The following is a 57671-nucleotide window of genomic DNA, read 5'->3' as shown; positions in this document are numbered from 1 at the left end:
TTTATTTGGCTGGTGGATCGAAAAAAAGACATCATCATCACCGGGGGTGAAAACATCTATCCGGTGGAGATCGAAGCACTTCTTCAGGCGCATGACAGGATTCAAGATGTCGCCGTTATCGGCGTTCCGAACCATCGGCTGGGGGAAATCGCCGTGGCCGTTGTTCAGGTGAAGCCAGGAGAAGCGCTGACACCCGAGGAAGTCAACGATTTTTGTCAGCCACTGGCCAGATACAAACGGCCGCGTCAAATCATATTCGGCGAAGTACCCCGCAATCCGACGGGTAAGATTGAAAAACCGAAACTGCGCAAACAATATGCGGGAATTGCGGAGAGTTTTAAAACGGATTATTGATATCCGCCACGTTCATCAAACGGGCGGTAAACCCGTCGAGGCTAAGCGCGGACATGATTTCATCGACATGATCCCGGCCGCGGGTAATGAGTATAAATTCAACGTCTGCAGATTGCAGGGGCAGGCTGGTAAAGGAGCGCTGGTGATGCACTTCGACGATATTTGCGCCGGCGTCTCCGATGCAGCGGCAGACCTTCGACAAGGCGCCCGGCACATCATAAACGGCCACATGCAGCCGAACCATGCGGCCGGATTGGACCAACCCCCGTTTGATGATCGAGGCCAACACCAAGGGATCGATATTGCCGCCGCTCAGCACGACGCCCACGTTTCGGCCTGAAAGCCGGTCAGCGGTTTTGACCAGCGCGGCCACAGCGGCGGCGGCGGCGCCTTCGACGACTGTTTTTTCTAAATCCAGGAGCATGCGAACCGCTGACTCAATTTCGGGTTCATCCACGAGCACAATGTCTTTGACCAAACGACGAATCACCGGCAGCGTGTTGACACCGGGCGTTTTCACTGCAATTCCCTCGGCAATGGTGGATCGGCCGCATTGAATCGGCTCTCCGGCCAAGGCCTGTTTCATGGAAGGAAATCTTTGCGTCTCAACGCCGATGATATCAATGGCCGGGTTGATTTCCCGGGCCGCAATGGCGATTCCCGATATGAGTCCGCCACCACCCACCGGTACGATGATTACGTCCAGAGTCGGATGTTGATTTAGCATTTCAAGCGCGATGGTGCCCTGGCCGGTAATAATTTTCTCATCATCGTAAGGGTGAAGCATAATCAGCCGCCGGTCCTTGACCAGCTTTTTCGCTAACGCCGCGGTTTCTGACAACTCTTCGCCATGAAGAATAACTTCGGCGCCGAAAGCCCGGGTGCGCTCGACCTTGATGTTCGGCGTATAGCGCGGCATCACAATCGTTGCGGGAATGCCCAGTTGGCTCGCCCGATGGGCAACCGCTTGTGCATGGTTGCCGGCCGACATGGTGATGACTCCCTTTTTTCGGCTCTTGACAGAAAGCGATTCAAGCTTCAGCAACGCGCCGCGTTCCTTGAACGACCCGGTAAACTGAAGATTTTCGTATTTCAAAAAAACATTAATCCCTGTAATAGCGGATAATTTAACGGAAAATAAGCAGGGGGTGTCGTTGATATTTCCCTTTAGAATCTCGGCGGCGCGTTTAATATCATTGAGAGTAATCGGCATGAGGTGTGTGTGGTGCGAATGCGCTTTTAAAAATCAGTTAATGGGAATTTGCAGTTGAGAGCAACCGTGCCATCGCTTGTATTGCCAGAGTGTATCCATGTGCGCCGAACCCGGCTATCTGGCCTGTCGCCACGCCGGCAATCATGGAGCTATGACGAAACGCTTCTCTTTTATAGATGTTGGAGAGATGAATTTCAATGATCGGAATATCAAACAGCAGCAGAGCGTCCCGAATGGCCACACTGGTGTGGGTGTAGGCGCCGGGATTAATGATGAGCCCTTGGATGGTTCCAAATCCGGCCTGAATGCGATCCACAATCGCCCCCTCATGGTTTGATTGAAAGGTTTCCACCGTTATGCCCAATTGTTTGCCGGTTTGTTTCAAGCCTTGATCGATGTCCGCCAGAGTGTCCGTGCCGTAAATTGACGGTTCCCGCTTACCCAACATATTTAAATTGGGTCCATGGACAACCAAAATGCTGAGCGCCGGTTGTTTTCGAGCCATGAGAGTTTCTCCTTTTGAGCGCAGGCAACTTACATGTTTTCCCGAAGGGTCTTAATGGTATGCCGGTAATCGGCGCTGCCGAAAATAGCAGAGCCTGCGACAAAAACATCTGTTCCCGCTTTTGAGATATCGGTGATGGTGCGGCTATTCACGCCACCGTCAATTTGAATCAGCGTGGGTAGATTTTTATCGGTGATCATGTTGCGAAGCCGGCGAATCCGCTCCAGGCTGTTGGGGATAAAAGCCTGACCGCCGAAACCGGGATTGACGCTCATGATCAGCACAAAATCGAGGGAATCCAACACCCAATCCAAAGCGGAGAGGGGGGTGGCCGGGTTTAAAACCGCGCCCGCTTTGGCGCCGGACTCCTTGATCAGTTGAATGGTCCGATTCAAATGGACGCAGGCTTCAACATGCACGGAGATAAAATCCGCCCCCGCCTTGGCAAAATCAGCAATATAGCGATCCGGGTATTCAATCATCAAATGCACATCAGCCGGAAGGCTTGTCGCCTTTTTGACGGCCTCTACCACGATCGGTCCCATGGTGATGTTGGGTACGAAATGACCATCCATAACATCCACATGGATCCAGTCTGCGCCTGCGGCTTCAACCGTTTTTATTTCCTCCCCGAGTTTTGAAAAATCGGCGGATAATATCGACGGGGCAATTAGTTTCATCAATCAAGCTCTCCTTAAAATGAATAAATAGGCCTGCAACGGGCTATCCATATACCATTCGAGGGCAAATTGAAAGCCGGATGCTGGAATGCTGGGATGCATAAAAGCCATCGTTCACCTTCGGCGAATATACGCGCAAAAGCGTGCATGTTTCTGGTAAAGGGCCTAAAAGGCCAATGTAAGGGCCAGATGAAAACCGCCGGGAGCAGGAGCGATCGATAGCCCCGAAACGGCGTGGCGTTTAAGTCCCCTGATAAATTTTCCGGTTTCCTGCCGATTGAATTTATGGGCGCTTCCAACGGCGCTGTAAATCGTGCCTGAATAAATTCCTGCTTCAAACAGGGTGATAGCACCGCCCAACCAGGAAAGATCATGATCGAAAGCCTCTATGGCGGAACCGATCAGGGCGGCGTTCAGCAAAAAAGCGACGGCAGCGTCCTGGAATCGACCGCAATACAGATGCCCGGCTCCCGGCAAAATCGATAGCATGCCTGAAATGGCCGGGTCTTTTTGCGGTAGTGTGTGGGCCGTATCGATTTCGGCGATAGTTTCCGCTACATGGTATTTATTCCGGTTTTCAGGACCAATCGTGTTCAAAGCGTCCTTTGCGTTTTGCCATGAAGCGGCCTCTATCCAAAACCAGGCGAGCCGATATCGGGCCTCATCTCGTGTGTCGTCGTCCTTTGCGCCTTGTATCAAGACGCGAAGCGCTGCGCTTGCGCCATCGAAATCATTTGATTTCAATCGGCACTCGTAAATCATGAAGAGCGCTTTGTTGACATATGCGCTGTCATTTGTTCGATTCAGCATTTTCCTGAACGTGTCTTCAGCAAATTGGAATTGCCCGATGTTGAAATAGGATAATCCGATTTGATATTCAGCGGCATAAAGGCGTGCATCCTCTGGAAAAAAATGAAGAAACCGTTTAAATTCATTGGCCGCCTGTTCAAAATTCTTTTCCTTGAAGCAGGACTCGGCATAGGCATACTGAGCGTCCGCATCAATTATCAGTGAGTGAGCGTCGGATTGCGGGACGCAGACTAGAAGAAAAAACAGAATAAGAAAAAACCTGATGGCCATGGTATTTACCGATGTCCCCTGGAACCCTTTATCAAAAACCTGCAAGAAAAAGCGCTTATCACTATTAAATATTGGTTACGCGCAGTACTTCTTCAATGGTGGTAATGCCGCGAAGCGCCTTGTTCAACCCATCGTCCCGAAGCGTTGTCATGTGAGCGGCCAATGCTTCTTCCTTAATGCGGTTCGAATCATGGGTTTCAATCATCAGCCTCTTTAAACGGCTATTTAATTCGAGTATTTCAAAAATACCGACCCGGCCGCGATACCCCGCGTTAATGCATTTGTCACACCCGACGGCCCGGTAAAGGGTTTTCCCTGAAAATTGTTCGACGGGAAGACCGATACTGATCAAATCCGCCCTGTCCGGAATGTAGGGTTCCTTGCACGCGTCACAGAGGACTCTCACCAGACGCTGGGCTACAACGGCAATCACCGATGAGACAATTAAAAACGGCTCGACCCCGATATCGACCAAACGCGTAATGGCACTGGCCGAGTCATTGGTGTGCAGGGTGGAGAAGACCAAATGTCCCGTGAGAGCGGACTGAACCGCGATATCGGCTGTCTCTTTATCGCGGATTTCACCGATGAGAATCACATCCGGATCTTGCCTTACGATGGAGCGAAGTCCGCGGGCAAATGTCAGATCGATTTTCGGATTGACCTGAATCTGACTGATGCCTTTAAGCTGGTATTCCACCGGATCTTCAATTGTGATAATGTTTATTTCAGGCTTGTTGATGCTGGATAACACCGCATATAACGTGGTTGTTTTTCCACTGCCGGTGGGGCCGGTGACCAAAATAATGCCGTTGGGGGATTTGACCAATCGTTCAAGTTGGTCAAGCTTCTCAGGTTCGGGACAGATTTCAGAGAGTTGAAGTACAGTGGCCGTTTTATTCAAGAGCCGCATGACGACGCGTTCGCCGAAAGAGATGGGTATGGTGGATACCCGGACATCGATTTCCTGATCCCCAACTCGCACTTCCAGGCGGCCATCCTGGGGCAGCCGTTTTTCGGCGATGTTGAGTTTGGCCATTACCTTGATGCGGGAGATCAATGCCGCCTGAATCCACTTTGGCGGTGTTAACAGGTCATATAAAATGCCGTCAATGCGATAGCGGACCTTGAAACCGGTTTGATAGGGCTCGATGTGAATATCGCTGGCCCTGGCTTTGATGGATTGGGATAAAATGTGATTGACCAGTTTAATGATCGGCGCATCACTGGTGTCGTCCAGCAAGTCTTCCGTGTCACCGATTTCACTGATGATGGCGCGGCCATCTTCTTCTTCCATATCCTGAACGAGTTGTTCAGCTGAATCGCGTCGAAGATCATAAAACAGATTGATGGCGGAAAGAATGGCATCTTTACGAGCCAGTATAATCTGAAATTCCTTAAGACCGAGCAGTCGAACCAGATCATCCAAAGGCTGAAAATTGGAAGGATCATGGATGGCGATAAGGGGTTGAGCGGACTCGTTACGATTGTGGCCGGATGACGTTTGTTGCAGCGGCACCATGAGATATTTTTTAAGAAATTGTATCGGTATGGTGTCCGCGAATTCCGTGTCAATGTGATCCAGCGGCAGGTCCTCCTGAAACGGCACTGCATATTGAAGCGCCCATGCGTTAAGGAGTTGATCTTCAGTGATCATCTTTTTCTTCAGCAGAAGCATTCCGTCCACTTCTGCGCTCTCCTCGAACAACTTTGTGATATCGGAGAGGGTTTGCTCCGAAACACCCCGAGTTTTTTTTAAAAAATAAATAAGAGGCATTCTTTGCATCATTTTATTTTGTTCCGGACGGCGATACCGATGATGCATCCCCGAAGGGCGCCCTATTTATCTTTCCATCGGTGTCAAATAATTTGATATTCCCCTCGTGAATCACATTGATTTCGGCTTGTTTTTCATTCAGAACGGCTTGTGCTTCGGCAGGGCTTTTGATTACGCGGGGGGTGATAAAAATATAGAGATTGGTTTTTTGGTTCGATTTTGATTCGGAACTGAACAATCGTCCCATGAGCGGAATACTCCCCAGACATGGCACCTGATTTTGACTGTTTGTGATATTATCATCGATAAGTCCCCCGATCACGATCGTATTTTGATCTTTTACAATCACCGTCGTTTCCACCGAGCGTTTCAATGTGGACGGTTGATCCGTAACATCCTCCGGTGAACCGGTCAGGGCCGTGAGTTCCTGAGATATTTGTAGACGAACCAGCCGATCCTTACTGATGTGAGGCGTTATTTTAAGTGTTAATCCCACATCCTTGTATTCAATGGAGTTGAAGGTTTCGTTTAAATCACTGCTGGTAGTAGTCTTTGTCTTAAAAGGAATGTTTCTGCCCACAATGATTTTGGCTTCTTCATTATCTGTGGTCAGGATTTGCGGCGTTGAAAGAATATGGACATCTTCGTCCCCCTTAAATGCATTGGCGACAGCCCCCAAATTGGGAAGACTGATGGGTATGCCCCCTAATGTAAATTCGATCAAATCGCTGGAAATGATGCCTAACGCCATCCCCGATTGGGCCAGGTCGCCCGTTCCGATCGCGCTGCCGTCCGGACTGAATCTACCGCCGATGGCCGCAGACTTGCCATCCACCGACGTTTCGCCGAAAACCGACCATTTAATCCCAAGGTTAAAATTTTTATTAACATTAACCTCCATAATAAGGGATTCAATATACACCATGGATCGCGGAATATCCAGTTTCTGAATGATGTCTTCAATGACCAGATAATCTTCCGCATCCGCCATAATGATGAGGCTGTTGGTCGCTTTGTCGGCGGTCACTTTTACTTCTTCTGAAACAATAGGTGCTTCGTTGGATTTGGCGTTGCTCTTTTTGGACGGAAGTTCCTGAAGCACCTTGGCGGTATCTTCCGCAATGGCGTTTTCCAGGTAATAGACTTGAATTTTGCCTTTTCCACGAGGTGTTTGCTTGTCCAGAATTTCAATCAGCTTTTTAATTCGCGCCATATCGTTTTCACTGGCCATGGCGATGATGGTATTGGTTCGCTCGTCGGAAACGAATTGCGCAGTCTCTTGTTGGGGCAGCACGCTTTTGGCGACTTTTGGTTGCTTAAAAACCTCCTGAAGCGTTTTGACCATTTTTTCAGATCCCGCATGTACCAGCGGAATGACGGATATTTCCTGACCGATACCGGGCAAATCAATGGCCTTTAGAATTTTAGTCAGTCGTTGAATATTGGAATAGGCATCCGTGATAATCAGCGTGTTGGTGGCCGGATAGGCCAATATGGCGCTGTTTTTTGAAATCAAGGGTGTAAAGAGCCGTTTTATTTCTTCCGCGCTGGCATATGTCAGGGGAATTAGTTGCGTGATGAGCGTGTCGTCTTTTTTATCCAATAAGGGGCGCATTTGAGAGTTAATGCGGGTTTCGATATCTTTTCCCCGTGCATCTGGGGAGGGGACTATTTTGGTGACTTTTCCGGCAGGCACGGTTGCAAATCCGTTCACCTCGAGGACCGATTCAAATACACGATAGGCCTCATCGACTGAAATACGGGCCGGTGAAGTGATGGTGACCTTTCCTTTCACCCGGTTATCAATGACAAAGTTCTTGCCGGTGAGTTCGCTGATAAATTTTATGAAAACCTCGATATCCACATTATTGAAATCAATGGTGACAAACCGCTCCTTTTCACCGGCTTTCACCGGGTTGGGTTCGGGCTTGGCCGAAGCGGGTGAATCTGCCGCGGGCACTTGAAGCGTCATGGTCAATATGAGAAGCCAAGAGATCAATAACGCCGATAAGTGGGCCCTGAGGGGTATTCGTGCGATCATAAATGGATATCCCGTTCCTTGTTGTGAAACCTGTTGCCGGTCTATAATACGGTAATGTTTGGGCGGCTTCTGTTGAAAAAAAACGATACCGGCCCAAACACTCGACTGGTTTGTACTACCTTATTCGATACTCAATCATTTGGTGCCGGTCTCTTCTTTTTATTTCCACGGAAGCTGTATCGGATGTTTTTAAATTTTCATAAAGTTTCAAGGCATCGTCCACCGAGCCAATGGCCTTGCCGTCCACTCCCACAATAATGTCACCATTTCTAAGCCCCATTCTGCGAAACAAAGAGTTGGGCTTGACATTGGTGACCATCAACCCGTCCGATACAGGATCAATCTTGGCCTCACTCATGAGCTGCGCGACATTGCTCATGGCGGATTCAATCTGAGCGCGTGTCATGGTGATTCGCCGCTTGGATACGGCGTTGGAAAAAGGCGAGGCGGGAGCCATCGAAGCAACGGTTTTCCTTTGGTTTGCCATCGGCAAATCGACCGGTTGCTGAATCTCCAGCACCTCGTCTTTTCCGTCCACGGTCAGGATCACCTTTTCCCTTAAAATTATTTTTACCGTTGCGGTTTCGACGGTATCACCGACTTTGTAAAGACTTTGCTTGCGTTCTTTTTCCGATTCAATCACTGCATAGGCGGTATCACCCGCTGAGGCAACCGTACCCCACAGTTTCAGCCGCAGCTCGGTTTTTTCCAATTTGTCAATATCAACCGTCTTGGCTTCTGGGGTGGTTTTGGAGTCGGTCTCACCCTTGGTGTGGAAAAGGTTGCGTTTAAGGATCGGCTGATAAAACAGTAGCGGTTGTTTTTCGGTATCCGTTTCGGACGATGCCGTCCACGCGGCAGGGCTTATGGGCGATGGCATGGTTGTTTTTAGTTGCAGCAGGTTATAGCCCGCATTCACCGCAAAGTAGACGGCTGCTGTGATAAAGAGAAGATTAAGGATATGAGAGGCAATTTTAATCATATATAACACTCAGCGTGATATGGAAACACTTGGTTTTTCCAACATGCCGTTTAGTTCGAATTCAAAACCGACCGGATTGCCGCTTTTATTTTGAAACAGGACGACCGGCAGCGCTTGTGCCAGTTTGTCGTGATATTCGGGACGAAGAGAAACAACAAAGCGCAGATTTAAACGGCTTTTGGGTAACGGGTCACTGAAAATCAACGTCCCTGCCATGGTGCCTTCCAATTGAGGTCCGCTGAACACGCCGTTATTAATACGGAGAATGCGGTGCGCCATGGAACAATTCAAATCGATGGTTGCAAATCGAAAGGGCTCCAACACATCGGATAACGCGGGAAGGGTTAACATCACCTCTGTGAGCGCCAGCTTTGCATATATCGTTAACCCGGTTTTCAAATTCGGCACAAAGGTCATGTGACCGTCAACAGCGGCGGTCAATTCAGGCGGCGGGCTTTCAATAGCATTCAGCACCGCGTTCTGAAGATGTACCTGCGACAGGGACAGGGTGATTTTTTTCGGCTGATGCCATTGGTCGGCATCCATTTCCATATCACCGCTGAAAGCACCATTTTGAATGTTGCCTTGATAGTGAAGGAATAGCCGGCCTCGAATAAGTCGAGAAAGACTCGGGCAAATTCGAACATGGGGCACCTCGACCCCCCCTTTTTTTGGCTGAAAAACCGTTACGTCCTTTAAGGTGATACCCGGAGGAAAGCTCGGCGCCAAGCGCTCTATTTGAACACTATATCCTGGAAAAGCGTATTCAAACCGATCCGAAACCATGCGTTTTGCCGCTTCTTCCGGAAAGAGCGCGTAAATAAAAAAAATAACGGCCGCTACAACGTAAAATGCGTATAAAATAGGGAGGTAAAATTTTTTCATGACACCGGTGACCTTGCTGGCGACAGGGCTGCCTTATCAAACCGATTCGAGCGTTTCAACTTGCAAGACAACATCCACCAACCCCTCCGATTTTCCTGTTTCCGTGATGGAAATTCGTTTGATCTGAACGCTTTTCCCTGATTTTTCAAGATGATAAAGATATTGAACCAATCTTTCAAGTGTAAGTCCCTGAAGTTTCATTTCTACGGTTGAAATTTTATAGTGCTTGTCCGGTCCCTCGCTGGTCGATGGCTTCATGTAACTGATTCGATCCTTTAAGCCGGTTTTCCCGACAAGCTCATCCAAATAGGAAAAGAGGGAGAAACCCGCCTCACGGTTGGCCAGCCGAATTTTAGCGGATTCGGACTGCTCGCTCAGCAATTGATACTCGGCGGATAGCGCGCGCATGGTTTGAAGCTGCTCAATCTTTACCCTCACGGTCCGTTTCAATTGGTTGCGCTTTGCCAACAAGGGTAACACAATCAAGTGAATAACAGTGAAAACAACGACAACCGCAATTGCCGCTGATACAAAATATTGTTCTCGTTTATTCAGCTTGATGGCCAAGAGTTTTTCCCATCAATCAGAGCTGAACCCTGATTTTAAATCGGACCCGGTTTCCATTCGGATCCATGTTGGCGGAATTAATCTTAATGCTTTTAAAAACGGGGTTTTTTTCTATTTTTTGGGTCATTTCATTAACGGCGTTGAAAGAATCCGTTGTGCCGGAGATGAGAAGGCTTTGATCGCCCGCCACCAGACTCGTAAAGTGGACATCCAATGTTTCGGGAATTTCCCGGCTCAGATATAGCAGCATATCGATCGCCGGCAAATAATGATGACTGATCTCGGGTGTCAGCGCTTTCTTTTTGATCGCTTCAATTTCCATGGTGAGCTGGTGAACGGGATCCACGATTTTCTGAATATTCGGCAGGGTGGATTTAAATAAAGTGGTGACTTGCGCTGTCAACTGATTCGCTTTTCCCTCCAAAATGAATATATCGGAAAGAATACCCGCCAGGGCACAGATAATAGCGAGCGCGCCCAAAATACAGGTTCTGAAAATAAGGCTTTTATATTCATATAGCCGGCTTTTTGCGGCCAATACACCTTGCCTGAGATTCAATCCGCCGCGATAACCATCCGCGGCAATCAGAGCGCCGGCAAGTGCGTTGTTCATTCGATGCGGTGAATTAGTTGAAGGCAGGGCTTGAGTGAGGTTCAGCTCTTCAAGCAGGTTTAATTTTTGAACTGAAATGCCGAATTTTTCTGAAAGGCAGGCGTGCAGGGTATCGTTTTCAGCGCCGGCCCCGGTTAATACAAGGCGAGTGGGAAGGTAGGCCGTTTGTAAGATGCCGTCCATGGCTGTCATGGTTTGTTGAATATGCCCACCGATTGCCGTGAAAGCATTCGGGCTCGACAGCAGCACCGGAAACGAGCGTAACAGGCATATGGTACGCTTGCAAACAACCACCATGCCGCATCGTTGATTGGATACATCCAGAAGAATCCAATCCTCCGGCATGTAGGTTTGGCCGGAGAGCCAACAGCCCACACCGTAAGCACCCGGTAAAACGGTTTCCGGATCCAATTGATAACCAACCGGAATGTCCAATAAGGGTTTTATTCTGAACACTTCCGCTGCTACGGCAAGAATTCGAGTAATATCACCGGTTGTTTTGACTTTCTGAAAATCAATCACCAGGTCTTCAACCGGAAAAGGCAAGCGGGGTTCCAGCTCAAACGGCAATACCTGACGAATTTTTTTTGAATCGGAAAAAGGGACGTCCAGGTTGCGGCATGTAACGTATTGAATGGGTATGGAAAGGGTTGTCACAGGGCCGTCTAAAGGCATCGCCGCCACCAGCGTTTTAAAGGCCTCTTGAATATTTTCCGGGAAAGATTCGGCGGCCGGCAGGGGAATTTGAATGCAGGATTCTATCAAACGGGTTTTTAGGCCGCTTTGCAGCAAAACCGCGGACAATGCGTCTTCCTGAATGTCCAGCCCCAGATATTTTCTGCTCATGCCGTCTCCAATATCAGCTTAGAGGTCTTCATTTAACACAATTCAGTCGATCTGCCAACGCAATATGCGGCATCCCCATTTGCCTGATTCTTTTCCGGTTTCTCGTTGCACAAGGGCGGTAATGCGGCGTTGTTTTTCTTGCAGGGTGGCGGTGGCCACGATTCGAAAAAGATCACTGGCCGCAGTGATCAAGTCCGCTTGCAAGTCTAACTCCTCCAGCCCGGGGACATGTTTATACCATTTCGATTCGGTTAAGGAGTTAACATATTGATCGTCTGATTTTTCAATTCGATAATCAAAGAGATCCTGTGCATACGCTTCGAATTCCTCGGGCAAAAGCGCTGCCAGCACCGGCAACGGTGCTGTGTTGATATTAATCATTCCATCAAAGGTATAACTGCCTTGCGCTATGGCGGTCGCGCCATTGACGCTTAAATATGCCATCAGATCGTTTGCATTATCGGTGCCCGACATCAGCGATGTTGTAATTCCCTTTATGCGGAAAAGCTCTCCGAGGTGATCAACGGGGCCGTTGCGGCAGGAATAGGGTGGATCAAGGCTTTCATAATAGTCGCTTTCCGCCCCGGTAAGACCGGTAATGGTCTCATCGTCACCGGTGTCCATCCAGTCCTTTACGGAATTGATAATCGCGATATGATCCAGATCGGACAGGGTTTCATCCATTTTTTTAACAAAGCCGAACAACCTGTCCCAGATATGAAACTGCAGCGGGTTGAATTCATGCCCCGGCAATGCGACCAGCGCATTGACTTGAATCCTGCCCCGTTCGTCACTGATGCTAACCTCAAGCGAGCCCTCATCAAAAGGAAAGTCGGCAAGCAATTCGTTTCGCTTTTCCGGCTGCGCCCAGTCTTCCTGAATCGAGTCGAGCTCGGAATCTATTCGATCCCGAATCAGCATGGCCATGGCAATGTGGATACCGGAGTCGGCCATGTAATTGAGTGTAACCTGGTTACGGCTTTCAGCGCTGGATAGGACCGCCAAGCGCTTTTGCTTGTGGAGTTCTATTGATAAGGCGACGATAACCGTAATGACGGCAAGCGTTACCAAAAGCGCGATTCCGCGTCGGTTTTGCAATCGTGGGATAAAAAAAAACAGATCGGAAAGCATTCCGCCATTGTTTTTTGGTGTCATTTGCCTGCCTGGTCGTATAAAAAAATCATTGAGCGGCTGCTATCGGGTCTCTGTAAACGTGCAGGTCGGCCACCGTTTTCATGGTGAGTGAATGCGTGTCGTCCCCCACTGTTAGAACGATTTCAATGGCTCGTGGGGTGGCGTAATCATAATCGGCGGAATCCGAATCCCAAGCGTCACGATATTCACCGGATTCGTTGAGAAATTTAAAGGCCAAAGACTGTACATTTTCACATAATATCGGGTTGTTGTGGTTTGTTTCAATGGTTTCATAAGGCCAAAGTTGATCCGCCCGCCTGAGTGCAAAAAGATTCGGTTCGCTCTGATGAACATAATAAACGATCTGCGCAACGCCTTCGTTCGTATCCCCGTTCATTGGTAAATGCGAGAGGGAGGTGAACCGAAGCGTTGAAAAATCTCTATTTTCTGAAGAAGTGCTCTCACCAAAAACCCGATAGGCATCTGCGGGCTCATTAAAACCGGGCGGTTTATAACGCGCTGGGACCGTAATGAAAATAGATTCAAGGTCGCATTGCATGCGTGACAATGCGGCTTGTGCGGTTTCGTAATACCGGTCATCTTGTTGAAGGGCCGTCGCGCTATCATGGATGGCGCGAAAGGAGGCAAATACGGCTGAAATCAAAATGGCGAATAAAAATATCGCGACCAGAATCTCAAGCAGGGTAAACCCTATGTCGGCGGTTGACTTTCGGCGTTGCATCGAAGGGTTAATCCGCATGTATCACCCTATATACCCTTAATTCATAACTAGTTAGTTCATCCTGAAAAAAAACCCTCACCTTAATTTGTCTCATATCCTCCGCTACTTGCCCCAGGATTTCAGATGTTATTTCCGACACGACAGTTTCCCATGAATATCCCGGAAAGTCATCACTGAAATCTCCGGTATCCGAAACCGCATTTTTTAAATCCGCCTCTATTTCGCCCAGTTTTTGTTGCGCCAGCATGGGGGCGAGCGTGTCGAACCGGGACCGGATATTCATGAGAATCGTTTGGGATTGAAGGCGGTAAACACTCACCAGCACGATGGCGATAATGGCCAGGGCCACCATGATTTCAAGAAACGTGAAGCCGTTGCTTCCTGAAAAATTGATTTTATTATGGTTCCGTAAATCCGACATGCGTGTCAAAAAAGCCGATCTTGTTGAGAAAGGGTTCGATAACATATGAAAAAGTTCGGTCATCGCCCGAAGAGAGGTGAATGATGGCGCGGTCCGAATATCCCTTTGAATAAAACAGAATCTGCGCGACGCCCGTAGAAATAACACGATCATCGGGAAATTCAATATTCGACACGCTGATACTGTGAGGCAAAACATAGCCGGATTCCGCCGCTTGAACCTTCTCCGCTTCGCTCATTGCCTCGTGTGTCGTCCACAATTTGTTTTCAGACAGATCGATCTGCAAGGCATACCGGCGGTTTTCAGAAACCGCTCGTTGCTTCAACTCGGGAATCTTCCAAATTATCCATTGCGAGACGATTCGCGCCGGATCCGTAATGACGCGTTGGAAGCGCGGAAGGGCGGCAAACATGACAATGCCGATCAATGCCATGACCACAATGAGCTCAATAAGGGTGAAACCGCTTTTTTCCGTGATGGTTCCGTATCTCATGCAGGCGGGCTATTCGATTTCCCAGCTATTGATGTCTTTATTCTCACCTTCCCCTTCGGGAACACCGTCCGCGCCATAAGAAATAATATCAAACTTATCATGCATGCCCGGCGAGAGATAAATATATTCATTTCCCCAGGGGTCCAGGGGGACTTTCCCCTTTTCCAGGTATCCGCCGGCAGGGAACTTTTTGGGAATGGTTCCGGTTGTCGGTGCTTCCACGAGCGCTTGGAGTCCCTGTTCAGTAGTGGGATAAAACCCGTTGTCGAGACTGAACAGTTTCAATGCCGTTTCAAGGCTTTGTATCTGTATCTGCGCTTTGACCTGCTTTGCCTGACCCGGTCTTTCCATAAGTCTGGGAACGATCAAGGTGGCTAAAATACCCAGTATGACGATAACGACCATCAACTCGATCAGGGTAAATCCGTGGGAGCGGGAATTGTGGGGCGAGCCGCTGTTTTTCATTGTGCCTCCGATTTTATTTTCTGCGTAACAAAAAAAATAATGACTTCAATATCATTTTGGTGAAAACGGGTCAAATGCCCGGTTAAGGAAAAAACACCACGATCAAGGTTATGCAATGAGCTGATTCATTTCCAAAATGGGAAGCATGATGGATAACACGATAAATGCGATAAAGACGCCCATTAATAAAATCATGGCCGGCTCCAGCAGCGAGGTCATGCTGAGCACTGCGGCTTCCGCCTCGTTTTCGTAAATGTTGGCCACTTTGCTCAGCATGGATTCAAGGGCGCCGCTTTGCTCACCCACCTGAATCATCTGAATGGACAGATAAGGAAAAGGACTGTTGTTGCTCAGAGATTCAGCGAGTCCTTGGCCCTTGCCGACGGACTCGGCTGCCGACTCAATCGTTTCTGCAATGATCAGGTTGCCGACAATATTTTTGACAATGCCAAGCGCGGTCAGCATGGATACCCCGTTTTCAAGCAAGGAGCCCAGGGTTCTGGCAAACCGTGCCACCGCCAGCTTTTTGACAAGTTCTCCCGAAACAGGCAAGGAAATAGCGAGCCTGCTCATCCAATGCCGGCCTTTTTCCGTTCTTTTGATAAAGCGATAAAAAATTACCAGGCCCAGAGCCATTAACAACAGGAACCACCAATAGGTTTGAAGAAAACCGCTGACTGAAATTAATATGCGCGTTGGCCGGGGAAGAACCTTGTTCATATCGGCGAAAATGGAAGTGATACTCGGTACGATCACGGTCAGAAGAAAAAACAGGACCAACGCACCAAAAATGGACATAAAAACAGGGTAGGCCAGCTTCGCACGGATACGGCTTGAGAGCGCTTGTTGTTTTTCCGAAATTTCGGCCAGGCGTTCCAGCACAATCTCCAAGGTTCCCGAGCTTTCCCCCGCATGCACCATATTGACGTATAAGGGGGGGAATACATTTTGATAAAGGGAGAGGGCTTCGGAAAAGCTTGATCCCTCGACGATGGAAATTTTGACCTTTGACATTATTTTCTTAAAAGACTGGGAAGCGATTTGGGGAATCAGCGTATCCATGGCATTGACCAGCGGAAAGCCGGCTTCAAGAAGGGTGGATAATTGACGGGTCATCATGGATACTTCAGTGGGCCGAACGCGTTTAAAAAATTGAACGCTTTTTAAGCCTTTTGTTTCTTTTCGAATAGCGCTCGCTTCCACCTCGTTGACGTTAACCGGATACATTCCGGAATTTCTGAGTTTTTGGCGAGCGGCTTGGGCGCCCTCCGCATCAATGATGCCGGAGACCGATTTGCCTTTTGCATTCAGAGCGCTGTATTCATATACGGGCATGGTGATTTCTACTCGCGTCGTCGAAAGCGAGCACCGAAAAAGCCGTCCATTCGATGCCGGTGAGGAAAACTGCGATAACAATTGTTGTCTGTCAGAAATACCTTTTCACTATCACAGCCGCTTTGCACCGGAGCGATCCCGTAATTTGCGTGTGAGGCAAGAAACTTTTCGACGACCGCTTCGTTTTCTTCCGGCTCGGTACTGCATACCACATATACCAAAATGCCGCCAGGTTTAAGCAGGTGCGACAAGTGATCCAAGAAGAGCACTTGCCTTTGTCCGTTTCGTTTCAGATCTTTTTCAGAAACACGCCATTTGGTATCGGGGTTTCTTCTCAGGACGCCCAATCCGGAGCAAGGCGCGTCCAAAAGAATACGGTCAAAAGGGTTGAATGTTCCCAACGCCGGTACCGCATTCAAATCGGCCGTGACGGTTGTAACGATACCGATGCCGAGCCGTTCCATTTCTTTTTGCAGCCGGCGCAGCTTATCCGCGTTGATATCCATTGCGACAATTTGGCCCTTATTTTCCATCAATTGGGCCAGATGCCCCGTTTTCCCGCCCCGCCCGGCGCAGGCATCCAGAATGCTTTCACCGGGTTGAGGCCCCGTCAGATGCGCGATCAACTGCGCGGCTTCATCTTGAACCTGAAAAAGGCCTTTGGTGAAAGCAGGTATTCGTCCAATCGACGTGTTGGTTCCGATAAGGGATAGCCCCTCGGGGGCATGCGGCGTCGAATATACTTGCTCAACGGATGTCTCCAACTCACGTTGCAACTGCTCCCGGTCGGTTCGAAGCGTATTGGTTCGAACCGTTATGGGTGGCAATTCGTTGATCGCATCGCACAGAGATTTTGTTTCCGCTATGCCAAAGCGATTCACCCATCGAATGATCAGCCATTCGGGAAAAGATTTTTCCACGGACATGCCGGCGGTGCATGATACATTTGCAAAAGGATCAGGAAGGTGCATCGGCTTGACTGACATTTTCCGCATAACCGCATTGACGAACTTAACGATCCAGGGCGCCGCCTCTTGTTTGGTCAATTCAACGCTGGTGTTTACCGCGGCGGAAACAGGAACACGATCAAGATACAAGATCTGAAAAAGCCCCAAGCGTAAAATGTTGAGCACCTTGGGATCGATTTTTTTCAGGCGAATATGGGAAAAATATTGAATGACCCAATCGAGTTTGCCTTTCCATCTAAGCACACCGTATACTAGCGTGTTTAACAAGGCGCGGTCACGGGAATCTTTATATTCATGTTTATCCATATCTTCAAGAAGCAGATCCAGCGTCTTTCGAGTATCATTCAAAGCAGTTAAAATGCAAAGCGCATCTTTTCTCGGATCCGTCCCGGAGACTATGTTAGATTTTGCGGACATTTGATTCAGTTGAATGTTGCCCCCGGGGCGATGGCGCATCCCCTGAGAAAATCCTTTATGGAAAGCCGTTTTCCGGACTCGCCCTGAAGCTCTATAATGGACAATACGCCTTCGGCCGTGGCAACTCGCAACTCATCGGGAAAGCCTTTAATCACCGTTCCCGGTGTTGTGTTTGAATTTTCAGAAATTACAGCGGCCTTGAAAATTTTTATCCGCTTATCGCCATAAAAGGTATAGGCGCCGGGCCATGGTTTCATTCCACGAATGAAACGCTCCAGTTCCGAGGCTGAAAGGTACCAGTTGATTCGTCCTTCCTCTTTTTTTAATAAAGGGGCGTAAGTTGCTTCCGCATGATTCTGTGCAATGGGTATAATGGTGTTGGATGCCAGCCCCTGCAGCGTTTTTATCAGTAACATGGCGCCCATTTCGGATAGCCGGTCATGCAGCGATGCTGCCGAATCGTCAGCATGAATCGCCAGTGACTCGGACATAAGAATATCTCCCGTATCAAGCCCATCGTTCATCATCATGGTTGTGATGCCGGTTTGCGTTTCGCCGGCAATAATAGCCCGATGAATCGGCGCGGGGCCCCGATATTTTGGGAGTAGGGACGCGTGAATGTTGATAGCGCCTATCCGCGGCAGCAAAAGCAATCGCTTCGTTAAAATATGACCGAAGGCCACCACCACAAAAAGATCCGGTTTGAGCTTGAACAGCGCTTCATAGACATCATCGGCTTTTATACTGTCCGGTTGCATGACAGAATACCCCAGGGCTTCCGCCTTCTGTTTAACCGGAGGGGAAATCGGTTTTCGCCCCCTTCCTTTGGGCCGATCGGGCTGCGTGACGACCTGAAGGATAGGGTATTGATGGTCGTAAAGGGCCTGAAGCGCAGGCACTGCAAATTCGGGCGTACCCATAAAAACGATATTAAACAAAATAATTACCTGTCTTTTAGGCGCTTTTTCATTCTGCGCGTGAACAGCTGGCGTTTAAGCTTGCTGATATGATCTATAAACAATTTGCCTTCCAGATGATCGATTTCATGCTGCAATATGATGGCCAGGAATCCACTGGCTTCAATGGAGAGCGGATTTCCGTCACGGTCCACACATTCAACAAGAATCGACTCGGCCCGTCTGACATTGGATCGAAAATCGGGAACACTCAAACAGCCCTCGTCTTCGGAAATGATTTCTCCATGCCGCTCGATGATTTTGGGATTGATCAGTATGGTCGGAGAACGCGTTTCATCGCGATTCGATGCATCAAAAACTAGAATTCGTTGCTCGGAGCCGACCTGGTTGGCTGCAAGTCCGACACCGGGGGCGGCATACATGGTTTCCACCATCGAGGCAATCAAGTCCTGGGTTTGGCCTGTGATGTTGTCGACAGCCTTGGTCAATTGTCGCAGAAAATTGTTCGGATATGTTATAATTTCAAGTATTGACAAAGTCTTATCCTCGCTTGGCGCAAAAGATATGTTGGCGAAACTTTCATTTTGTCATGATTGCTTAATTTTCAGCGGAGAGAACTATAGTATTGTGTGGGAATTCAGTATAATTCATCGATACGAATGCGCACGGCTGAAAAAACCCGAAACGAGACCGCCATGCTATGGTTCATAACGCCGGTTTTTCATTTCACCGGTTGGGCCTTGCGGCAAGTAATCAGAAATCAATACAAGCCGACCGGCGGGTGACTATAATGCGATCATGTTCCGGGCCCGATCGATGTCTTTTCTGATCTGATCGGAAAGTTCTTTAATGCCGGAAAATTTTATTTCATCGCGAATCCGGTCGATGAAGTTTACGCGAATTTTCTTTTGGTAAAGATCTCCCTTGAAGTCAAGCAAATGGACTTCCACTGTAAACTGATTGTCATCGAAAGTAGGGCTGTATCCGATATTGGCCACGCCTTTGAACAAATGATCCAAACACTCAACTGTTACCGCATAAACCCCGTTTTTAGGGCGAAGTTCGTCTTGCAAGCTGATGTTCGCGGTCGGAAACCCTAATAATTTTCCGCCCCTGTTTCGACCGGTCACCACGGTGCCGCGGACTTGATAGTGTCGTCCCAAAAGTTTTCGGGATTCCAGCATATTGCCTTCCATAACCAATTCCCGAATGCGGGTACTGCTGATTCTCTCCATCGAAGCGCCGGCAAATGGAATGCCCGGCACAACGATGATCTGAAAGCCGAATCGCGCCGCATCCGCCTTAAGCGTGTTGAGATTGCCTGCTCGGTTTCGACCATAACTATAGTCTTCTCCCACGACAATGGCCTTCATGTCGATTTTCTTAATCAGGATGTCCTCGACAAACGCTTCGGCGCTGATCGCAGCGAATTCACGGGTGAACGGCACGCAGATCAAAAAGTCCAATCCGGCCTTAGAAATCAGTTCAACCTTTTGTTCGTATAATGTAATCAGCGGTGGCGGTGTTCCGATGTTCAGAAGTCTGATCGGGTGGGGTTCAAAGGTCATGGCGACTGAAGTGCCGCCGATTGCGTCCGCCTTCATAATTGTTTCATGAAACAGTGCTTGATGACCGATATGTACGCCGTCAAAGTTGCCGATGGTAATGACCGAATTGGCACACAGGCCTTTAGCTGAATCAATATCGTTTAATATCTTCATGTTAATATTTTTTAGGGTGAACGCTATGTTATATTGACGTCAAGCTTTATTTCGACACTTTATTAAGCGCTAAGCGCGATAATGTCAATATTAAATTGTGTTAACAAGTATTTAAAACTATAATAACCTATTTTTAAACTGCCTTGACCTTTCTTTCTTTTTAATTCCAAGACCTTTAATTTCAACTTGACAGGCTTTATAGAAAATCATATAAGCCCAGCCACAATCACCACGCCGAAGTGGCGGAATTGGTAGACGCGCTAGGTTCAGGGTCTAGTCGGGGATTCCCGGTGGAAGTTCGAGTCTTCTCTTCGGCACCATTTACAAGCAAAAAGGCTTGCAGCAAAAATAACTGCAAGCCTTTTTGCTTTTGATGGGTTGCGGGCATTATGCCCTATAACCCCTTGTGGCACCAACATTCGTGGCTTCATAAAACAAAAAACGAGCCTTGACAATTCAAACCAATCATAGATAACCTTAACGCTGCGGTTGCCGGTTCGTCGATTTGGTTTCATTTTAGATTCGACAGCCGCAATTGAAACGAATTTTTTTCCGCACCATGCCGCCATTTATTTTTAAACAACCAGACCCCTTGAGCGAGGTTTGAAATGGAAAATCTGTTGCCGAAAATTTGGGAATTGCTAACTATTTACGGTATTAAAATTATAGCCGCGTTGGCTATTATTATTTTCGGGCGTTGGGCTGCAAAAATCGTCGAAAAGGTCATTCATAATATCATGGAGAGACGACGGATTGATCCGACCATCACCACTTTTGCCTCCAATCTGACCTATACGGCGCTTTTGATTTTCATTATTCTGGCCGCCCTCAGCCAGATTGGAATTCAAACGACATCCTTTATTGCCGTTTTGGGAGCGGCTGGATTAGCCATAGGCCTGGCGCTTCAGGGCTCGCTTTCCAATTTCGCGGCGGGTTTTCTCCTGCTCCTTTTCCGTCCGTTTAGGGTGTCCGATTTCATTGAAGCGGCCGGTGTCGCCGGTACGGTTGAAAAAATTCAGATATTTACAACCCAGTTAACCACACCGGATAATAAAACCATCATTATCCCAAACCATAAGTTAACCGAGGATAATATCGTCAATTGGTCGACAAAGGGCACACGAAGGGTCGATCTTGTTTTCGGTATCAGCTATCAGGACAACATCGACAACGCCAAAAAGATTATCATCGACACCCTTGCCGATGACGATCGAATCCTCAAGAATCCCCCGCCAATAGTTGCTTTAAGCGAGCTGGCCGACAGCAGTGTCAATTTTATCGTCCGCCCGTGGGTAAAGGCCGACGATTACTGGAATGTATATTTTTCCGTTACGGAGAACATCAAAAAAGAATTCGATGCGCAAGGCATTTCTATTCCGTTTCCGCAACGAGACGTCCACATTTACGAACATAAGGCAAAATAGCCGCCTTATCCCTTTGCAACATTTTAAAAGGTAGCGGACTATGGATGGGTTTGGCAAGCGTTCTTCTCTGGTTGGATGCGGTTGTGGTAAATCGACTGCTTTTAAATGAAAAAGGTTGTACGCAACAGAATATGAAAAATCCGAGATATCGGCTTATAAATAGAAAGGCAGGATACAATAATCCTGCCTTTCTTTACCCCGGCCTGTTTATTTTATCTCTCCTAACGTTAGTTAGTTAGTTAAGGCTGAGGCGCGACGTATCCATCAGATAGTGTTTTCATAAAAGCTACAATGGCGGCCTCTTCATCAGCAGTCAGGCCCAGGTTGCCCAATTCATCGGTATTGACATTTTCTGCAACCTCGGGGGCCGGCCATGGCTCTACATCTCTTGTGTTGTAAAAATGTGTAATATCTTCCAGAGACTTAAAAAACCCATTGTGTGCATAGGCTTTCACAAATTCGGGATAAGGTCTTTTGTCCACATTTCGAAGGGTGGGCACTTTCTGTTTTCCCAGCTCCGGAGCGTATACATCATACTCTTTTCCAATACTTTTTAGGAACCCACCAAGCCCATAATCGATCCAGTCTTCTCCATCCGGATTGATCTTTTTCGGCTGATCATAAAAAGGATTGTCGGGGTTTTTAGGAACTCCGAGATTATCATAGGTAAAGTCGGTAAACAACGGTGGTTCACCGTTTGATCCTGGCGCACTAACATGACAGGCTGAACACATGGCCTTGCCCTCAAACAGCTCAAGTCCCCAGGCCTCTTCCGCGGTTAATTCCGCCCCTCCTTTGAGATATGCGTCGTATTTTGAACTGAAGGGATTCACTTCGGCGGATCTCTCATAAGCAGCGATGGCGCGAGCGATATTTTCATAACTTCCGGCAACATCGTTCATAAAATCGACCGGACCATATAACGCTTCGTAAAGATCTGCATAGTCCGAGAGGGCCACTTTAAGGACCGCCAAGCGCATATTGGGAATATTTTGTTCCACAGGATTTAGGAAAGGACCCATGGCCTGTTCCGCCAGCGGATCGCCGAGCGTCAACCCGGTTGCTCTGCCGTCCCAAAACATCCCACCAATCCATAGCGCTTCGTCCTCGTCATAGTACATTACGGGACTCTGACCACCATAAGCAGCAGTAGGGGGCTTACGGTTTCCCGCACGCGTATGAATGACGCCGGGATAAACAGCCAGTGTGTCATTGATGACGGCATCTGGACCGGTAAAGCCGACCTCAGGAGCATGGCAGGTGGCACAGGACATGCCAGGTTTAACGGAAAGATTTTCGTCAAAAAATAGAAACTTACCGAGTTGCTCAGTGGGTGTAAGCCCATCAGCCAAAAGCACAGTGGGCAGGATAATAAGAGCAACTGATAGAAATAAAATAGCCACTTGCTTTTTCATAACCGTTGTTCTCCTTTCAGGGGTTTAGATGTTATTAAACCGACAATTAACTATTTGAAAATTTTTAAACTGATTATTTAAATCGAATAAAGAAAAACAATCCGGAGTCTTCTGATCTAACAAAAATACGCAAAAATCATACAAAAATCTATATAATGCGACATGTTTTAATTTTATATTTAATTTAAGGCGGATATGATTTTAAATAGTACTTTTGAAGAGAAAACATACGTATTTATATGTATGAATAGAATGCAACAATGTGAAGTAAATTCCACAATAATGAGGCATTATTTTACACATGTGCCACAATGACGCTGGGGCATTCAGTAGGGCTATGGCAGGGGATGGTCAGCAATGTCAGATCAGCGTTATCCACCCTTCGGGGTGTACATTAGCTCATGATACGGCGCCCTTGCCATTTATCGGCACCAAAAGGCTGATTTCCGTACCTTCCCCCGGCCCGCTGACAATCTTTAGGTCCGCCGCGATCATACGCGCCCGCAATTCCATTGCGGCCAAACCCATTCCCCGTTCGCCACCTGCGGTGCTCTTTTGATAGCTGCCCAAGTTAAAACCTGTTCCGTCGTCTTTGATTTTAAGGAATAGCGCGTCTTTTTGACGATAAATGTCGATCCGAATCTTTCGGGCATGCGCGTGTTTGTAGATATTGGTCAGGGCTTCCTGAAAAATACGGTAGAGAACGATCTCTTTTTCCGGCGCAAACGCCACATTCAGGGCTGTCACGTCCAAGTCGACGGGAATTCCTGTTTTCTGTGAATAATTTCGAATCATCGCCGACACTGCGGCTGAAAGCCCCAGGGACTGGAGCTGGTCCGGACTCAAGCCGTAAACGAGGCGACGAATATCCTCAACGATTTCATCCACAAACACGAGGGTTTCTTCAACCTCCCGTTTCAGCTTGGGTTGATCCTTTCGCATCCGGTTTTTTATGGCTTCCAGTCGCAATTTAAGCACCATAAGATCCTGACCCGTCTGATCGTGCAGTTCCATGGCAATGCGATGTTGTTCTTTTTCCTTGGAAACCAGCAGTTGGGTAGAAAGAAAATGAAGTTTTTCTTCTGCCAGTTTCCGCGCGGTGATATCCCGAATGCAACCGACCATTCGACAGGGGGTGCCCTTTTCATCAAAAATTGCCTGCCCTATGGAATTTTGCCACCGATATTCGCCCGATTTGTGCAAATGCCGATATTCAACGTCATAGGGCGTGCCCTGTTCGAGATGATTTTGCAACGCAGCCCTCACGCGTGCAACATCATCGGGGTGGATTCTGGAAGCCCAGCCCTCGTATGTGTGGACCAGCTCCGGGTCATCAGCCGAATATCCGACTATCTTGCACCACCTGGGAGAAAAATATTCCAGGCCGGTTTGAATATCCCATTCCCATATGCCGTCTTTTGTCGCATTGACGGCCTGACGGAATCGGTCTTCGCTTTTACGCAAAGACGCCATGAGCTGCTTGTTCTCGACGGCATGACTGATTCTCTCGGCGATGGCACGGATAAACCGTTTTTCCTCCGGCAGAAATGCCTGTTTCTTTATATAGCAAAGGGTTACGCGTCCGACCGGTTTGCCGAACGCATGAATATCGCAGGCCGTCATCCACTGGGTTTCCTTAAAAAGGGGCGTCTGATAGGTCTTTCCGGCAGTTTCGATTCGTGCGGCGGCGATTTCAGGAAGCTGGAAGGTTGTCGGAATGAGCCTCACCGTTTGTATCAACTTCTCATCAAAGGACAGGGCAGGGTTTCCCAGCAGGGTCGAAATATCATATAGGCCGCGTAATTCCTTTACCCTTTCATTTAGTCGGGACTCAATTCTCTTCGTATCGGAAATATCACTGATGATGACGTGGCAAACCGACGCACCGTCGGTATGTTCGGAGAGCATCGCTTCTATGTGCGCCCAAAATTCCCCGGCGTTCGTCTTCACCATGCGTAGTTCAAATGACCGCCCCTTTCCGGTTTCAAAAAGCAGTTTGTGGTGACGGTAATAGATTGGTTGATCCTCGTTGAAAATCCACCGGGTAATGGGCTGATGGATTAGGTCGCTACGCGCCAAGCCCAGTTGGGTCGCGGCAGTGAGATTTGCCTCAAGAACCATCCCTTTCTCGGAGAGGGTGAAATAGCCCGCCGGCGCCAGTTCATACAGATCAAAGTAGCGGGCCCGCAAAATATCCAGCTCTTCGTATGCCTGGCGCAGCTCCTCGTTTTGTATCTCAAGCTCCTCCTGGTAAACCTTCAGTTCATGGATCATTTTCCGGGCAACTTCAGGGGTGAGCGTTTCCGGAATGGCCGGTCGTTGGGCGAATTTCTCCCGGCAAGCCCTTTCAGCCCGACTTCGCAAATCCGTTTTTTGCCCTGGATAGATTTTCTCGTTTATCATCACAAGAACCTTCCTATACCTGAAGGCGGCGCTTAAACACCCTCACCGGGCCGGGTGTCGGCTTGTATTCAATTGGTAATATCCATCTTAGAGCAGGTGAAGTCGATAATTTTTCCTAAACCCTTTTTTTTCGCGGCCGACCACATAAATAAGCATGCGCCAAAAGAACATGTCAACCGTATCGCGAACAACAAAAACTGTGCCGTTTGGTGAGATTGGGCAATCAAAAGCAGTGATGTTTTATGAAGTTTCAGAGACGATCGCATCGATCGCATGATCTATCTGCGCCGCCGATATGATATGTATCCTTACTCCTCCATTTGCAAACACATAGCCCGGCCCTTTATGGGAAACATCCTCTTTTAATCCAACGCGTTCCACCCTATTTTTTACCAACCATTCCGCCACACGAATGCCTTTTGCCGTCTCTACCGATCGAAAGGGGTTCTCTAAAATTTCAATTTTTTCGATTTCTTTGTCCTTTCGACGGATGTGTACAATGCCAAAGTAAGGCGCTTCTCCAAGGTGCATGCTGATCCGGTCCTGTCCTTCCTCAAGGGGCAAGGCCACCCGGTCGTGCGTTTTCTCTTGGGGTTGATAATGAATGTTCACTTTTTCAACGTGCGTAATTTGATTCCGGATGTTTATTTTAATATCTTCACTGATCCGATGCGCCTTTTCCAGGTTTTCCGTCTTCAAGGTTATGGTCGTTTGAATAAACCTGAATCTGCCGGCGTTTCTTCCCATGAGAGACTTGATCTCACTCACCATTGGCTCACTCTTTATAATCTCACGGATGCTGTCCAGGGTCGGAAGATCAATCGACGCATCAAGAAGGACGCGCATACCGTCAGAGAGCAATTGCCATCCGGTATGGGCGATAAAAATAAGGATCAGTGCCGCTCCAACCTGATCGAAGGTGACGCCTAACATATTTACACGGAGATCGAAATAGCTCAGGGTAACCGAAATCAAAACCACAATCGACGAGAGCACATCAACCTGACGGTGTTTTCCCTCGGCAATCAGAGTGGGGGATTCTGTCTTTCGCCCAATATATATTGCGTACATGCCAAAAAGGAGAGTAATCACGGTGCCGGCAAAAAGGAGCATAATGTATGATAAAGAGATATGTGGTGAACTTTCGACCGGAGACAGAATTTCCCGGACAATCTCATACCCTGCAATAAAAATAAAAAGTGCGACGATAACGGAAGCGACGTTTTCAAGTTTATAAAGCCCTAGTGGAAACGCACGTGTTTTTTTTGTGGACAGCCGCACCCCGCCATAAATCACAAGGGAGGCAACCGCATCGGTTCCGGAGTCGATGGCGCTGGCGGTTATGGCAAGACTCCCCGAAATATGTGCAAGAAGGGCTTTTATGGCGGCAAGAAAAAGATTCAACAGAACCGCGAAGCCGGCAAGCTTGTAAATCTGCCTGGTCTCATCGTTTGCTGAAAACGATCGAATCCTCAAGTATCCCCCGTCAAAAATTGCTATAAGCGAGCTGTCCGACAGTAGCGTCAATGTTATCGTCCCACCGTGGGTGAAGGCCGACGATCACCGGGAGGAGTAAGGCGACTTTTTTGCTGCACCCCTCTTCAGACAGATGTAAGACACAAGGTTCAAGCTTTACCGTTTTACGAGACGATATATCATCAGCAAAACCAGCGCGCCACCGGTAGCCAGTGCAAGGCTACCAAGATTAAAACCGCTAATTGCTCCCAATCCCAATCTTGCGCCGACAAAACCGCCAACAAAAGCGCCAGCGATTCCTATAAGTATGGTAATAAATATCCCTCCGGGATCTTTCCCAGGCATGAGAAATTTCGCCAGAGCGCCAACAATAAGCCCCATTATGATCCAAGAAAATATCCCCATAGCTTCCCTCCTTGTATCCGCCCCCACTTCTATGATCCTCAAAGGTCAGACGCATGTCAGTATTGTCTATTTTCCCCCGGCTCTCAATTTATCTTTATTTATCCAGAACAACGCGTACGAATCCGCCCGTTGGTATCTCGAATTCTCCGGTAATCACAATGGACCCCGGGCGATCATCATCATAGACCGTGACGTGGCAATGATCGGGCCGATCCACCGGATGCCGAATTAACCAAGCGCCGGGAGGTACATTCAAATGATGGCAATCGCCCGGAGGGGGCTGCTGACCGGGAGGCTGCCCCGGAAACCATACACGGCATTTTCCCGGCGGTGGATAGTGACCTTTGGGGATGTTCAGGCGGGTATAGCCGCGCCGATGAAAATACGTGTCATTTTCGTTGGTTCTCATAGAATCGTGATGGTCATCTTTATAAGCGTCGCGGCCCTTGTTTTGCCCATAATCAGATGAGGGAGACTGTTTTTTCCCTTTCCCGGACTCGTCTTTGCCTTTATCCGCCCACGCGGTACTGAAACAGCAAATAAGTATGAAAACAGCGAGGTAAAGCAATTTTGACCTATTCATCGTTTCCTCCTTTGAAAGGCATTCAGTTATAGATACATTAATCATACTCAAAGCTGTCAACAAACTCAAGTGATAGCAGTGATAGCGGTGGTATCGTCAGGGCAATCGCATGTAGAAATGAACTGCCGGGAGCGAAAGTCTTGAGGGGGGATCGAATGGAAGTTGCTGTTACTTGCCTGATTTTGCGTTAATACTTTCTGCGTATTGATTTTATCTGTTTTATCTGCTAATGAAAGCAATCTGTTCGTTGGCATTTAGATTTCTTTAGCGTTTTAGATAGTTGGCTTTCGTTTTGTTTAAAAGTGAAGCGGCTTCCCGTTAACCCGCTGTTATTATACGATGCCGCAATCCAATTCACACACGTGTTCGGTTTCCATACGGTCCGGTTCCACTGTACCTTTTCGGACGTTTAAAAGACCGGGAGGAATGATGAATTGTCAGCCGGTTACAAGCCCCTCTGTTGACCGCAGAAAACACAAGCGCTATGCAATGAAGGGATTGGCATTTGCCATTCTTAAATCGGATTCGGATGAAGAGCTGGGGCAGATAATTGATTTGAGCAGGGGGGGGGTGGCATTTCAATATTTTGTCGGCAGCAAACGATTGCTAACTGCCGAATACTTAAACATTATGCTGGCCAAAAATTCCTTGTATATTGATAAAATAAAGGTACGTACGGTTTTTGATTTCGAGATTGAAAATAAATTGCCGTTTAGTTCCATTTCAAAACGCCAACAAAGTCTATGTTTTGAAGAACTCACGGCGGAGCAAAAAATTAAGGTTGATTATTTAATCAAACACCATACCGTGCAGGGCCCGTAACTTCATCATTGAATCCCGGCTACTGTGGGATCAAATTCAGTCCGGTTCACTCTCATCCCGGCTGTCATCCCCCTCATTTGTACTGCCCTCTTTTCCGAACCATATTAAATATTATCAAAAATTTAGAAACAGCCCCACTTGAAAAGCACCACATATGGCATTATAATAACGAAATTTAAAATCGATAAAGGCAGGGGTGTACGGACGCCTTTGACCGGCAAATGATATGAGGTTGGAGATTCTATGGGAATGCTTGGTAAATTAGTAGGAGGAACCATCGGTTTTGCAATGGGGGGACCACTGGGGGCCATTGCGGGAGCCGTGTTCGGACACGCATTTGATAAGAGCGGTGATTCTATCGGCTACATTGAGACGGAGTCTTTTTCCGCCGGCAATCAAACGGCCCAGCTCACTTTTTTTGTGGCAGCTTTTTCGATGCTTGCTAAAATTGCTAGAGCGGACGGAGAGCTAACTCCCGAGGAGGTTGATTCCGTGGAAAGATTCATGGCTGTGGATTTAAACCTTGATCCGGAAAGCCGGCGGGTTGCGCGGGATATTTTCCATGCAGCGGTTCATTCGAGGGAAAGTTTTCAAGATTTTGCGGCTCAGTTTTACGATCAGTTCAGAAATGAGCCGAGACTCCTGGAAATGATGATAGACATTATGCTTCGCGTGTCTGTTTCTGACAGCAACATGAGCCAGACAGAAGAAAGGATGATTTTATCTGCGATTCGCATTTTTAATGTTGAAGACGCTCAGTACCAACGAATCAAATCCAAGTATGTCAGTAACGCCGTCAAGTATTATGCCGTAATCGGTTGCGATGAGTCGGATACCAATGAGCAGATTAAAAAACAATATCGAAAGTTAGTATCCGAATTTCATCCGGACAAAATCGCCTCAAAAGGATTGCCGGATGCCTTTATTCAATTTGCGAATGAAAAATTTCGTGAAATTCAAGAGGCCTATGAAGAGATTAAAAAAATTAGAGATATTCGTTAGCGCGCCTGTTTCAATCCTTTGAGGTAACCAGCGAACCGATGACACCACGTTCACCTAAAAACCTTTCCACGCGCACCTGAACCATCGTGTTCTTTATCGGCGCTGCCCCTATCAGATATACGGGCACATAATTCGATGTGGTGCCCTTATACCGGCCGGTTTCAGGGGTTGACCTGCCTTCAACGAGAACACTCGCAATTTTTCCCCTCATTCCCTCATAGAACAATTTCTTTTTCTGTGCGCCGAGCGCTCGCATTTTTCGGCATCTATCTTTGACGATATCGAAGGGGACGCGACCGGGGAGTTTGGCGGCGGGTGTTTTATCCCTAGGGGAAAACGGAAAGGCATGCAGATAAGTGATCGGCAGCGATTCAACCAGATCATAGGTTTGGTTGAACGCGGCGTCGCTTTCACCGGGAAATCCGATCAACGTGTCGATACCGATGGCGGCATTCGGTATTTGTTGATGAATCTTTAATATCAAAGCCCGAAAGAAAGCGCCGGAATAGGGGCGACCCATTTTTTTAAGAATTCCGTCATCGCCGCTCTGAAGGGGAATATGAAAGTGATGGCATAGCTTTTTCGATTTGGCGACCAAGGAGATTATTTCGTCGGAGATTTCCCGGGGTTCAATGGAGCTTAATCGAATTCGAGCGGTGGTGTTTGATTCTTCAATTCCGGTCAGCAATTTTTCCAAGTCTGTCACCGGGTCTAAATCCCTGCCGTAGGTTCCCATGTGAATACCGCAAAGAACAATTTCCTTGTAACCGGTCTGTTCGAGGCGCTTAATTTGTGCCAGCACTTGTTCATATGGCATGCTTTGACTGGCACCTCTTGCCCTCGGGACAATGCAATAGGTACACTTCGCATTGCAGCCATCCTGTATTTTTAAAAATGCGCGGGTTCTGTGGGCGAATGCGGGCAACGATAGGAAAGTGGTCGGGGGTTTGGAAAGAGGGCTCTCGATAAAAATCTTTTCCGGAATACTCGATTTCCCACCACGTCCGACAATATCGTCAACGCCTTTAATTTTAATGAGTTCTTCCGGTTGGGTTTGCGCATAACAGCCGGTTACGATTATTTTGGCATTCGGATGATTTCGAATTGCCTTTCGAATCGCCTGACGTGATTGCATGGATGCTTTTTCAGTGACCGTGCAGGTGTTAATGATACAAATGGTGACATTTTCACCCGAAATAGCAGCATCCGGATTCATGTCCGTTGGCTTGAACGCTTGACAGCCATAAGCGGTCAATTTCGCGCTCATGGTTGCGGATTCGGATTGATTTACCTTGCATCCAAGCGTGATAATTTCAAAAATCTCTTTTTTCATCGACTGATCCACCCCCCGCCCATTACCTCCTGCCCCTGAAAAAATACGGCGCCCTGGCCGGGGGTCACGGACGCTTGAGGAGATTGGAAATACAGGACACCCCGTTGGTTTTCGTCAAATTGCAATGTTGCCGGCACGGCGCGATGCCGGTAACGCAGCTTGGTTTCCAGCTCGCATGGCGTGTGAACCGGTTTTTGTATCCAGTTAATATCTTCAAGCCGGCATTTCATCGTGAGAAGGTCCGTTTTGGCGCCGACAGTCAACTGATTTTTTACCGGATCAATATCAACCACGTAATAGGGTTCCGCCGCGGGGCAGTTGATCCCTTTGCGCTGGCCGATAGTGAAAAGATGTAAGCCATGGTGAATACCGATTACATTGCCATTCAGATTTATGATGGGGCCGTCCGTTGGGGTAATATTTCCATCTTTAACCAAAAAATCACCATAGGATTGTCTTTTAATGAAGCAAATATCCTGACTTTCATCGGAAACGATCGGGCTGAGGTTCTTTTCCCGAGCCAATTGGTACACGGCATCCTTGGTCATCACGCCTAACGGGAATATGGCCCTGGAGAGCTGCTCCTGATTTAAAAAAGCCAGAAAATACGACTGGTCTTTGGCCGTGTCGATGCCTTTGAGCAGATGATATCGATTATCGGCTCCTTTGAGAACCCGCGCGTAATGCCCGGTTGCAAGGGCACTGGCTCCCTTTTTGCACGCAAAGGTAAAAAGAGAACCGAATTTTATGGACGGGTTGCACACCAAACAAGGGTTCGGGGTGAGACCGGCGGCATAGGTGCGGCAAAAATAATCAACAACCTTCCTTTGAAACAGGTGGCGGCAGTCCGCAAGATAAAGGGGGATATTCAATTGGTTGGCGAGAAGGTGAATCGGATGATTCGTGAGCATGTCGGTCACATCAATGCAATCCCCCGCCTTATGGCCATCATGATCCGTTTCGTTACCTAATTGTTCGCGAATATATCGGTTTTTTTCATAGCCGGTAATAAAATGAAGACCGAAAATGGAGTGTCCGCGGTTTTTTAAAAGATAGGCGGCAACGAGCGAATCCACGCCGCCGCTCATGGCAATGGCGATGGACGGTTTCATTCGAAAAAAAGCTGGTCGAGGGGCCGGACTTCCATGGCTCTTGTCGGACATGCGGGAACACACAGTTGACAAATGCTGCATTTGCTCTGGTCGAATATAACCGTCATTTCCGGGCGCTGAATAGAAAGCGCACCCGTGGGGCAAACCGCGGTGCAAGCGCCGCAGTGAATGCATTTTTTTTTGCTTCTTTTGACTTCACTGTCGGCTGTTTTAATATCAACCCCTTGAGATTTCAAATAATTAACGCCGTCATTAAAGTTCTTGCGGCTTCCCGATAATTCAAGCACCATGACGCCTTCCTTGCGGGGAAGGATGGTGGCCTTTAAAATATTAAAAGTCAGATCAAAATGTTTCGCCAGGTTGCAGACCACCGGCTTTTGCGCTTCCGTAATGGGAAATTGCAGCATGAGTATTTTGGAATACACGCGAATCCTCCGAAAATTACTTTATTTTTATCTTAAAGGATTGTAAATTAAATCCAATCTTCTTATATGTCAACATCTTCATTCCGCCGCATGTCGCAGGGTGTTTTGGTAAAGACCTTGAAACGGATCAAACGGTTGCCAGCATCACTATGAATAGATTTGCCTATCGCACTACCGGTCTTGCCATAAAAGCAATCTACAATCTTTCCAAAGCCGATCTTGTTATCCACGGCCGAGAAAACATACCGGAAAATAGGCCCATCATTTTTGTGATCAATCATTTCACCCGAATCGAAACCTTCCTGATGCCGTATTATATTTTCAAACTGACAAACCGGGCCGTCTGGTCTCTTGCCGATGCCGGATTGTTCGGCGGCGCGTTCGGGGATTTTCTTAAAAGTGTTGGGGCCGTATCCACGAAAGACCCGCAACGAGATCAGTTGATCGTTAAGACCTTGCTCACGGGGGAAGCCCACTGGATTATTTTTCCCGAAGGCCGAATGGTCAAAAATAAAAAAATAGTGGAAAAGGGTCGTTATATTGTGTCCTACGCCGGAGGCAAACGCCCGCCACATACCGGCGCGGCCACGCTTGCGCTGCGGACGGAGTTTTACCGTCAACGCCTTTTTTCGCTTCAACAACAGGATTTGGCCGAAGCAGACAGATTACTTGGGGAGTTTCACATTTCTTCCATCGATCAAATACAACATGGGTCGACCTGCATTGTTCCAGTTAACATTACGTATTACCCCGTGCGGGCCAAAGAAAATATTTTAAGCAAGCTGGCCGTTAATCTTGCCGGAAAAGATATTCCGGAGCGAGTCGTGGAAGAAATTATGACCGAGGGCGCCATGCTCCTTTCAGGGGTTGATATCGATATTCGCTTTGCGCCGGCGATTGAGATCAGCCCATTCATGCACAGCAAGGTCACTAAAAAGGATATCAACCAAAAAGCTTCCTTCGGGTTTGACTCGCCGATCGCTTCCAGAAAACGAATGCGGCGAGATGCGCTAAAGATTATGAAACGCTATATGGATGCCATTTATAGCATGACCACGGTCAACTCGGATCATCTGTTTGCGGGCATGCTTCGGCAACTGCCGTTTCGCAAAACGACCGAAGCGAATCTGAGACGACGCGTATTTCTGTTGGCTTCCGACCTGTCGGATCATGCTTCTATTTGTTTGCATCGCACACTAAGTGAAGATCAGTTGCATTTGATTACAGATGACCGGTATCACCGGTTTCGGGATTTTATGTCCGTCGCGACCGAAAAAGGGGTGGTGTTGAATCGGGACGGGTTGCTATGGCGTGATACGCAAAAACTATCCTTTCCCTTTGATTTCCATCGGGTTAGAATCGATAACCCTATGGCTGTAATGGCCAATTCCATAGAGCCGATGTGGGGGCTGCAAAAAAAAATACGTCATATTGCATGGTTGCCCGAGTATTTTTTGCGACGCAGGATTATAACCAGTCTGCTTAAAAAGGAACTGGATGGGTTTGAAAAGGATTATGCCGCGTTTTTCATTGCGGGGGAATCAAAAGACAAGAATGTCGGCCGGCCTTTTCTGCTGCGTGGAAAATCTCGAAAAACCGGCGTATTGCTGATACACGGGTATATGGCAGCCCCCGCGGAAGTCAGGGGGTTGGCGCACTATCTTAAAAAAAGAGGATACTGTGTCTATGCGCCTAGACTCAAGGGCCATGGCACTTCACCCGAAGATCTTGCTCAACGCAATTTCAAGGATTGGATCCGAAATGCCGATGTCGGCTACGCGATCATTCAAAATATGTGCCGTCGCGTCGTTGTCGGCGGCTTTTCAACGGGTGCCGGCTTGGCGCTGAATTTGGCGGCGAGAATGCCGGATATTCAAAGTGCGTTTGCGGTCTGCCCGCCGATGCGGTTACAGGATTTTTCGTCCAAATTCGCCCCGGCCGTGGATACATGGAACCGGTTGATGAAAAAAATTCAAATGAATGGTGGGCAAAAAATATTTGTGCCGAACCATTCGGAAAATCCACATATCAACTATCGGCGAAATCCCATTTCGGGTGTTAGAGAACTGGAACGTCTGATGTATTCATTGGCGCCGAAGTTGCCCGAAATCAAATGCCGAACACTGGTTGTGCAGGCGGATCAGGATCCGGTGGTGGACCCTCGTGGTTCTCGACGACTCTTCGAGCAACTCGGCGCAACGAATAAAACCTACAGCCTTCTCAATTTCTCACGCCACGGTATTCTCATGGGGGACGGATCTGAAAGGGTTTATGAGGTTATTTTAAATTTTATCGGCTAATAAAATCAGCTAGTTGCCGTCCTGAATCAGCATGGTTACGGGATCCAGCAACAAATGCGTATTCGATTCGGGGACGGCGTTGCCCTTTACGGCGCAAATGTGAATTTGTGATGTTTCAGGTCTCATTCGAAGAATGGTTTCAAAGAGATCTGCCACCGCGGATATTCGCATGGGCAGGCCGTTGGGGGCATCTTCTTCATGCCGATGGGTCCGGCCGGTAAACCACATGGGAAAATTCATTGCTTTTGCCAAATCTTTGAGCGCTGCAAGGGTTGGACGGGTGGAGTCATCCAAAGGAAGGCCGTCCACAATCACCATGTCCGGCGAAAAAATATTTTGAGACATCAGGTCGGTCAGGCGTTCCCCCAGTTTTGGCGCACTAAATCCTTCTACCTGAAAGGTCATGATCAACCGATTCGGGAGAAGGCTATCCCATATCTCGTTCATTTGAAGCAGGTCGTACTGGCCGGCAATATTGCGAAACACCTCATCGTACCACAGTGTCACCTTGTTGACCGGGTCGTTTAAACTGATATGAAGCACTCGTTTTTCATTCAGAAGGCTGTTGAGTGCCAACTGGATCAATAGAGCGGTTTTCCCGACACCGGCCCTGGCCAATACCGCACCGAACTCGCCTGAATTCAGAAGGTTTTTTTCGCCATAACCTAGTAATCTTAATGGGTTGCGAAGAAGCAGGTCTTTCTTCAACATGTAAAAATTCCTCTCTCTAAGGGAAATCAGGCACTGGGAATGTTTCGTAAAAACCTTTCCCGGCCGGTTTTTGTCTAACTCGCAATGGGGTTGAATCAGCAACGCTTTGATCTCTTTACAGGTAAGGCTCGACGGTCTCAATGGTTAAGCCACATGTTTCTTTTCTTGCGCCTTTTTTGCCAGCTCTTCGGCGATTTGCCGGGGTACTTGTTTATAAGCGTAAAATTCCATCGTAAACTGCGCCTGGCCCTGAGTCATGGAGCGAAGCGCTGTTGCGTATCCGAACATTTCCGACAAAGGCACCTGTGATTCGATGGTGCACATGGGGCCTTCATCCTGTGCGCCCACAATCATGCCGCGGCGTTGATTCAAAGAACCCATTACACTGCCTTGAAAATCAGAAGGGGTTTCCACCACCACCTTCATCACCGGCTCATGGATCACGGCCCCCGCATTGGCGTAGGCCTGAAGAAAACCGCCTCGGGCTGCCGCCTGAAAGGCCATGTCCGATGAGTCCACGGAATGGGATGCCCCATCATTGAGTACGACGCGAACGCCGGTAACCGGAAACTCCATTTTCGGCCCTTTGACCATGCACAGGCGAAACCCTTTCTCACAGGCCGGAATATAATTTGTCGGAATGGAACCGCCCGTTACCTGGTTATCAAACTCAAACACCTCGTCTATAATCGGCTCGATGTAACCGGCCACTCGGCCGTATTGACCTGACCCGCCGGTTTGTTTCTTATGAATATAGTTAAATTCCGCTTTGCGGGTGATGGTTTCCCGGTAAGCCACTTGAGGCGCACCGGTAGTCACTTCGGCATTGTATTCTCGCCGCATTCTTTCGACATACACTTCAAGGTGCAACTCCCCCATGCCTTGTATGATCGTCTCGTTGGTCTCTTCATTGAAAGAGGTTCGAAAGGTGGGGTCCTCTTTAGAAAACCGGTTTAGGGCCTTTGACATATTAATCTGTGCCTTGTTATTGATGGGAATAATGGCAAGGGAGATAACAGGTTCCGGTACGAACATGGAGGTCATGGTCAGGTTCATGCCGGGTGAGACAAACGTGTCTCCCGAAGCGCAGTCAATTCCAAAAAGAGCGCCGATGGAGCCAGCGGGAATCTCCTCAATGTCCTCCATTTGGTCCGCGTGCATTTTGGCAACACGACCTACCTTCACCTTTTTGCCGGTTCGCACATTGAGCATGGTGGTCCCCTTTGAAAGGACCCCCTGATAGACACGAATATAGGTAAGCTGGCCGTAAGTGCCGTCCTCCAACTTGAATGCCAACGCCACCAGGGGATCTTCCGGCCGGCCGGTCAAAATGACCGGCGCTTCCCCCTTGTCCATATCCAGCGCTTCATTTTCGACATCAAGCGGGCAGGGGAGTAATTCGGTGACCGCGTTCAATAACGGCTGAACGCCTTTGTTTTTGTAGGCGGAACCCATAAAAACAGGGGTCAATTTTCGAGCGATGGTACCTTTTCGGACGGCTTCGATCAGAAGCGATTCGGGGATATCCTTCTCTTCAAGAACCCTTTCCATTAATTCGTCTGAAAACATCGTGGCAGCATCGATCAATTTTTCCCGCCGGGCCTGTGCCTCGGCCAGAAGCGCTTCGGGAATGTCCTCCAAGCGAAGGGTTTCCCCGTTGCTGCCGTCGAAAAAGACGGCTTTCATCGCAACCAGATCAACAATTCCTTCCAGATCCGCTTCCAAGCCGATAGGCATCTGCATTGCGACGGCGTTGTGGCCCAGTTTATCCTTAAGTTGTTCAATGACGCGAAACGGGTTGGCACCATTCCGATCGCATTTATTGATAAAGGCGATGCACGGCACCCGGTACCGTTTCATTTGCTGATCCACGGTGATGGATTGGGACTGGACCCCGCCAACCGCACAGAGAACAAGAATGGCGCCATCCAGCACGCGCAAGGAGCGCTCCACCTCGATCGTGAAATCCACATGACCGGGGGTGTCGATAATATTAATGTCGTGACCCTGCCATTCGCAGAATGTCGCGGCGGAAGCGATGGTGATTCCTCGTTCCTTTTCAAGTTCCATGGAATCCATGGTGGCGCCGACACCGTCTTTTCCCTTGACATCGTGAATCGCATAAATCCTGTTGGTATAAAAAAGAATGCGTTCCGTCAGGGTGGTTTTCCCAGAGTCAATATGTGCGCTGATGCCGATGTTTCTAACTTTTTGAATTTCGTTTTTCATTGTGCCGTTCCTTTTTTCATAACCATTGTGCACTTCGGATTAAGCGGAAGTGTGCTGCATGCGAAAAGGGTCCCTAAAATATAAAATCCCCAAGTTTCGACCTGCGGGGTCGATTGGGGATCGAGCCGACAAATTGACGGATAACAAGAAAGCTTCCAGAAAGGCGGAGTCGTGCCTTTTCAGGAAGCCCTTTTAAAAACGCGGAAGAATCTACGATTCAGACGAGTCCCTCACAAGCCGGGGCACTGTAGAGGTTCGGTGACGCTTTGTCAATAAAAACATAAAAACATTTAAAAAAAAGTCGAAATTTTTACAACCTACTGTGTCCTCAAAAGAAAAATAACATCGAATTGGCCCCGGCAGGAAGGATGGTCGTGTTCAGTGATGCTGAAAAATGACGGATTTCTTTTCACCACCCTTGTATCGAAAATAATCCGATAAAATCCGGGCATGGTCAAAAGCCAGATTTTTAGGCAGATCCGTTTCGTTGAAAATGCGCGCCGCCCCGGCGTCATCCCCTGCACAGGGAGTTCCCGCAGCCGATGCGATAAACACCATCGTGACCGAATGATGGCGCGGATCACGATTCGGCGCTGAATAGGCATGAAACTGTTCCGGCCAGCCGATATCCAATCCGGTCTCTTCCTTGGCTTCACGGATTGCCGCAGTTTCAAGTGCTTCCCCATAATCGACAAATCCACCGGGTAACGCCCAGCCGAAGGGTGGATTATTTCGGCGGATAAGGACGATACCGCTTGGGATCTCAATAATAATATCAACTGTGAGAAGCGGATTTCTATGGGATAAACTATTTGGCATTTGAAACCACCTGATGTATATATAATAGATTTTGAGCAAGCCTCTCATAAACGAGATAATGATCAATTAATACGTTTTCGGTCAATTTAAAAGGAATAATCAAGGCAACGCATATGACAACACATTCCAACGGCACTGCCACAAAAGAAAGTTACGAATGGACGATGGACAACTGCCGTAGCAAGCTGGTGGATATTCACACGGCCATCTCCAAGATACGCAGGGGCAGCCGGGTATTTATCGGCACCGGATGCGGGGAGCCTCAGGCCCTTATTAAGGCCATGATTGCGGATGTGCGCTTACAGGATATCATGCTGTATCAAATGATGTCCTTTACTTTATCCCAATATATTGACGACGAATCTTTTCGAAGGCGGTTTTTGTTGAAACTTTTTTTCATCAGCACGCCCATGCGAAGGGCCGCGTTTGAAGGCAGAATTGATTATATTCCGGCCTATCTTTCTCAAATTCCGGAACTTTTTAGAAGTCACCGCATCGGGTTGGACGTCGCATTGATTCAGGTCTGTCCGCCGGACCGATTCGGCTATTGCAGTCTCGGGGTTTCCGTGGATATCACCCGTGCCGGCATGGAAAATGCGAGTCTCGTCATCGCACAGGTGAATCCTAAGATGCCGAAAATATGGGGGGACAGTTTCGTCCATATGGATGATATTGACGTGATGGTATGGCATGAAGAGCCGCTTGTGGAGGCGCCGCCCGGCAATACGGATAATGAGGTCTTCAGAAGAATCGGCCATTACGTTTCCCAGTTGGTGGACGACGGTGCCACCATTCAAATCGGGTTCGGTAGCTTGCCGTACGCGATGCTGCAACACCTCGAAGGGAAAAAAGATCTCGGCGTTCACACGCAGCTGGTTACGGATGCGTTGATGAATCTGATAGAGAAAAAGGTGGTGACCAACAGAAAAAAAACCTTATTGCCCGGTCGGGTGGTCGCATCCCTTTGCATGGGCTCACAAAAACTTTATGATTACGTGAATGACAATCCCATCTTTTATTTCAAATCCTCCGAATTTGTAAACGACCCCACGGAAATCGCCCGAAATGACAACCTGATTTCCATCAGTTCCGCCCTTGAAGTCGATCTTACCGGACAGGTTTGTACGGATTCGCTTGGATATCTCTTTTTCAGTGGTATCGGTGATCAGGTTGATTTTATCAGGGGCAGCGCCATGTCCAAAGGTGGTTTTTCGATCATTGCCCTGCCTTCCACGGCTCGAAACAATTCGATATCAAGAATTGTTTCGCATCTGAGCGAAGGGGCAGGGGTCGCCACCACCCGCGGCGATGTCAACTTTGTTATCACCGAATATGGCATTGCGGAACTTCAGGGTAAGGGGATTTATCAGCGGGTGATGGAGCTTGCGCAAATCGCGCACCCGAAATTCAGGGCGGCACTGATCGATTTTGCCCGTAAACGGCACTACATTTTTGCGGATCAACTGCCACCGGCCCAAGAAGACCTGCTGTTTCTGGAGGGCTATAAAAGTGTGGAAAAATGCAAAAACGGCAAGATGCTCGAATATCGGCCCTTGCTGCCTTCAGACGAGTTCGCCTATCGAAATTTCTTCTATTCGCTTCAGGAAAAAACAATTTATTACCGATTTTTTTACCGAATGAAGCTTTTCTCGCACGAGGTCATTCAGCAGCAATATGCCAGCGTGGATTACCGAAAAAGCATGTCGATGATCGCTTTACGTCAGAAAGGAGGACACAAGGAAATCGTCGGTATCGGCTCTTATGCGCCGGCTGAAGAGAATCTTGCTGAAGTTGCATTTGTTGTCCGGGAGGATCACCAGGGGCTTGGCATTGCCTCCATCCTTTTGGAAAAGCTTGAAGATATTGCACAGGAAAACGAGTACACCGGGTTTGTAGCGACGGTGTTGCGAGAAAATCAGGCCATGATTCAAGTATTCAAAAAGAGATATCCAAATGCCGTTATCACCATGGGCGGCGGTGGTGAAGTCTCCATATTGATGAATTTTATGGAATCAAAAAAGCCGGCAGGCGTCCCTACCCCCGATGCGCCGTCCGATACAAAATCGGAATAATCGGGGGATGGGCTGAAGAATGGAATTGGGGGATGCGGCCTGGAACTGCTTGATTCGGGATGGCGGCGAACGCCTGGGCGTTCAGGTTTCCGATGCGCAACTGGCGTTATTGGCAGCACACGCAACCGAACTTTTGCGATGGAACCGCAAAACCAATTTAACCGCCATTACGAATCCTGAAGAAATCGCCGTTAAACACGTACTTGATGCTTTTGCCGCCTTACCGGTTTTGCCGTTACATGCAGCCCTGCTGGACATCGGCTCCGGCGGCGGATATCCGGGCTTGGTATTGAAAATAATGCGGCCCGAACTTACCGTTTTATTGATTGACAGTATCAGAAAAAAGGTGAGCTTTCTTTCCCATGTCATTCGAATGCTGGGGGTGTCGAATATTGCCGCTCTTTACACGCGAGCCGAAACCCTGGCCAATGATTCCCGCGATAAGCCGGCCTTTAATGTGATCGTTTGTCGCGCCTTATGCGAGCTTTCCGCTTTTGTTTCGATGTCGCTGCCGCTTTTGGCGCCTGGCGGAAAGCTCATCGCCTATAAAGGTCGGTTTTCAGAGACCCAAGCGGAGCTGGCCCGACTCGCCCCATTCTTTGAACACGCCAATCCTGATATGCTGCTTATGGACGATCAGCGCCTTGCCCTTTCATTGGAAACCTATCAACTGCCATTCATTGACTCGGAAAGAACCCTCGCCATATTTCAACGACGGGACTAATCCGGCAAAGCAGGAAGCTTATTGGACGGCATCATGCCATGCGGACGAAGGCTGACGATTCCCGGATAGCCCCCACCGGCGACACATGGTTGCCAGATTGCGTAATTCTGTCCTGTTCTGATGCCAATCATGCATTTCTTTTATGGCGCTGGAAAGCTGGTAATATCCGTTTGCAAAAACGCTGTAGTCCCCGCCGCCGCCCATGGCCGCCGAAAAACGAATGGTGTTGGCATAGAACAACCATATGTCGCTCCACTTCGTTTCGATGAACTCATCAAAGGGGCTGCCGCCGTTTTCGGGCCCCTTGGCCAAAGAATCGTTCCAGATGCTTTTCATGATTCGGGTTGCGGTTTGGGTGGCGCGGTTTGTTTGCTCAATCGCGTTTTCAAGCCGCTCCCAATGGCCATTGACCCAGGAGGCATCATGGCAGGAAAGGCAAATGCGTTGAAGGGCATCCCTTCGCTGATTCTGAATGGTTTTATCGATGAGCGCTTCGGAAACGTTTTCTCCGTCAAGGCTTGTCGGCAATTGAAGGCCTTCTTGATTTCGAATTTTAAATGTATCCGGATCAATCGGGTGAGGGTGCGCATAGATGAGTCCGAATAACCGCCAGGGCAGCCGATCGTTCATACGATGAGAGCGTTGGGCGATGGGTTCGCCATCCGTATTGGCCAGCAAGCTAATATGACAAGCCGCACAAGTCGGAGCCGTGAAATCTTTGCCGACAGTCCAAGGCGTGGTCGTAAAATCCCATCCTTTTTCATGGGATGCGAAAATATTGCCATGTTTGCTGGCCGCATACACCTTGTAAGCGGGCACATCCGGCCCTGTATGGCATTGCTTGCAGGTGTAAGGCTTTCGCGCCATCTCCATGGAAAAGCGATGGCGAGTATGGCAAGGTGTGCAGGCCCCCTTGCTTTCATCGGGATTAATCCGGCCCACTCCCTGATTGGGCCAGCCGGTCATGACCGGGAACGTCTGTTCTCCGGCATCCGTTTCTCTGGTTTCAAGGCCGGTCACCTCGATTTTGGTGCCGTGGCAATAGTAGCAGGTTTCAGCCTTTGTTCGTTCATCGGGGTTCGAAAATTCAAGCGAACCGCCGCCGACCTTAGGAGAACCGGTCATTGATTTTTCCAGCATCTCGTAGGTATCGTTTGACGCCAGAATGTGATGGGCATGGGCCATGAGATTTTCCGAATATTCCATGGCTTCGGTTGTATGGCAGAGCGCACAATCCAGTGGTGTTACCACGACGTGAAGCTGATACCCATTGTGCTCAAAGGTGTCTTTATGGCTCTTTTCATTCAATCCATGGCATTCCGCGCAACCTACCGCATGGGATGTATATTCTTCCGGAATCTTGTCCGAAGAAATTTTCCTTGAAAGCCCGTCCACTTTCATTGCTTCCGACGGTGTGGTTTGCGCATGCCGGCTTTTTTCCCAATCCGCCACGATGCCCGGATGGAATACGGCGTGACAATCCAGACACTCCTGGGTTGCCTCGCTCACGGGGGGAGCACCGGCTGCGGCGACGGTGTAACAGGTTAAAAAAAGGACAAAACTCAAAACAGCAGCCGTCTGGTGTTTCATCAGGACCTCCATGTCAGAATATTAGACCCTCTATCAAAAACATACACGTTTTTTGCGTGTATGTTCACTGAAGGTGAAAGATGGCTTTTATGCCTCTCGGCATCCCAGCCTTCCAGCATCCGGCTTTGCCGGATTAGGATTAACGGTTCGGCAATGATGGCAATAAAAACTTTTGGTCAAAAGAGGCCTCGTTGCCGGTTGATGTTTGTTCATGCGTTACCCGATGCCGTTATCACAGTTCAAAGATTCCAGGTCAACATGCCGTATGATGAATTGTTCTTCCTCAAACTCGATAATGGCCATGGAAATCGGCAAGCCGGACCGTTTCGGGCCGGCACTTCCCGGATTGAGAAGGGTCGTCGGACCGCTACGGGTAATATTGGGCCGGTGGGTATGGCCGGTAATCACCAGGTTAAAATCTTGTTCGTGACGGGTGCCGTAATAACGCAGTATATCGTGCAATACAAGCACACTGAGCGTGCCTATTCGAATGCTTTCGGTTTCGGGAAGGCTGAGCCCGAATCCACCTTGATCCATGTTTCCACGAACCGCGATGACGGGTGCGATTTCCCTGAGTGCGCTCATGACGTTCGGAGAGTCGATATCTCCGGCATGAATGATGAGCTGAACGTCCTGTAAGGTTCGAGCCGCTTCGGGGCGCAACCTGCCATGGGTGTCCGAAATAACACCGACACGATAGGCCGATTGATTCAAATCAATAACGATCAAAAGCCGCTGTCCTCCTTATGGTCTTTTGCCGGTTTGCGTTGTGTTTAAGCAGGCAACCGGACAAGACGGGAATATAAAACGAATATGCTGTTGAATCATAGTCGGACTTAAACGGGATTTCAACCGGATGTTTTAGTTTTTCGGACATGATGCGGTGTGTTTCGTTTCGCCAGAACGGTTTTTTTCTGAATTTCCTTTTTTCTTTTGTCCTTTTCTACGAAAACCGGCTCTCGGTCAAACGGGTTCATTTCGGTCCAATACATGAGGCTCGAATAGGTGGACGGGGTCGGGGTGAAAATTTGAATTTGCTCGGGGGTGATATGCAGTTGATGGCGCGCAAATTCATTTAGCCGTTGCATGTTCCCTATTGTGCATCCGGGGTGAGCGGCCATCAAATAATAAGTAAGAAACTGCCTTTTTCCCATCTCTCCGGATAATTGGTCAAACAGCTGTTTAAAGGAAATCAATTTCGATATATCGCATTTACCCATATAGTTTAAAATGTGTGCGACACAATGTTCAGGTGCCACTTTAAGTTGTCCGGACGTATGGTGGTGAATTATTTGTCTCAAATAATCAAGCCCGTCGGATGAATCCGTGAGAAGGAGGTCATAGCGAATTCCGGAGCGAACAAACGCCCGTTTGATGCCTTTTATTCGCCGGATATCTTCAAGAAGCGCCATCTGAGGCCGGTGATTTATCAGCAATTGGTCACATCGGGTCGGGAAGAGACAACGCTTGTCCGTGCATGCCCCGTGGCGAAGTTTTTTTTTGCATTCATAGCCGTACATATTGGCCGTGGGGCCGCCGACATCCTGAATATAGCCTTTAAAATCAGCGTGCTGGACCATTCTTTGCGCTTCCGCCAAAATAGAGGCCCGGCTTCGGCTGATAACGGTTCTACCTTGATGAACGCCGATGGCGCAGAAATTACACTCGCCATAGCATCCGCGATGCGTGGTAATTGAAAATTTGATCGTGTCCAATGCCGCAACAGCGCCGAACAGTTGATAATAGGGATGGTGGTCATGCTCGAAGTCCATTTCGTAAATGGCGTCAAGTTCTTTTTCGGTTAAGTGCGGCGCCGGTGGATTTTGAACTAAAAAGCGCGTGTCCTGACGTTGTGTCAGCCCGATGGCGCTGATGGGGTCATTATTTTGATAAAAGGAGGTAAACATGTCGATAAAGGCGATCTTGTCAATCGCAACACGTTGAAAATCCGGCAATTCAAGATAACCGTCCGGTCGCTCATGAGAAATGAAGCAGAGGCCCGGCAATTGTCTGTGGTCTTTCCCTTGTTTCAGCGTTTCGGCCAACCTCAGTATGGTATGGTCGGCCATGCCGTAAAGAAGAAGATCCGCCTTGGCGTCAAAAAGAATTGACCTTCGAATTTGATCGGACCAATAATCATAGTGTGCAATCCGTCTTAAGCTGGCCTCGATGCCGCCCAGCACAATGGGGACAGTTGCCTTGTAATATCGACGAATGAGGTTGGTATAGGCAATGACCGCCCGATCCGGCCGACGGTTGTTGACCCGGCCCGGCGTGTAGTCGTCCTTTTTTCGCTTTTTCCCGGTGGGGGTATAATTGGCAACCATGGAATCGATGCAGCCGCCGGTAACGCCCCAAAACAGCAACGGCTCACCCAAGCGTTTGATATCTTGATCTGAATTAATGTCCGGCTGTGCGATGATGCCAACGCGATAACCGGCATGCATCAGTAGTTTGCCGATGACCGAAACCCCCACGTACGGACTATCGATATAGCTGTCTCCGGTCACCAGCACCACATCCGCCTGCCGCCATCCAAGTTGCTGCATCTCTTTTTGTGTTGTCGGTAAAAACATATTTTCTGCTCTCAAATTCATGATTATGGTTGTCAAGGATAACATGAAACAATGGGAAAAGACATGGTTATGGACAAGCCCGAAAAAGTATTATATGTGGGGGCACGTATAACCAATGTTGCATTCTTTTAAGGGAGTCCGTCATGAAAGACAAAACACTTCAGACGCAAATCGGCGTTAAAAAAGAAACGACCCTACTGTTCGTTTTTATTGCGCTGGGAATCGGCTTTATCGGCGGCGTTGTATTCAGCGCTTTCAAGCTTGATTCCACTACCAATCTTATGGGTGTGATACCTGCCGACCCCCATGATCATGCAGCGGATTCTCATATTGCGGCCCTTGAAGAAACTGTGGCAAAGGAACCGAACAATGCGGCGGCGTGGATTGAACTCGGGAATCTGTTTTTTGACGCCCAGCAGGTCGAAAAGGCAATTCATGCGTATGAGACGGCCGTGAAAATTCAGCCGGAGAATGCAGACGTATGGACGGATCTCGGGGTGATGTACCGCAGAAAAGGAGACGCCAAGCAAGCGCTTGCCGCCTTTAATAAGGCACAGGCCTTGGACCCGCGGCATGAAATTTCTCTCTTTAATGCCGGTGTGGTGCTAATGCATGACCTGCATCAACCGCAAGAGGCCAAAGCCGTATGGGAAAAACTGATTCAGGTGAATCCGGCCGCCAAAACCCCCAGCGGCCAATCGGTCAGAGAATTGGTTGAAAAAATAAAGTGATTTATTTAAATACCAAACTGTCATCAAATAAATCAGGGTTGTCGAAATACTCCCGGCCCACTAGCACTATGGCATGATGCCCTCTCTGACGCATAACGCCCACGGAAGGAATTCCCATTGAAAACAGAATATAGGGCTCGATTCGCCAGCTGTCCTTCATGATGCCCCGGTGATTAAAGACACTTTCAAACCGCCCGTCCGGTTGCGGCAACGATTCAAGTTCGTCATACGAAAGAAGGGTATAGGCCGTGGCGGGAAGGGTGGTTTCACGATAGGTTGTAACCTGTTGAACCTGGTGCCAACCGGAGTTGATGCGAAGCCCGAGCGGAGAATCGGGAAATTCGGGCGGAAGGGACTGAGGGATGAATGCGTCTATCGCAAAGGGCTTATCCTTTTGTTTGACAACCAAATCCCTTTGCGGAATCAGCATGTGATAGCACCCGCAGTTGTTCATGATGTCCAACATCAGTGGGGTTCCCATATGATCCAGCGTCAATCTGATCGTAAGGCCATCTAAAGGCCCTCGTTCGATCCATGGCGCGAACGGGCCTTCCCGAGCCGAAAACCAGGCGACATAATTCATCTGAATAACCGTGCGGCCTGCCAACCGGGCGTAAGATGCGTAATAATAGAGTGTCGGCTTGTCCGTATCAATGGTAACCTGCGCATTTTGCCATGTGACTTTTCCGGGAATATCATAAGTGCCGGAAACATCCTGAACCAGATGCGGCGCAAACGTGAAGGCCAGCTTTTCAAGCGCCGCGACCGAGAAAAGAGGCATGTCAAAGGAATTTCGCTGCGCCAAAGCGAATAACGCCGGCACATTTACCGGCGTACTCAGCGTAACTTTCGGAACGAAGCACGTTAGTTGTCCCAAAACGGGCAATTCGGTTTCAGGGGTGTCGAACCAGCCTTTAAATTCTTTATGGGCTTTATACGTTAGATAAGCAACCGGAAGCGAGAAAATAGGATACAGGCCGGCAGCTCGCATGAGAAATGAATATTCATGCGGCACGTGGATTACCGAGAAAACCGCGTCCCTGTATCCTTCCAAAGCAATGTCATGATTGAAAACGATTGCATTACAATCCAATGCGTTTTTGATGAGTGCCTGCCGTTCCGGTTGGGTTTGCGCCTCACCGGCAAGGCGTTCAACCGCACCCGGGGGAAGATTGAGGATTTCCTTTTCAATGGTGTAATCCGCTTTATTTCTCATTAAATTCAGCCAGTCCAAAAACCTGCGGTCATTTGTATTTTTTGGGGCAATAGCACTTAAAAACCGATCCGCGCGCAGATAAGGAAAACCGTTCACGCGCGCCGCGCCGGCGTTTGCAACCTTGTTTTGAATAATAACTTGATCCAGCCGGTCTATTAAACAAGCGCAATCCTGAGGCCGGCCCGAGACATTTAACAGTTGAACCCGGCCTGATGACGCACAGCCGGTGATACCCCAGATGCTCAACAAAACCATCCATGCGGCAAATTTAATTTTCATTTAATCAGGCCCTTAATGATAAGCCGTTAAGCGGGTAAATGCCGATAGGATGCCAAAGCGCGCATCCTCTCCAAAAGCGGTGGATGAGAATCGTGTAACCAGACATAAAACGGGTGCGGCGTAAGATTTGACAGGTTTAGAGCGGATAGTTTTTTTAAGGCGCTGGCGAGCGCTTCTGCATCGTTGGTGGTTTCAGCCGCAAATCGATCCGCTGCATATTCATTTCGTCTGGAAAGCATTTGCATGAGAATTCCCAAAACAAGTTCAATCGGTGTATAAAGCATGGCAAAGAAGATGAGCCCCCCATGGACGGAGGGCGCATCCATATAAAAGGCGTCAAACAACCCCTGATAGGATAGAAAAAACGATAAAAGTAAGAATATCAGTCCAGTATGCGCGATACCGATGGCAAGTGAGATGAAGATGTGGTGTTTTTTATAATGTCCCATTTCATGCGCCAGAACAGCCACCAATTCTGTGGTGGTGGCTTGCCGGATGAGAGTGTCGAACAACACGATTCTTCTATGTTTGCCGAAACCGGTGAAAAAGGCGTTGGATTTACTGCTGCGCTTGGAGCCGTCCATCACAAAGACATTTTCAAGGGCAAAACCGATTCGCTGCGCATAGGCAAGAATGGCCGACTTGAGCTCACCGGATTCAATGGGTGTAAATTGATTAAAGAGGGGCATGATCCAGGCCGGGGCGATGAACTGGATGACCAGCATGAACATGACCACCGCGGCCCAGCAATACAGCCAGGCATTGGCGCCCGCATATTCAAAGAAGGCCAAAATACCGGCTAACAGCGGGGCGCCCAAAACGATGGTCAAGAAGACGCCTTTGAGTCGATCAAGGAAAAAGGTTTTAAGCGTTGTTTGATTAAAGCCGAACTTTTCTTCAATAACAAACGTGCTGTAGATACTGAAAGGCAGATCAAGGAGTCCCTTGGCAAAGATCAGCAATCCGATGAATAAGAGTCCTTGAATCATTCGGTGTTGGGTTAGCTGTTGCAACCAGGTGTCTAACAACGGAAAACCCTTTCCGAACCAAAAGCATAGGGTTATCAGGAGTTGAACTGCGGCGTAAATCCATTCAAAGCGCGTGTTGGCTTTTAGATACGACTGAGCGTTTCTGTATTTTTCAGGATCATAGATGTCCTTGAGAGCGGTGGGCAGGTCTTGAGATAGTCGGCTTAAGTTCAAAATGTCGGCAAGAAGATTCAGAAAAAAAACGAAAAAAAACGCAACCAGAATGATAACGGCGATATGATTCACCCGAATATCCTTTTATGACAACCGGCGATCGACACAAGCGATTGGCTGCAGGGGCGCGATAGGGCGCCTCCAGATCAACTATGAATTTAACGACTCCGACGGAACTAATATCGGTATCGTTCTGATTTAAAGGGGCCGTTCACCGGAACGCCGATATAGTCGGCTTGCGTTTTTGATAGTTTTGTCAACTTTACCCCCAGTTTGCTCAGATGCAACCGCGCCACCTCTTCATCGAGTTTCTTGGATAGGGTGGTTACGCCCACCGGCATCGGAACTTGCCAAAGGTCCATCTGTGCAAGCACCTGGTTGGTAAATGAATTGGACATGACAAAGGACGGGTGACCGGTGGCGCAGCCGAGGTTTACCAGGCGGCCTTCGGCCAATAAGTAAATCGAGCGGCCATCCGGAAAGGTATACCGATCGACTTGAGGTTTGATGTTTTCTTTCCGAATGCCGGGATAGGCCTCAAGCCCCCGCATGTCGATTTCATTATCAAAGTGCCCGATATTGCAGACAATGGATTGATCTCTCATCTTTTCCATGTGCGCGATGCGAATAACATCGCAGTTTCCGCTTGCCGTCACGAAAATGATTGCTCTCGGCAATGCATCCTCCAGGGTGGTCACCTCATAGCCTTCCATGGCAGCCTGAAGCGCGCAGATGGGGTCGATTTCCGTTACCAGAACCCTGGCGCCAAACCCGCGCATGGATTGCGCACAGCCTTTGCCCACATCGCCATAACCGCAAATGCAAACAACTTTGCCCGCAACCATCACATCGGTTGCCCGTTTGATTCCGTCCGCCAAGGATTCCCGACACCCGTAAAGGTTGTCGAATTTGGATTTTGTCACCGAGTCGTTGACGTTAATGGCGGGAAAGAGGAGCGTATTGGCGGCCATCATCTGATAAAGACGATTGACGCCTGTGGTCGTTTCCTCGGAAACCCCTTTGATTTCGGGGACTCGGTTGTGCCAGAAATGGTTATCGCGTGACAGCTGCCGCTTCAGCAGTGCGTTGATGATGACCAACTCCTTGTTGGTCGTCGGTTCGTCCAGAATTTCGGGGGTTTCTTCTGCTTGATAACCGCGATGAATCAACAGTGTGGCATCGCCGCCGTCATCCACAATCAGATTCGGCCCTTTGCCTTCCGGAAACGATAAGGCTTGAAAGGTGCATTCCCAGTATTCTTCAAGCGTTTCGCCCTTCCATGCAAAAACAGGTGTTCCGTTAGCGGCAATGGCCGCCGCTGCGTGATCCTGTGTGGAGAATATATTGCACGATGCCCAACGAATATCAGCGCCTAAAAGGTTGAGTGTTTCAATCAGCACGGCTGTTTGAATCGTCATATGCAAGGAGCCGGAGATTCTCGCACCGGCAAGCGGTTGCGTGTTCGCGTATTTTTCACGCACCGCCATCAAACCCGGCATCTCGTTTTCCGCGATGGTGATTTCCTTTCTGCCAAAATCCTTTAATCCCATATCCGCGACTTTGTTTAACAATCCGGAATAGTCCGGAATGTGAATATCTTTTGTTCTATTTTCCAATTGTGTGTCTCCCTTTTGATATCATCAATGGCTTTTTCCTGGTGCCGGCGTTACATCAAAAAAATGAACAAGCAATAAAATTATAATTCAATATAAAAAAGAATCAACCATAAATCCCTAATATTCACCTGAAGTTGCGATTCGTTCGAGCGGGGAGAAACGATGTGGCAAGAATAATTATAATTCAAATAACCATTCAATAAAAATATCTACGCATTTCGGGCATAGCTGCGTTTCTCTTGCCTCAACAATTATTTGAAGCGCTTTTTCCTGAGGCATTCCCTTTCGGTATGGCCGATCGCTGGTCAGGGCATGATAAGTATCCGCCACGGCCGTCATTCTTGCCCAGAAAGGTATTTGGTCTTTTTTTAACCCATCGGGATAGCCTTTCCCGTCATAGCGCTCATGGTGACTGAGCACGATCGGAATCATTTTTTTGAGACTGGGAATCGGTTCAAGTATTTTGGCGCCGATGACGGGGTGTTGCTTTATAAGATCAAATTCTTCATCCGTCAGGCGTCCCGGTTTGAGCAACACCTCATCGCGGACGCCGATTTTCCCCAAATCGTGAAGCCTGGCGGCAATGGTGATGGCTTCGATTTCCTTTGCCGGGACGTTTAATTTTTTACCGATACTGGTTACCATGTCCGAGACGGCTTCGGAGTGGCCGCGCGTATAAGGGTCCCGTGCTTCGAGCGCCTCAACCAGGCTTGCGATACTGGCGATCATCAATCGCTGTTCACCTTCAAAACGCTCTCGCTCCTTTAATAAGAGCAAGAAATGATCTGAAAGCAGCTTTTCGATGGTAATGATGAGCTGGTCGAGGTTAAACGGCTTGATAATATAGGTGGATGCCCCGCTTTGAAGGAATTGGCGCATTTTGCTCCGATCGCTTTCAGAACTCATGGCGATAAACGGGATTGTCGACCAATCCGATCGTAGATGAACGGTCTGACAAAATGAAAGCCCGTCCATTTCGGGCATATTCAGATCGCTGATGATTAAATCAGGTTTAATATCCAAGAGTGCCTCCAAGGCTATTTTGCCGTTGGGCGCAGTGGCGACTTGGAAACCTTCTTTAATCAACCCCTCGCTCAGGATGTCTCGTATGACCGGAGAGTCGTCAACGATCAACACCAACCGCTGACGAATCATCGACGATTTTTTAAGCAACCGGTCTACCAGACCGGGCAAATATTCTTTGGCGTCCGTTTTTGATAAATACGCCGAAGCACCGACTTGAAAGCCGTGTTCGATATCGGATTCCTTGTCGTGGGAGCTGAGAATAACGACGGGCGTGGCGTTGATAAGCGCTTCTTCTCTCAGCGTTTTGCAGAAGGTGAACCCGTCCATCCCCGGCATGTCCACATCCGTGATAATGAGATCGAAATGGGAGCTTTTAACTTTCTCAAGCCCTTTAATACCATTTTCGGCCTGCTCAAAATGAAATCGTCCGTCTCGAAGCGTTCTGACCAACGCGCCGCGCATGGCGAGACTATCATCCACAATTAAAATGTGTTGCGTCTCATTCATTTTATATCTGCCCCCAGCGTTATCTCAGCTCGCAGGGTTCCTGAATTTCCGCTTTCGTGGGAATGAAACCAATCTTTCCGCATTGGCAATTCCTTCAAAGGCCGAAACGCCAACGTTATACGGCAATTAAGGATATTAAGATTGCCTCAGACTGAAAATATAATAGAGGCACTCGCTCTTATGCTAACAAGTGACGCACCGAAACCCCCACAGAAGGCCGTCTCCGGAAAAACCCGCTCAATTTTGGTGGCTATAATGCTGAAATGTAATATGAAAAGCTGCTCATGCCATTACTCATAACTTTGCTATATTGTCAAGAATAATGATCGCATCGGAAGTTACAAGAATGTATCAATGGGTGTATAAACCAGTCCGAAAGCTTCCGCCACTTGTTGATGTGTCACCTTTCCGTTGACAATGTTGGCGCCGCGTCTGATTTCCTCATTTTCTCTCATGGCGCGAACCCATCCCTTATCGGCGATTTCCAACGCATAGGGAAGGGTTGCATTGGATAGTGCCCATGTCGATGTTTTCGGGACGGCGCCGGGCATATTGGTTACGCAATAATGCACCACACCGTCAACCGTATAAATCGGATCTGCATGGGTGGTCGGTTTCGAGGTTTCAAAACAGCCGCCCTGATCAATGGCCACATCCACTATAACTGCTCCTTTTTTCATGGTTTTGATCATGTCCCGGGTGATCAGTCTGGGGGCTTTTGCGCCTGGAATCAATATCGCACCGACGATTACATCTGCTACCCCGATGATTTCGCGCACTTTTTGGGGGCTGGAAAAGAGTAAAAAACAATTGGGCGGCATCACGTTGCTTAGGTACCGCAGGCGTTCCAAACTCAAGTCCAAAAGATATACTTTTGCGCCCAATCCGCAAGCCATTTTTGCCGCGTTGACGCCGACGGTGCCGCCGCCCAGTATCAGCACCGTGGCCGGATCGACCCCGGGTACCCCCCCCAGCAGGACGCCGCGTCCCCCGTGGATCATTTCAAGATATTTAGCGGCTTGCTGAATGGCCATTCTGCCTGCTACCTCACTCATGGGCGTTAGGAGGGGCAGTGCGCCCTCTGAAGTTTGTATGGTCTCGTAGGCAATGTTTACCGACTTTCTTTTCATCAACGCCTTTGTCAGCTGTTTGTTGGCGGCCAGGTGCAAATAAGTAAAGATTATTTGGTGCTCTCGTATCCAATCGTATTCGGAAGCGATCGGTTCTTTCACATGCATCACCATATCGCATTGGCGGTATATCGACTGTGCGGTGTGAATGATTTGAGCTCCGGCGGTCAGGTAGGAGGCATCCGGAAATCCGCTTGCTCTTCCCGCATTCTTTTCCACGACCACGCGATGGCCGTGATGGCACAAAACTTCGACACCGGCCGGCGTCATGGCAACACGATTTTCTTCTGATTTAACTTCCTTTAATATTCCAATAAGCATGACCGCCCCCATTTCTTTTCAGCTGAAAATCCGACACCCCACTGATTCGACGAGTTGCTGCATTTATTTCTTAGCAAATATTTCCTGAAACTGCGATCTTCATTTTTATGAAAAGAGCGCCTTTTTCTTTGCGATTTCAGCCGATATGTGTGAAACTACCTGCAATCATATGGATCTTAATGAATGGGATCGGCAAAACCGGAAGGAGAGGGAACGAATGAGACAAGTGGTCATATTGGGGGCCGGAAGAACCGCCGGGGGAAAATACGATGGGTCATTGAAGGCATTGACTGCTCCGCAGTTCGGGGGACAAGTTATACATGAAGTTGTCAAGCGAAGCGGTATTACCCCGGATATGATCGATCAGACGATTTTCGGCAATGCGTATCAGGCGGGTGTCGGGCCGAACCCGGCCAGGCTTGCCGCTATCGCCGGGGGTATTCCAACCCATGTGCCTGCGGTTTCCATCAATGTTCGATGCGGCTCCAGTATTCAAGCGCTTATTATGGGAAGTCAGGCCATCAAGGCTGGTGATGTGGACACTGTCCTTGCCGGCGGGGCAGAAAGCACAAACAACGTGCCTTACGGATTACCAAAAGCCAGATGGGGGTATCGAATGGGCCAAGGTGCGATGGACGATCTGCTTCATAAGGATGGGTTTTTATGCCCCTTGGGCGGTGGTCTGATGGGGGAGCTGACCGATGCATATGCCAAAGATCTCGGTATTACACGTGAAGCGCAGGACGAGTTTGCCGCACAAAGCCATAACAAAACCGAACAGGCTATTAAGGCCGGAAAATTTGTTGAGGAAATTGTTCCCATCGAAATTCCCGGAAAAAAAGGGCCTGACTATTTCAAGGATGAGGAAATTTTTAGAAGGGGCGTCACCCCGGAAGCCTTGTCCAAACTGCCTTCCGCCTTCATTCAAGGGGGCACGGTGACGGCCGGTAACGCCTGCGCATTATGTGATGCTGCCGCTGCACAAGTGGTTATGGATAAAGAAAAAGCCGAAACATTGGGCCTCAAGCCGTTGGCGCTCATCCGTGGCTACTCCTTTGTCGGCTTTGAACCAAAGATCTTCGGGCTTTCACCGGTAAAGGCGATTCCGGCTGCCTTAAAAATGGCCGGACTGTCCTTAGCGAATATGGACCTTATTGAACTTAACGAAGCGTTTGCAGCTCAATACATTGCCTGCGAACGACAACTCGGACTTGATCGCAGCAAGGTAAATGTGAATGGCGGAGCCATTGCCTTAGGGCATCCCATTGCGGCAACCGGTTCAAAAATTCTGACAACGCTCCTCTATGCGCTCAAAGACCGTGACAAACAATTTGGTCTCGTCAGCGCCTGTGTGGGGGGAGGCAACGGGGTTGCACTGGTCGTTGAAAGGCTCAACTAATAAGAAACGCTCTTATCTCTATGGAGAATAGTTATGTTTAACAATATCTTATTCGATGTGGAAGGCGGCGTGGCGGTACTGACCATCAACCGCCCTGACAAAATGAATGCCGTGAATCATGCGGCGGCCGAAGAAATTGCACAGGCGCTTGATCGGGTGGAAAATGAGGTCGACATTCGGGTGCTCATTCTGACGGGTGCCGGAGAAAAATCCTTTGTGTCGGGAGCTGATATCGACGAGCTGAAAAACCGGAATGCCGTGAGCGGTCGCGCTGTCAGTCGGCGTCGCCAGGAACTTTATTCTCGCATCGAAAATCTTGAGATCCCCTCTATTGCCGCCATTAATGGATATGCATTGGGTACAGGACTGGAGATGGCCATGGCATGCAGTATTCGAATGGCCTCCTCCCATGCATTATTGGGCCAGCCTGAAGTGAAGCTGGGAATTATACCCGGTGCCGGCGGCACGCAGCGATTGCCGAAACTGGTCGGCATGGGCAGGGCCATGGAACTGATTCTCACCGGGAATCTAATCAAAGCCGATCAGGCCCTGGCCATGGGGCTTGTCAACCATGTGGTGGCGCCGGACCAGGTGATGATCGAAGCAAAAAAAATGGCAGCCACCATCGCGAACAGGCCTAAACTGGCTGTTCAGTATGCAAAAGAAGCGATCCTGCGTTCGGGTGAGGGTTCCTTGGCGCAAGGCCTCGCTCACGAGTCTTACCTGCATACACTGTCTTGCGGTACGCGGGACAAAGCAGAGGGCGTATCGGCTTTCCTGGAAAAACGGCCGCCGCACTTTACCGGAGAATAACGAAGTTTACCTTTTCACCTTGAAGTTATGGCATGTTTGTGAATCATAACCATTAAAAATACATAATCTTACTATAGGCTATGCTAGCGCTTTCGAAGAGGATGTGTTCCTGTTACAAAATAAGCCGGCCTTCAAAGTGCTTGGTACCCGCCATGGTTTCTCGGGAATTCCGGAATGAGAATTGTTACAACACATAAGAACACGGATTTCGACGCGTTGGCTTCCACCATCGCCGCCACAATCATCTATCCGGACGCTGTCCCGGTGTTGCCAAAGGTTCTGAACCCCAATGTTAAGGCATTCCTTGCGCTGCATAAGGATCTTCTGCGGGTAAAAACAGTCGATGAAGTCGACTTGGATTCCGTTTCAAGCCTTATTGTTGTTGACACCAACAACTGGGATCGCCTTCAGGTTAAAAAAGAAGCCTTTGAAAATAATAATTCGGAAATCATTCTTTTCGACCACCACCCATACGGCGGAAATATTCAAGCGAATTTATGTGTTCAGGAGGAAATGGGCGCGACGATCACGTTAATGATTCGTAGGCTCAGGGAGGAGAGAAAGCTTATCACCCCAATTCAGGCAACGCTTTTTCTAACCGGAATTTATGAAGATACCGGCAACCTGACCTTCTCGTCCACGATGCCTGAAGATGCCTATTCAGCCGGGTGGTTGTTGGAACGAAAAGCGGATTTGAAGATTCTCGCCAGCCTTCTTCGGCCTACCTATCGTCAACAACAAAAAGATACGCTTTTTGAAATGTTGAAAACCGCAACGAGACAAAAGTTAAATAATTTCACTGTTAGTTTCAGTAAGACCGAAATCAGCGGTTACGTGGACAGCTTGTCGGTGGTGGTTCATATGTACCGGGAGGTGCTCAATGTAGATGCTGCTTTTGGGATTTTCTTTGATCCAGAGCGTGGCAGCAGTATGATTATCGGTCGTAGCAATAATGATGGGATCAACATCGGCATTCTGATGCGAAGCTTTGGCGGCGGCGGACATCCCGGCGCCGGATCAGCGATGCTTAAAGCCGCGTCTCCGGACGCGATTGAAGAGACGATCAAGGAGTTGATTCTCGGTAACCAGCGGACATCCATACGCATCAGTGATTTAATGTCTTTCCCGGTAATGACGGTTCATGAAAAAATGCCCATGAGAGAAGTAGCGCAATTTTTGCGTGAAAAGGGGGTGACGGGTTTACCGGTTGTGAATGACGATGAAGAACTTGTCGGTGTCATTTCCCGAAGGGATTTTAAAAAGGTGAAAAAGGATCCGAAATTAACGGCGCCCGTAAAGGCCTATATGAGCCATCACACGGTTACGATTGAACCGGAAAAGAGCCCTGCGGAGGCGGCCGGATTGATGATCAAACACGATATCGGCCGGTTGCCCGTGGTGGAGAATGGCCGCCTCATCGGTATTGTCACACGGACGGATACCATGCATTATTTTTATGATATTCTACCGGATTAACCTATACTAAAAATGCTGACACAAACGTGCCGGTCACCGGATGCAGCGCTCGTTTTTTTATAGGAATGGGGGTTGACGAAATAACAATCAGCCCCCATTTTTATCTCTGAATTTTGAATGGGTTCTTTTTAAATTATCGTGCGGAACGCACTTGATGATTCTGGAAGTTTTGATTCATTGATCAACCGGTTATTTTTGAGAAAGGAGACACCATGGCGGGCAAGAAGGAAACACGTCAATTTCAAACCGAAGTCCAACAAATGTTGCACCTGATTATTAATTCACTTTATTCGCATCGGGAGATTTTTCTGCGCGAGCTGATCTCAAATGCCTCGGATGCTTTAGATAAATTGAGGTTTCAGGCCCAGACAGACCCGG

Annotated in this window: 51 protein-coding genes and 1 tRNA gene (2 of these 52 only partly in view); 13 read left to right on the top strand and 39 right to left on the bottom strand. The window is 48.5% G+C overall.

The features are described 5' to 3' along the window. Positions 1 to 354: the end of an AMP-binding protein gene (locus RBT11_04680; GenBank protein ID MDX9786041.1), read on the top strand. Its footprint begins 1227 nt before the window's first position; only the last 354 of its 1581 coding nucleotides appear in the window; its start codon lies beyond the left edge, outside the window; the stop codon is at positions 352 to 354. Here the strand turns inward: RBT11_04680 and RBT11_04675 are convergent. From RBT11_04675 to RBT11_04580, 20 genes are all read right to left on the bottom strand, one after another. Beyond that, positions 338 to 1567 carry a threonine ammonia-lyase gene (locus RBT11_04675; GenBank protein ID MDX9786040.1) on the bottom strand — a complete coding sequence of 410 codons (1230 nt, stop codon included), beginning with the start codon at positions 1565 to 1567 and terminating at the stop codon, positions 338 to 340. The genes RBT11_04680 and RBT11_04675 overlap by 17 nt on opposite strands. 37 nt (positions 1568 to 1604) lie before the next feature. Continuing rightward, complete coding sequence (gene aroQ, locus RBT11_04670) at positions 1605 to 2072, bottom strand: type II 3-dehydroquinate dehydratase (protein MDX9786039.1); 468 nt, start codon at positions 2070 to 2072, stop codon at positions 1605 to 1607. Positions 2073 to 2101: 29 nt separating this feature from the next. Further along, positions 2102 to 2752, bottom strand: a complete 651-nt coding sequence (gene rpe / locus RBT11_04665; GenBank protein ID MDX9786038.1) for a ribulose-phosphate 3-epimerase — start codon at positions 2750 to 2752, stop codon at positions 2102 to 2104. 165 nt (positions 2753 to 2917) lie between these two features. Beyond that, a complete protein-coding gene (locus tag RBT11_04660; protein ID MDX9786037.1) occupies positions 2918 to 3832 on the bottom strand; it encodes a tetratricopeptide repeat protein in 915 nt (304 codons plus the stop codon). 64 nt (positions 3833 to 3896) lie between these two features. Next, on the bottom strand, positions 3897 to 5621 hold the full coding sequence (gene gspE / locus RBT11_04655) for a type II secretion system ATPase GspE (protein MDX9786036.1): 1725 nt from the start codon (positions 5619 to 5621) through the stop codon (positions 3897 to 3899). A gap of 1 nt (position 5622) precedes the next feature. Further along, the gene (gene gspD, locus RBT11_04650) at positions 5623 to 7650 is read right to left on the bottom strand and encodes a type II secretion system secretin GspD (protein MDX9786035.1); all 2028 of its coding nucleotides are present in this window, start codon (positions 7648 to 7650) and stop codon (positions 5623 to 5625) included. A 115-nt stretch (positions 7651 to 7765) separates the two neighbouring features. Beyond that, positions 7766 to 8632 (bottom strand): type II secretion system protein N, encoded by an 867-nt coding sequence (locus RBT11_04645; protein MDX9786034.1) that lies wholly within the window; start codon positions 8630 to 8632, stop codon positions 7766 to 7768. 9 nt (positions 8633 to 8641) lie between these two features. Further along, positions 8642 to 9517, bottom strand: coding sequence for a type II secretion system protein GspN (gene gspN / locus RBT11_04640; protein ID MDX9786033.1), 876 nt, complete (start codon positions 9515 to 9517; stop codon positions 8642 to 8644). Between the two features lie 36 nt (positions 9518 to 9553). Further along, positions 9554 to 10084 carry a hypothetical protein gene (locus RBT11_04635; GenBank protein MDX9786032.1) on the bottom strand — a complete coding sequence of 177 codons (531 nt, stop codon included), beginning with the start codon at positions 10082 to 10084 and terminating at the stop codon, positions 9554 to 9556. Between the two features lie 16 nt (positions 10085 to 10100). Then, positions 10101 to 11543 carry a type II secretion system protein GspL gene (gene gspL / locus RBT11_04630; GenBank protein ID MDX9786031.1) on the bottom strand — a complete coding sequence of 481 codons (1443 nt, stop codon included), beginning with the start codon at positions 11541 to 11543 and terminating at the stop codon, positions 10101 to 10103. Positions 11544 to 11585: 42 nt separating this feature from the next. Next, entirely contained in the window at positions 11586 to 12698 is a 1113-nt protein-coding gene (locus tag RBT11_04625; GenBank protein ID MDX9786030.1) for a general secretion pathway protein GspK, read from the bottom strand. 25 nt (positions 12699 to 12723) lie between these two features. Further along, the gene (locus tag RBT11_04620; GenBank protein ID MDX9786029.1) at positions 12724 to 13437 is read right to left on the bottom strand and encodes a type II secretion system protein GspJ; all 714 of its coding nucleotides are present in this window, start codon (positions 13435 to 13437) and stop codon (positions 12724 to 12726) included. After that, positions 13427 to 13840, bottom strand: a complete 414-nt coding sequence (locus RBT11_04615) for a prepilin-type N-terminal cleavage/methylation domain-containing protein (GenBank protein MDX9786028.1) — start codon at positions 13838 to 13840, stop codon at positions 13427 to 13429. The genes RBT11_04620 and RBT11_04615 overlap by 11 nt, the downstream gene beginning before the upstream one ends. Further along, on the bottom strand, positions 13818 to 14333 hold the full coding sequence (locus RBT11_04610; protein MDX9786027.1) for a type II secretion system protein: 516 nt from the start codon (positions 14331 to 14333) through the stop codon (positions 13818 to 13820). Before RBT11_04610 ends, RBT11_04615 begins: the two co-directional genes overlap by 23 nt. Positions 14334 to 14342: 9 nt before the next feature. Beyond that, the gene (gene gspG, locus RBT11_04605; protein MDX9786026.1) at positions 14343 to 14798 is read right to left on the bottom strand and encodes a type II secretion system major pseudopilin GspG; all 456 of its coding nucleotides are present in this window, start codon (positions 14796 to 14798) and stop codon (positions 14343 to 14345) included. Positions 14799 to 14906: 108 nt separating this feature from the next. Next, complete coding sequence (locus RBT11_04600) at positions 14907 to 16133, bottom strand: type II secretion system F family protein (GenBank protein MDX9786025.1); 1227 nt, start codon at positions 16131 to 16133, stop codon at positions 14907 to 14909. A gap of 8 nt (positions 16134 to 16141) precedes the next feature. Further along, on the bottom strand, positions 16142 to 17557 hold the full coding sequence (rsmB, locus tag RBT11_04595) for a 16S rRNA (cytosine(967)-C(5))-methyltransferase RsmB (GenBank protein ID MDX9786024.1): 1416 nt from the start codon (positions 17555 to 17557) through the stop codon (positions 16142 to 16144). Continuing rightward, on the bottom strand, positions 17524 to 18456 hold the full coding sequence (gene fmt / locus RBT11_04590; protein MDX9786023.1) for a methionyl-tRNA formyltransferase: 933 nt from the start codon (positions 18454 to 18456) through the stop codon (positions 17524 to 17526). Before fmt ends, rsmB begins: the two co-directional genes overlap by 34 nt. 5 nt (positions 18457 to 18461) lie before the next feature. Then, positions 18462 to 18971, bottom strand: a complete 510-nt coding sequence (gene def, locus RBT11_04585) for a peptide deformylase (protein ID MDX9786022.1) — start codon at positions 18969 to 18971, stop codon at positions 18462 to 18464. 249 nt (positions 18972 to 19220) lie between these two features. Beyond that, complete coding sequence (locus tag RBT11_04580; GenBank protein MDX9786021.1) at positions 19221 to 20156, bottom strand: bifunctional riboflavin kinase/FAD synthetase; 936 nt, start codon at positions 20154 to 20156, stop codon at positions 19221 to 19223. 233 nt (positions 20157 to 20389) lie between these two features. On the opposite strand from RBT11_04580, the gene RBT11_04575 reads away from it, so the two are divergent. Then, positions 20390 to 20476, top strand: a tRNA-Leu gene (locus tag RBT11_04575). A 288-nt stretch (positions 20477 to 20764) separates the two neighbouring features. After that, on the top strand, positions 20765 to 21580 hold the full coding sequence (locus tag RBT11_04570) for a mechanosensitive ion channel (GenBank protein MDX9786020.1): 816 nt from the start codon (positions 20765 to 20767) through the stop codon (positions 21578 to 21580). 239 nt (positions 21581 to 21819) lie between these two features. On the opposite strand, the gene RBT11_04565 is transcribed toward RBT11_04570, so the two are convergent. The 5 genes from RBT11_04565 to RBT11_04545 all read right to left on the bottom strand — a co-directional run bounded on the left by RBT11_04565 (position 21820) and on the right by RBT11_04545 (position 27862). Continuing rightward, complete coding sequence (locus RBT11_04565) at positions 21820 to 22995, bottom strand: cytochrome c peroxidase (protein MDX9786019.1); 1176 nt, start codon at positions 22993 to 22995, stop codon at positions 21820 to 21822. Between the two features lie 399 nt (positions 22996 to 23394). After that, the gene (locus tag RBT11_04560) at positions 23395 to 25398 is read right to left on the bottom strand and encodes a PAS domain-containing protein (protein ID MDX9786018.1); all 2004 of its coding nucleotides are present in this window, start codon (positions 25396 to 25398) and stop codon (positions 23395 to 23397) included. 240 nt (positions 25399 to 25638) lie between these two features. Next, positions 25639 to 26874 carry a cation diffusion facilitator family transporter gene (locus RBT11_04555; protein ID MDX9786017.1) on the bottom strand — a complete coding sequence of 412 codons (1236 nt, stop codon included), beginning with the start codon at positions 26872 to 26874 and terminating at the stop codon, positions 25639 to 25641. A 156-nt stretch (positions 26875 to 27030) separates the two neighbouring features. Then, positions 27031 to 27279: a GlsB/YeaQ/YmgE family stress response membrane protein gene (locus RBT11_04550; GenBank protein ID MDX9786016.1), complete on the bottom strand. Its 249-nt coding sequence runs from the start codon at positions 27277 to 27279 to the stop codon at positions 27031 to 27033. Positions 27280 to 27373: 94 nt separating this feature from the next. Continuing rightward, positions 27374 to 27862 carry a hypothetical protein gene (locus RBT11_04545; GenBank protein ID MDX9786015.1) on the bottom strand — a complete coding sequence of 163 codons (489 nt, stop codon included), beginning with the start codon at positions 27860 to 27862 and terminating at the stop codon, positions 27374 to 27376. 489 nt (positions 27863 to 28351) lie between these two features. Here RBT11_04545 and RBT11_04540 point away from each other — a divergent pair, with 489 nt between their 5' ends. Both RBT11_04540 and djlA read left to right on the top strand, forming a co-directional pair. Beyond that, positions 28352 to 28684, top strand: coding sequence for a hypothetical protein (locus RBT11_04540; GenBank protein MDX9786014.1), 333 nt, complete (start codon positions 28352 to 28354; stop codon positions 28682 to 28684). A 249-nt stretch (positions 28685 to 28933) separates the two neighbouring features. After that, positions 28934 to 29686 carry a co-chaperone DjlA gene (gene djlA, locus RBT11_04535; GenBank protein MDX9786013.1) on the top strand — a complete coding sequence of 251 codons (753 nt, stop codon included), beginning with the start codon at positions 28934 to 28936 and terminating at the stop codon, positions 29684 to 29686. A 10-nt stretch (positions 29687 to 29696) separates the two neighbouring features. On the opposite strand, the gene mtaB is transcribed toward djlA, so the two are convergent. Genes mtaB through RBT11_04520 form a run of 3 tightly spaced genes read right to left on the bottom strand, consistent with a single transcriptional unit; the run spans position 29697 to position 32556 of the window. After that, positions 29697 to 31019 carry a tRNA (N(6)-L-threonylcarbamoyladenosine(37)-C(2))-methylthiotransferase MtaB gene (mtaB, locus tag RBT11_04530; protein MDX9786012.1) on the bottom strand — a complete coding sequence of 441 codons (1323 nt, stop codon included), beginning with the start codon at positions 31017 to 31019 and terminating at the stop codon, positions 29697 to 29699. Continuing rightward, positions 31016 to 32131, bottom strand: a complete 1116-nt coding sequence (gene mnmA, locus RBT11_04525; protein ID MDX9786011.1) for a tRNA 2-thiouridine(34) synthase MnmA — start codon at positions 32129 to 32131, stop codon at positions 31016 to 31018. The genes mtaB and mnmA overlap by 4 nt, the downstream gene beginning before the upstream one ends. Beyond that, positions 32128 to 32556 carry a 4Fe-4S binding protein gene (locus RBT11_04520; protein ID MDX9786010.1) on the bottom strand — a complete coding sequence of 143 codons (429 nt, stop codon included), beginning with the start codon at positions 32554 to 32556 and terminating at the stop codon, positions 32128 to 32130. Before RBT11_04520 ends, mnmA begins: the two co-directional genes overlap by 4 nt. Before the next feature lie 149 nt (positions 32557 to 32705). Between RBT11_04520 and RBT11_04515 the strand changes: the two genes are divergently transcribed. Next, positions 32706 to 34856 (top strand): alpha/beta fold hydrolase, encoded by a 2151-nt coding sequence (locus RBT11_04515; GenBank protein ID MDX9786009.1) that lies wholly within the window; start codon positions 32706 to 32708, stop codon positions 34854 to 34856. A 9-nt stretch (positions 34857 to 34865) separates the two neighbouring features. On the opposite strand, the gene RBT11_04510 is transcribed toward RBT11_04515, so the two are convergent. From RBT11_04510 to RBT11_04500, 3 genes are all read right to left on the bottom strand, one after another. Continuing rightward, positions 34866 to 35567: an AAA family ATPase gene (locus RBT11_04510; GenBank protein MDX9786008.1), complete on the bottom strand. Its 702-nt coding sequence runs from the start codon at positions 35565 to 35567 to the stop codon at positions 34866 to 34868. Positions 35568 to 35711: 144 nt separating this feature from the next. Continuing rightward, the gene (gene fusA / locus RBT11_04505; protein ID MDX9786007.1) at positions 35712 to 37796 is read right to left on the bottom strand and encodes an elongation factor G; all 2085 of its coding nucleotides are present in this window, start codon (positions 37794 to 37796) and stop codon (positions 35712 to 35714) included. A 378-nt stretch (positions 37797 to 38174) separates the two neighbouring features. Next, positions 38175 to 38615 carry an NUDIX hydrolase gene (locus tag RBT11_04500; GenBank protein MDX9786006.1) on the bottom strand — a complete coding sequence of 147 codons (441 nt, stop codon included), beginning with the start codon at positions 38613 to 38615 and terminating at the stop codon, positions 38175 to 38177. A 164-nt stretch (positions 38616 to 38779) separates the two neighbouring features. Between RBT11_04500 and RBT11_04495 the strand changes: the two genes are divergently transcribed. Continuing rightward, positions 38780 to 40687 (top strand): GNAT family N-acetyltransferase, encoded by a 1908-nt coding sequence (locus RBT11_04495; protein ID MDX9786005.1) that lies wholly within the window; start codon positions 38780 to 38782, stop codon positions 40685 to 40687. Between the two features lie 19 nt (positions 40688 to 40706). Continuing rightward, the gene (gene rsmG, locus RBT11_04490; protein MDX9786004.1) at positions 40707 to 41411 is read left to right on the top strand and encodes a 16S rRNA (guanine(527)-N(7))-methyltransferase RsmG; all 705 of its coding nucleotides are present in this window, start codon (positions 40707 to 40709) and stop codon (positions 41409 to 41411) included. Between the two features lie 18 nt (positions 41412 to 41429). On the opposite strand, the gene RBT11_04485 is transcribed toward rsmG, so the two are convergent. The 3 genes from RBT11_04485 to RBT11_04475 form a co-directional block, all read right to left on the bottom strand. After that, positions 41430 to 43001 (bottom strand): multiheme c-type cytochrome, encoded by a 1572-nt coding sequence (locus tag RBT11_04485; GenBank protein MDX9786003.1) that lies wholly within the window; start codon positions 42999 to 43001, stop codon positions 41430 to 41432. Between the two features lie 216 nt (positions 43002 to 43217). After that, complete coding sequence (locus RBT11_04480) at positions 43218 to 43730, bottom strand: metallophosphoesterase family protein (GenBank protein MDX9786002.1); 513 nt, start codon at positions 43728 to 43730, stop codon at positions 43218 to 43220. A 119-nt stretch (positions 43731 to 43849) separates the two neighbouring features. After that, positions 43850 to 45577: a YgiQ family radical SAM protein gene (locus tag RBT11_04475; GenBank protein MDX9786001.1), complete on the bottom strand. Its 1728-nt coding sequence runs from the start codon at positions 45575 to 45577 to the stop codon at positions 43850 to 43852. A 143-nt stretch (positions 45578 to 45720) separates the two neighbouring features. On the opposite strand from RBT11_04475, the gene RBT11_04470 reads away from it, so the two are divergent. Continuing rightward, the gene (locus tag RBT11_04470; protein ID MDX9786000.1) at positions 45721 to 46308 is read left to right on the top strand and encodes a tetratricopeptide repeat protein; all 588 of its coding nucleotides are present in this window, start codon (positions 45721 to 45723) and stop codon (positions 46306 to 46308) included. A gap of 1 nt (position 46309) precedes the next feature. On the opposite strand, the gene RBT11_04465 is transcribed toward RBT11_04470, so the two are convergent. From RBT11_04465 to ald, 5 genes are all read right to left on the bottom strand, one after another. Further along, on the bottom strand, positions 46310 to 47803 hold the full coding sequence (locus tag RBT11_04465) for a hypothetical protein (protein MDX9785999.1): 1494 nt from the start codon (positions 47801 to 47803) through the stop codon (positions 46310 to 46312). A 26-nt stretch (positions 47804 to 47829) separates the two neighbouring features. Then, the gene (locus RBT11_04460; protein ID MDX9785998.1) at positions 47830 to 49077 is read right to left on the bottom strand and encodes a M48 family metallopeptidase; all 1248 of its coding nucleotides are present in this window, start codon (positions 49075 to 49077) and stop codon (positions 47830 to 47832) included. 104 nt (positions 49078 to 49181) lie between these two features. Continuing rightward, positions 49182 to 50555 carry an adenosylhomocysteinase gene (ahcY, locus tag RBT11_04455; GenBank protein ID MDX9785997.1) on the bottom strand — a complete coding sequence of 458 codons (1374 nt, stop codon included), beginning with the start codon at positions 50553 to 50555 and terminating at the stop codon, positions 49182 to 49184. 243 nt (positions 50556 to 50798) lie between these two features. Continuing rightward, entirely contained in the window at positions 50799 to 52154 is a 1356-nt protein-coding gene (locus RBT11_04450; GenBank protein MDX9785996.1) for a response regulator, read from the bottom strand. A gap of 338 nt (positions 52155 to 52492) precedes the next feature. After that, complete coding sequence (gene ald / locus RBT11_04445) at positions 52493 to 53605, bottom strand: alanine dehydrogenase (protein ID MDX9785995.1); 1113 nt, start codon at positions 53603 to 53605, stop codon at positions 52493 to 52495. 217 nt (positions 53606 to 53822) lie between these two features. Between ald and RBT11_04440 the strand changes: the two genes are divergently transcribed. The 4 genes from RBT11_04440 to htpG form a co-directional block, all read left to right on the top strand. Continuing rightward, the gene (locus RBT11_04440; protein MDX9785994.1) at positions 53823 to 55004 is read left to right on the top strand and encodes an acetyl-CoA C-acyltransferase; all 1182 of its coding nucleotides are present in this window, start codon (positions 53823 to 53825) and stop codon (positions 55002 to 55004) included. Positions 55005 to 55037: 33 nt separating this feature from the next. Further along, complete coding sequence (locus tag RBT11_04435; protein MDX9785993.1) at positions 55038 to 55817, top strand: enoyl-CoA hydratase-related protein; 780 nt, start codon at positions 55038 to 55040, stop codon at positions 55815 to 55817. A 174-nt stretch (positions 55818 to 55991) separates the two neighbouring features. After that, on the top strand, positions 55992 to 57293 hold the full coding sequence (locus RBT11_04430; GenBank protein MDX9785992.1) for a CBS domain-containing protein: 1302 nt from the start codon (positions 55992 to 55994) through the stop codon (positions 57291 to 57293). Positions 57294 to 57505: 212 nt separating this feature from the next. Beyond that, a protein-coding gene (gene htpG, locus RBT11_04425) for a molecular chaperone HtpG (protein MDX9785991.1) crosses the window boundary here: on the top strand, positions 57506 to 57671 show its start. 1763 nt of this gene lie beyond the right edge of the window; the window shows 166 of its 1929 coding nt (coding positions 1–166); its start codon is at positions 57506 to 57508; the stop codon falls past the right edge of the window.

The sequence above is a fragment of the Desulfobacterales bacterium genome, from assembly GCA_034003325.1.
Lineage (GTDB): Bacteria > Desulfobacterota > Desulfobacteria > Desulfobacterales > JAFDDL01 > JAVEYW01.
This window is presented reverse-complemented; position numbering and strand designations above follow the sequence as displayed.

Excerpts from the sequence above, each read along its gene's own strand:
- RBT11_04560 (MDX9786018.1), bottom strand. The coding sequence starts at position 25,398 with ATGATAAACGAGAAAATCTATCCAGGGCAAAAAACGGATTTGCGAAGT.
- rsmG (MDX9786004.1), top strand. The coding sequence starts at position 40,707 with ATGGAATTGGGGGATGCGGCCTGGAACTGCTTGATTCGGGATGGCGGC.
- gspD (MDX9786035.1), bottom strand. The coding sequence starts at position 7,650 with ATGATCGCACGAATACCCCTCAGGGCCCACTTATCGGCGTTATTGATC.
- RBT11_04615 (MDX9786028.1), bottom strand. The coding sequence starts at position 13,840 with ATGTCGGATTTACGGAACCATAATAAAATCAATTTTTCAGGAAGCAAC.
- aroQ (MDX9786039.1), bottom strand. The coding sequence starts at position 2,072 with ATGGCTCGAAAACAACCGGCGCTCAGCATTTTGGTTGTCCATGGACCC.
- RBT11_04610 (MDX9786027.1), bottom strand. The coding sequence starts at position 14,333 with ATGAGATACGGAACCATCACGGAAAAAAGCGGTTTCACCCTTATTGAG.
- RBT11_04470 (MDX9786000.1), top strand. The coding sequence starts at position 45,721 with ATGAAAGACAAAACACTTCAGACGCAAATCGGCGTTAAAAAAGAAACG.
- ald (MDX9785995.1), bottom strand. The coding sequence starts at position 53,605 with ATGCTTATTGGAATATTAAAGGAAGTTAAATCAGAAGAAAATCGTGTT.
- RBT11_04570 (MDX9786020.1), top strand. The coding sequence starts at position 20,765 with ATGGAAAATCTGTTGCCGAAAATTTGGGAATTGCTAACTATTTACGGT.
- fusA (MDX9786007.1), bottom strand. The coding sequence starts at position 37,796 with ATGAAAAACGAAATTCAAAAAGTTAGAAACATCGGCATCAGCGCACAT.
- RBT11_04475 (MDX9786001.1), bottom strand. The coding sequence starts at position 45,577 with ATGTTTTTACCGACAACACAAAAAGAGATGCAGCAACTTGGATGGCGG.
- rsmB (MDX9786024.1), bottom strand. The coding sequence starts at position 17,557 with ATGCGCCATCGCCCCGGGGGCAACATTCAACTGAATCAAATGTCCGCA.
- RBT11_04450 (MDX9785996.1), bottom strand. The coding sequence starts at position 52,154 with ATGAATGAGACGCAACACATTTTAATTGTGGATGATAGTCTCGCCATG.
- mnmA (MDX9786011.1), bottom strand. The coding sequence starts at position 32,131 with ATGAAACCGTCCATCGCCATTGCCATGAGCGGCGGCGTGGATTCGCTC.
- RBT11_04550 (MDX9786016.1), bottom strand. The coding sequence starts at position 27,279 with ATGGGGATATTTTCTTGGATCATAATGGGGCTTATTGTTGGCGCTCTG.
- RBT11_04625 (MDX9786030.1), bottom strand. The coding sequence starts at position 12,698 with ATGACACCAAAAAACAATGGCGGAATGCTTTCCGATCTGTTTTTTTTT.
- RBT11_04545 (MDX9786015.1), bottom strand. The coding sequence starts at position 27,862 with ATGAATAGGTCAAAATTGCTTTACCTCGCTGTTTTCATACTTATTTGC.
- RBT11_04430 (MDX9785992.1), top strand. The coding sequence starts at position 55,992 with ATGAGAATTGTTACAACACATAAGAACACGGATTTCGACGCGTTGGCT.
- RBT11_04580 (MDX9786021.1), bottom strand. The coding sequence starts at position 20,156 with ATGAAGATATTAAACGATATTGATTCAGCTAAAGGCCTGTGTGCCAAT.
- RBT11_04565 (MDX9786019.1), bottom strand. The coding sequence starts at position 22,995 with ATGAAAAAGCAAGTGGCTATTTTATTTCTATCAGTTGCTCTTATTATC.
- djlA (MDX9786013.1), top strand. The coding sequence starts at position 28,934 with ATGCTTGGTAAATTAGTAGGAGGAACCATCGGTTTTGCAATGGGGGGA.
- RBT11_04500 (MDX9786006.1), bottom strand. The coding sequence starts at position 38,615 with ATGCCAAATAGTTTATCCCATAGAAATCCGCTTCTCACAGTTGATATT.
- gspE (MDX9786036.1), bottom strand. The coding sequence starts at position 5,621 with ATGATGCAAAGAATGCCTCTTATTTATTTTTTAAAAAAAACTCGGGGT.
- RBT11_04540 (MDX9786014.1), top strand. The coding sequence starts at position 28,352 with ATGAAGGGATTGGCATTTGCCATTCTTAAATCGGATTCGGATGAAGAG.
- RBT11_04600 (MDX9786025.1), bottom strand. The coding sequence starts at position 16,133 with ATGCCCGTATATGAATACAGCGCTCTGAATGCAAAAGGCAAATCGGTC.
- ahcY (MDX9785997.1), bottom strand. The coding sequence starts at position 50,555 with ATGGGATTAAAGGATTTTGGCAGAAAGGAAATCACCATCGCGGAAAAC.
- gspG (MDX9786026.1), bottom strand. The coding sequence starts at position 14,798 with ATGAAAAACAGCGGCTCGCCCCACAATTCCCGCTCCCACGGATTTACC.
- RBT11_04435 (MDX9785993.1), top strand. The coding sequence starts at position 55,038 with ATGTTTAACAATATCTTATTCGATGTGGAAGGCGGCGTGGCGGTACTG.
- RBT11_04510 (MDX9786008.1), bottom strand. The coding sequence starts at position 35,567 with ATGTTGAAGAAAGACCTGCTTCTTCGCAACCCATTAAGATTACTAGGT.
- RBT11_04620 (MDX9786029.1), bottom strand. The coding sequence starts at position 13,437 with ATGCGGATTAACCCTTCGATGCAACGCCGAAAGTCAACCGCCGACATA.
- RBT11_04645 (MDX9786034.1), bottom strand. The coding sequence starts at position 8,632 with ATGATTAAAATTGCCTCTCATATCCTTAATCTTCTCTTTATCACAGCA.
- RBT11_04465 (MDX9785999.1), bottom strand. The coding sequence starts at position 47,803 with ATGAAAATTAAATTTGCCGCATGGATGGTTTTGTTGAGCATCTGGGGT.
- RBT11_04440 (MDX9785994.1), top strand. The coding sequence starts at position 53,823 with ATGAGACAAGTGGTCATATTGGGGGCCGGAAGAACCGCCGGGGGAAAA.
- mtaB (MDX9786012.1), bottom strand. The coding sequence starts at position 31,019 with ATGAAAAAAGAGATTTTTGAAATTATCACGCTTGGATGCAAGGTAAAT.
- RBT11_04675 (MDX9786040.1), bottom strand. The coding sequence starts at position 1,567 with ATGCCGATTACTCTCAATGATATTAAACGCGCCGCCGAGATTCTAAAG.
- RBT11_04485 (MDX9786003.1), bottom strand. The coding sequence starts at position 43,001 with ATGAAACACCAGACGGCTGCTGTTTTGAGTTTTGTCCTTTTTTTAACC.
- gspN (MDX9786033.1), bottom strand. The coding sequence starts at position 9,517 with ATGAAAAAATTTTACCTCCCTATTTTATACGCATTTTACGTTGTAGCG.
- RBT11_04660 (MDX9786037.1), bottom strand. The coding sequence starts at position 3,832 with ATGGCCATCAGGTTTTTTCTTATTCTGTTTTTTCTTCTAGTCTGCGTC.
- rpe (MDX9786038.1), bottom strand. The coding sequence starts at position 2,752 with ATGAAACTAATTGCCCCGTCGATATTATCCGCCGATTTTTCAAAACTC.
- RBT11_04495 (MDX9786005.1), top strand. The coding sequence starts at position 38,780 with ATGGACAACTGCCGTAGCAAGCTGGTGGATATTCACACGGCCATCTCC.
- RBT11_04515 (MDX9786009.1), top strand. The coding sequence starts at position 32,706 with ATGAATAGATTTGCCTATCGCACTACCGGTCTTGCCATAAAAGCAATC.
- gspL (MDX9786031.1), bottom strand. The coding sequence starts at position 11,543 with ATGAGCAGAAAATATCTGGGGCTGGACATTCAGGAAGACGCATTGTCC.